This window comes from Prevotella sp. C0209C1 (assembly GCF_056583855.1).
The window spans coordinates 57672-101661 of record NZ_JBWPJP010000006.1 but is presented as its reverse complement, the minus strand read 5'-3'; the positions used below and the strand labels follow the sequence as shown (position 1 = coordinate 101661).

42 protein-coding genes and 1 tRNA gene (1 of these 43 running past the window's edge) are annotated in these 43990 nt (G+C 40.0%); 40 read left to right on the top strand and 3 right to left on the bottom strand.

Features of this window, described 5'->3' with window-relative positions; translation table 11 throughout:
* Positions 1-276: 276 nt before the first annotated feature.
* Positions 277-350, bottom strand: a tRNA-Gln gene (locus tag AC1DCD_RS02950).
* 217 nt (positions 351-567) lie between these two features.
* Here AC1DCD_RS02950 and rsfS point away from each other — a divergent pair.
* From rsfS to AC1DCD_RS02815, 27 genes are all read left to right on the top strand, one after another.
* Positions 568-927, top strand: coding sequence for a ribosome silencing factor (gene rsfS / locus AC1DCD_RS02945; protein WP_464640047.1), 360 nt, complete (start codon positions 568-570; stop codon positions 925-927).
* A gap of 59 nt (positions 928-986) precedes the next feature.
* A complete protein-coding gene (ftsH, locus tag AC1DCD_RS02940) occupies positions 987-3107 on the top strand; it encodes an ATP-dependent zinc metalloprotease FtsH (protein ID WP_464640049.1) in 2121 nt (706 codons plus the stop codon).
* 5 nt (positions 3108-3112) lie between these two features.
* Positions 3113-3979: a phosphatidate cytidylyltransferase gene (locus AC1DCD_RS02935; protein WP_464640051.1), complete on the top strand. Its 867-nt coding sequence runs from the start codon at positions 3113-3115 to the stop codon at positions 3977-3979.
* Between the two features lie 64 nt (positions 3980-4043).
* The gene (locus tag AC1DCD_RS02930; protein ID WP_008446515.1) at positions 4044-4436 is read left to right on the top strand and encodes a SprT-like domain-containing protein; all 393 of its coding nucleotides are present in this window, start codon (positions 4044-4046) and stop codon (positions 4434-4436) included.
* 184 nt (positions 4437-4620) lie between these two features.
* Positions 4621-5295: a hypothetical protein gene (locus AC1DCD_RS02925; RefSeq protein ID WP_464640053.1), complete on the top strand. Its 675-nt coding sequence runs from the start codon at positions 4621-4623 to the stop codon at positions 5293-5295.
* A gap of 298 nt (positions 5296-5593) precedes the next feature.
* Complete coding sequence (gene flxB / locus AC1DCD_RS02920; RefSeq protein WP_024992596.1) at positions 5594-6322, top strand: flexirubin biosynthesis SDR family reductase FlxB; 729 nt, start codon at positions 5594-5596, stop codon at positions 6320-6322.
* A 54-nt stretch (positions 6323-6376) separates the two neighbouring features.
* Positions 6377-7603, top strand: a complete 1227-nt coding sequence (locus tag AC1DCD_RS02915) for a beta-ketoacyl-[acyl-carrier-protein] synthase family protein (RefSeq protein WP_036854230.1) — start codon at positions 6377-6379, stop codon at positions 7601-7603.
* A gap of 32 nt (positions 7604-7635) precedes the next feature.
* A complete protein-coding gene (locus tag AC1DCD_RS02910; RefSeq protein WP_464640056.1) occupies positions 7636-8166 on the top strand; it encodes a hypothetical protein in 531 nt (176 codons plus the stop codon).
* 41 nt (positions 8167-8207) lie between these two features.
* On the top strand, positions 8208-9305 hold the full coding sequence (locus tag AC1DCD_RS02905) for a FlxJ family methyltransferase (RefSeq protein WP_036854226.1): 1098 nt from the start codon (positions 8208-8210) through the stop codon (positions 9303-9305).
* 14 nt (positions 9306-9319) lie between these two features.
* Complete coding sequence (locus tag AC1DCD_RS02900; protein ID WP_019035745.1) at positions 9320-9562, top strand: acyl carrier protein; 243 nt, start codon at positions 9320-9322, stop codon at positions 9560-9562.
* A gap of 37 nt (positions 9563-9599) precedes the next feature.
* Positions 9600-10433 (top strand): LpxL/LpxP family acyltransferase, encoded by an 834-nt coding sequence (locus AC1DCD_RS02895; RefSeq protein ID WP_464640153.1) that lies wholly within the window; start codon positions 9600-9602, stop codon positions 10431-10433.
* Between the two features lie 27 nt (positions 10434-10460).
* Positions 10461-10931, top strand: coding sequence for a hotdog family protein (locus AC1DCD_RS02890; protein WP_464640058.1), 471 nt, complete (start codon positions 10461-10463; stop codon positions 10929-10931).
* Positions 10928-11350: an acyl-CoA thioesterase gene (locus tag AC1DCD_RS02885; protein WP_008446634.1), complete on the top strand. Its 423-nt coding sequence runs from the start codon at positions 10928-10930 to the stop codon at positions 11348-11350. The genes AC1DCD_RS02890 and AC1DCD_RS02885 overlap by 4 nt, the downstream gene beginning before the upstream one ends.
* 20 nt (positions 11351-11370) lie before the next feature.
* On the top strand, positions 11371-13056 hold the full coding sequence (locus AC1DCD_RS02880) for a beta-ketoacyl synthase N-terminal-like domain-containing protein (RefSeq protein ID WP_464640061.1): 1686 nt from the start codon (positions 11371-11373) through the stop codon (positions 13054-13056).
* Between the two features lie 7 nt (positions 13057-13063).
* Positions 13064-13333 carry a phosphopantetheine-binding protein gene (locus AC1DCD_RS02875; protein WP_464640155.1) on the top strand — a complete coding sequence of 90 codons (270 nt, stop codon included), beginning with the start codon at positions 13064-13066 and terminating at the stop codon, positions 13331-13333.
* 30 nt (positions 13334-13363) lie between these two features.
* Positions 13364-15127 (top strand): beta-ketoacyl-[acyl-carrier-protein] synthase family protein, encoded by a 1764-nt coding sequence (locus AC1DCD_RS02870; protein WP_464640063.1) that lies wholly within the window; start codon positions 13364-13366, stop codon positions 15125-15127.
* Positions 15115-15468, top strand: coding sequence for an EamA family transporter (locus AC1DCD_RS02865; protein WP_008446559.1), 354 nt, complete (start codon positions 15115-15117; stop codon positions 15466-15468). Before AC1DCD_RS02870 ends, AC1DCD_RS02865 begins: the two co-directional genes overlap by 13 nt.
* 2 nt (positions 15469-15470) lie before the next feature.
* Positions 15471-16091: a flexirubin biosynthesis/transport protein LolA2 gene (gene lolA2 / locus AC1DCD_RS02860; RefSeq protein ID WP_008446664.1), complete on the top strand. Its 621-nt coding sequence runs from the start codon at positions 15471-15473 to the stop codon at positions 16089-16091.
* Positions 16066-16488, top strand: a complete 423-nt coding sequence (locus AC1DCD_RS02855) for a hypothetical protein (RefSeq protein WP_464640066.1) — start codon at positions 16066-16068, stop codon at positions 16486-16488. The genes lolA2 and AC1DCD_RS02855 overlap by 26 nt, the downstream gene beginning before the upstream one ends.
* A complete protein-coding gene (locus tag AC1DCD_RS02850) occupies positions 16472-16870 on the top strand; it encodes an ApeI family dehydratase (RefSeq protein WP_036854215.1) in 399 nt (132 codons plus the stop codon). The genes AC1DCD_RS02855 and AC1DCD_RS02850 overlap by 17 nt, the downstream gene beginning before the upstream one ends.
* Positions 16864-18360 carry a glycosyltransferase gene (locus AC1DCD_RS02845; protein ID WP_060932943.1) on the top strand — a complete coding sequence of 499 codons (1497 nt, stop codon included), beginning with the start codon at positions 16864-16866 and terminating at the stop codon, positions 18358-18360. The genes AC1DCD_RS02850 and AC1DCD_RS02845 overlap by 7 nt, the downstream gene beginning before the upstream one ends.
* A gap of 6 nt (positions 18361-18366) precedes the next feature.
* The gene (locus tag AC1DCD_RS02840; protein WP_464640068.1) at positions 18367-19875 is read left to right on the top strand and encodes a phytoene desaturase family protein; all 1509 of its coding nucleotides are present in this window, start codon (positions 18367-18369) and stop codon (positions 19873-19875) included.
* A complete protein-coding gene (locus AC1DCD_RS02835) occupies positions 19872-21380 on the top strand; it encodes a phytoene desaturase family protein (protein ID WP_464640070.1) in 1509 nt (502 codons plus the stop codon). The genes AC1DCD_RS02840 and AC1DCD_RS02835 overlap by 4 nt, the downstream gene beginning before the upstream one ends.
* Positions 21373-22251, top strand: a complete 879-nt coding sequence (locus AC1DCD_RS02830; RefSeq protein WP_464640072.1) for an alpha/beta hydrolase — start codon at positions 21373-21375, stop codon at positions 22249-22251. Before AC1DCD_RS02835 ends, AC1DCD_RS02830 begins: the two co-directional genes overlap by 8 nt.
* 33 nt (positions 22252-22284) lie before the next feature.
* Complete coding sequence (locus AC1DCD_RS02825) at positions 22285-25869, top strand: 1-acyl-sn-glycerol-3-phosphate acyltransferase (RefSeq protein WP_464640074.1); 3585 nt, start codon at positions 22285-22287, stop codon at positions 25867-25869.
* A 75-nt stretch (positions 25870-25944) separates the two neighbouring features.
* Positions 25945-26169, top strand: coding sequence for a phosphopantetheine-binding protein (locus AC1DCD_RS02820; protein WP_008446483.1), 225 nt, complete (start codon positions 25945-25947; stop codon positions 26167-26169).
* Positions 26166-27467 carry a class I adenylate-forming enzyme family protein gene (locus AC1DCD_RS02815; protein WP_464640077.1) on the top strand — a complete coding sequence of 434 codons (1302 nt, stop codon included), beginning with the start codon at positions 26166-26168 and terminating at the stop codon, positions 27465-27467. The genes AC1DCD_RS02820 and AC1DCD_RS02815 overlap by 4 nt, the downstream gene beginning before the upstream one ends.
* 134 nt (positions 27468-27601) lie before the next feature.
* Here AC1DCD_RS02815 and AC1DCD_RS02810 read toward each other — a convergent pair whose 3' ends face one another.
* Together AC1DCD_RS02810 and AC1DCD_RS02805 are read right to left on the bottom strand one after the other, a co-directional pair.
* Positions 27602-30247 carry a hypothetical protein gene (locus tag AC1DCD_RS02810; protein ID WP_464640079.1) on the bottom strand — a complete coding sequence of 882 codons (2646 nt, stop codon included), beginning with the start codon at positions 30245-30247 and terminating at the stop codon, positions 27602-27604.
* Between the two features lie 61 nt (positions 30248-30308).
* Positions 30309-30500: a hypothetical protein gene (locus tag AC1DCD_RS02805; protein ID WP_464640081.1), complete on the bottom strand. Its 192-nt coding sequence runs from the start codon at positions 30498-30500 to the stop codon at positions 30309-30311.
* Between the two features lie 262 nt (positions 30501-30762).
* Here AC1DCD_RS02805 and AC1DCD_RS02800 point away from each other — a divergent pair, with 262 nt between their 5' ends.
* The 13 genes from AC1DCD_RS02800 to rplT all read left to right on the top strand — a co-directional run.
* Positions 30763-31512, top strand: a complete 750-nt coding sequence (locus AC1DCD_RS02800) for a phosphatase PAP2 family protein (RefSeq protein WP_316908799.1) — start codon at positions 30763-30765, stop codon at positions 31510-31512.
* Positions 31513-31550: 38 nt separating this feature from the next.
* Positions 31551-31895 carry a type II toxin-antitoxin system RelE/ParE family toxin gene (locus tag AC1DCD_RS02795; protein ID WP_008446528.1) on the top strand — a complete coding sequence of 115 codons (345 nt, stop codon included), beginning with the start codon at positions 31551-31553 and terminating at the stop codon, positions 31893-31895.
* 1 nt (position 31896) lies between these two features.
* Entirely contained in the window at positions 31897-32190 is a 294-nt protein-coding gene (locus tag AC1DCD_RS02790; RefSeq protein ID WP_008446670.1) for a helix-turn-helix domain-containing protein, read from the top strand.
* Positions 32191-32561: 371 nt separating this feature from the next.
* Positions 32562-33374 carry a hypothetical protein gene (locus AC1DCD_RS02785; RefSeq protein ID WP_036854192.1) on the top strand — a complete coding sequence of 271 codons (813 nt, stop codon included), beginning with the start codon at positions 32562-32564 and terminating at the stop codon, positions 33372-33374.
* A 512-nt stretch (positions 33375-33886) separates the two neighbouring features.
* Entirely contained in the window at positions 33887-34816 is a 930-nt protein-coding gene (locus AC1DCD_RS02780) for a YitT family protein (protein WP_008446493.1), read from the top strand.
* A gap of 1 nt (position 34817) precedes the next feature.
* On the top strand, positions 34818-35981 hold the full coding sequence (mnmA, locus tag AC1DCD_RS02775) for a tRNA 2-thiouridine(34) synthase MnmA (RefSeq protein WP_464640084.1): 1164 nt from the start codon (positions 34818-34820) through the stop codon (positions 35979-35981).
* Between the two features lie 82 nt (positions 35982-36063).
* Entirely contained in the window at positions 36064-37758 is a 1695-nt protein-coding gene (locus tag AC1DCD_RS02770) for a putative transporter (protein WP_464640086.1), read from the top strand.
* Between the two features lie 289 nt (positions 37759-38047).
* Positions 38048-38203 (top strand): hypothetical protein, encoded by a 156-nt coding sequence (locus tag AC1DCD_RS02765; protein WP_008446730.1) that lies wholly within the window; start codon positions 38048-38050, stop codon positions 38201-38203.
* 57 nt (positions 38204-38260) lie between these two features.
* A complete protein-coding gene (locus AC1DCD_RS02760; RefSeq protein WP_464640088.1) occupies positions 38261-40510 on the top strand; it encodes a hypothetical protein in 2250 nt (749 codons plus the stop codon).
* A gap of 150 nt (positions 40511-40660) precedes the next feature.
* Complete coding sequence (thrS, locus tag AC1DCD_RS02755) at positions 40661-42613, top strand: threonine--tRNA ligase (protein WP_019035767.1); 1953 nt, start codon at positions 40661-40663, stop codon at positions 42611-42613.
* A gap of 282 nt (positions 42614-42895) precedes the next feature.
* A complete protein-coding gene (infC, locus tag AC1DCD_RS02750) occupies positions 42896-43579 on the top strand; it encodes a translation initiation factor IF-3 (protein ID WP_008446629.1) in 684 nt (227 codons plus the stop codon).
* Between the two features lie 117 nt (positions 43580-43696).
* Positions 43697-43894 carry a 50S ribosomal protein L35 gene (rpmI, locus tag AC1DCD_RS02745; RefSeq protein WP_008446461.1) on the top strand — a complete coding sequence of 66 codons (198 nt, stop codon included), beginning with the start codon at positions 43697-43699 and terminating at the stop codon, positions 43892-43894.
* Positions 43895-43933: 39 nt separating this feature from the next.
* Positions 43934-43990 carry the start of a 50S ribosomal protein L20 gene (gene rplT / locus AC1DCD_RS02740; RefSeq protein WP_464640091.1) on the top strand. 288 nt of this gene lie beyond the right edge of the window, so only the first 57 of its 345 coding nucleotides appear in the window; its start codon is at positions 43934-43936; its stop codon lies off the right edge, out of view.

The window sequence follows — 43990 nt, the reverse complement described above, 5'->3', positions numbered from 1 at the left end:
TCCTTTCTTTTTATATAGACTTATGAAATTATGTGCCTGAGAGGAGAGGGCTTGCAACTGGGTTTTAGGACTGACCCGTATATAGCTCTCAGTTAAGACGATTATAGCTTTTAACCATAATAAGGTGAGGGCTGAGACCATTCTTTAGGTTTCAGCCCTTTTATATGTGGCTTTCTTTCTTATTATATATGCCTATGTGTGAGCTAAGAGTAGAAGAGAGAAGTTTGGGTGAATAAGAAAAAAGTAATTAATAGATAGGACTATTAATTACTTTTATGGTTGGGATACCCGGATTCGAACCAGGAATGACAGGACCAGAATCTGTAGTGTTACCATTACACCATATCCCAAGGTTTGGATAAGCATCTGTGCTAAGATTGCAGTTGCAAAGTTATATCTTTTTTCGTAAAACGCAAAATTTTAAGAAAAAAATATAGGAAAAAAAGTGTTTTGCCCTTTATAAACGTGATAAGACCTTTTATAAAAGTAAAATAAAATAAATTTATTTTGCACTTCATGCTAATTACTGTAACTTTGTAACTTATTATATTATATATACATATATAGATGGAAGAAACAAAACGATTAGTAAGCTTAATAATAAAAGGTATTCAAGACAAGAAAGGTTGTGGCATAGTTGTTGCAGACCTATCAGATATAGACGGCGCAATATGTCGTAATTTTGTAATCTGTCAGGGTAGTTCTCCCACTCAGGTGGAAGCTATAGCAGGCTCGGTGGGCGACTATGTTAGAGAAACTACCGGCGAGAAGCCTGTAAGCTGTGTAGGTCTGGGGAATAATCAGTGGGTGGCTATAGACTTTGTAGATGTCTTAGTGCATATCTTTCTACCAGAAACTCGTGCTTTTTACGACTTGGAACATCTTTGGGCTGACGCTAAGATAACTTGTGTGCAAGATGTCGATTAAGCTAAAGGTAAGCCGTTAGGATAAGTGTTTATAACCTATTTTGAAACCAATAAAAAGAAATGATAAATAAAAAACCCAACAACAAGCCAAATAAGCCCAAGATGCCACGGTTTAACATGACGTGGATCTATGTGCTTGTAATTCTCGTTTTAGCATTAGTAGCATTTTCAGGAGGTGGAAACGGACTGTTTTCTTCCAGTATAAGTGCTGAAAAAGACTATACAGCCTTTAAGCAATATGTGCAAAAGGGGTATGCTACGCGTGTTGTAGTAAACAAGACCAAAAACGAGCTAAAGATGTATGTGGCACCTAATCACATACGCGATATCTTTCAGCAAGGTCCTAAGCAAACAGGTAATGCGCCATACGTTACGGTGCAATTCGGGTCGGTAGACAATTTAGAGACATTCCTTACTCAAGCCATAGCACAGCATAAGATAAGCAGTTTTAGCTATGACAACGAGTCGAGTAATGGCTTTTTTGATATTTTTGGTAGCTTAATACCGTGGATATTAATCTTTGGTGTTTGGTGGTTCTTAATGCGTAAGATGGGCGGCGGTGCTGGCGGCGGCGGCGTTTTCAGTGTAGGCAAGTCGAAGGCTAAGCTATATGAGCGAGGTAACGAGATGGGCATCACCTTTAAAGATGTAGCCGGGCAGGAAGGAGCCAAGCAGGAAGTGGAAGAGATAGTGGAGTTTTTGAAAAATCCGGGTAAATATACAGACTTAGGAGGTAAGATTCCTGCGGGAGCGTTGCTTATAGGTCCGCCGGGAACAGGTAAGACGTTGCTGGCAAAGGCAGTAGCTGGCGAGGCTGGTGTGCCTTTCTTTTCTATGAGCGGGTCGGACTTTGTGGAGATGTTTGTAGGTGTGGGTGCGAGCCGTGTTCGTGATGTTTTCCACCAAGCAAAGGAAAAAGCTCCTTGTATAATCTTTATAGACGAGATAGACGCCGTGGGTAGAGCCCGTTCAAAGAACCCCTCTATGGGAGGTAATGACGAGCGTGAGAACACTCTTAACGCCTTGCTTACAGAGATGGACGGCTTTGGTACTAACTCGGGGGTTATCGTCATGGCAGCTACTAACCGTGTGGATATGCTCGATAAGGCGTTGTTGCGTGCTGGGCGTTTCGACCGCCAGATACATGTAGACTTGCCCGACCTTCCTGAGCGTAAAGCCATTTTTAAGGTGCACATGAGCAAGATAAAGTACGATTCTACTGTAGATGTAGACCTTTTATCTCGTCAAACGCCGGGCTTCTCGGGTGCAGATATAGCAAATGTATGTAACGAGGCTGCGCTTATAGCAGCACGTCATAGCGATAAGCATGTAGGTAAGCAGCATTTCCTTGAAGCCATAGACCGTATCGTGGGAGGCTTAGAGAAGAAGACAAAGGTAATAACGGCTGACGAGAAGCGCACCATAGCTCTTCATGAGGCTGGTCATGCTACTATAAGCTGGTTTTGTGAGCATGCCAATCCGCTTATTAAGGTGAGCATAGTGCCTCGTGGGCAAGCCTTAGGTGCAGCATGGTATTTGCCTGAAGAACGTCCTATAACAACAAAGGAACAGATGTTAGACGAGATGTGTGCTTTGCTTGGTGGTAGGGCAGCAGAGGAGCTTTTTACGGGTCATATCTCTACGGGTGCTATGAACGACTTAGAGCGTGCTACAAAAAGTGCTTTCGGAATGATAGCTTATGCAGGTATGAGCGAGCGTTTACCTAATATATGTTATTATAATAACGATGAGTACGGCTTCCAAAAACCTTATTCTGAAACAACGGCAAAGGTAATAGACGAGGAAGTGCTTAAAATGGTAAACGAGCAGTATAAACGTGCTAAAGATATACTTACAGAGCATAAAGAGGGTCATAACAAGCTGGCACAGGTGCTCATCGACCGTGAGGTGATAATGGTAGAAGACGTAGAAGAGATATTTGGCAAACGTCCTTGGGTGAGCCGTTCGCAAGAGATTATGGAGGCAGAACAGGCATCTCAGCCTAAGTTAGAGGATATGCCAGAAGCCGTAAAGCAGGCGCAGGCAGAGCATGAGGCAGCTTTACGGGCTAAGCAGAACGGTGAAGGCTCTAAGCAAGAGCAAGCACCTTTAGAAGGAGCATCGTCTAAGGAAAGCTCTAAGGAAGGTAGTGGTATAGATAATGATAAGAAAGGAGAATAGGAGCTATGACAGATAAGCAGCGCAATTTTATTACTCGAGCCGTCTTTGGCATATTATTCGTAGTGGTAATACTTTGTAGCTTTACCCGTGCCGACTTTATGATAGGGCTCTTTGCCCTTATAACAGGGCTTACTATGTGGGAATATGCAGGGCTGGTAAACGGGATAAAAGGCGTAAGGATAAATCGTTTTATATCTACTGTGGCAGGTGTTTATTTCTTTTTAGCCGTTGCTGTTTTAGAGCTGGGTATGGTGAGTAGCTTTGTAGTTTTTGTGCCTTATATACTTTGTGTTATATATCTTTTTGTGGCAGAGCTATATCTTAAAAATGAGAGTCCTATCCTCTCGTGGGCTTATACCATGCTGGGACAGATGTATATAGCCTTTCCGCTGTCTTTGATAAACATACTTGCCTTTGGAAACGGTGATGTTAGTGTGGGAGGATCGGCAAATATGCTTTTACCTTTAAGCGTCTTTATATTGCTTTGGGCAAACGACACAGGGGCATATTGCACAGGGTCGTTATTAGGAAGGCATAAGCTTTTCCCACGCATTTCTCCCGCAAAGAGCTGGGAAGGGAGCATAGGAGGAGGTGTGCTAAGCATTATCGTGGCAGCTCTCATAGGTCATTATGGAGCTAATGGCGCAGGAACTAAGGGTATGGACATCATGGTATGGATAGGTTTAGGTGTGGTAGTAGTAGTGTTTGGTACATGGGGCGACTTGGTGGAAAGCCTCTTTAAGCGAACAATAGGTGTAAAAGATAGTGGTAAGATTTTGCCCGGGCATGGCGGTATGTTAGATCGTTTCGACTCCTCTTTGCTTGCCATTCCTGCAGTGGTGGTATACCTTTATACGTTAAGCCAATTTTAAGAATAAGCTAAAAGTCATATAATCGTTCTTAGGGGTTATATGACTTTTATTTTTTCTCCGACTAATGATAGCAAGCGTTTCTTATATAGAAGAAAGTTTTAAAAAGTATAATCATCAGATTTTTGACGATTGTCTGCCCATACCCGTCATAAAGCTCTCTCGAGCAAAGACAAGGTTAGGGCAGATGGCATATAAAAGGAAGGTAAGGCTTGGACATATAGAGTATTACGACTTTCGTATAAGCATTTCTACGGCTTATGACCTTTTACAAGATGCTTTAGACGATGTTATAATACATGAGATGATACATTATTATATAGCTTATAAAGGTATAAGAGATTCTTCTGCTCATGGTAAGATATTTCGGAGCTTGATGAGTGTAGTAAACACACGGCACGGTAGGCATGTGTCTGTTTCTGTTAAGCAAAGAAACTTAAAAGAGATGGTTGAGCCATGATGTTTCTTTTTGTTTATAACGGTAACCCCTCTTGTAAGGTGTAAACTTTTAAGAGACGTGTGTGTAATTATCACCCGTATGTTATGAAAAGTTAAAAAATGGGGGGGGTAAATTCTTTTTTTAAAAAAGTGTATCTTTGCAGCGATATAAATATATATAAGTTTAACTAAATAATATTTTCATTATGTCAAAAAAGGTTTTATTCGCTGCGCTTATGTTAGGTTTTACATTAGCGGGTATGGCACGAAGCTCACAAGAGGAGGTTTGCCTTAAAGATGGTAGCGTTCTAAATGGTACAAGTATGGACATGGTATCAAACGAGCCTGTTAAGATGCAAGCACAAGAGGGTAATATGCTTGTTTATAAGGATATAAGCAAGATTACAAAAGAGGTAAATGGCTTATCTCAAGACGAAGATGATGATGAGCCTGCTGGTGTTGCAAAAAGAGGTTATAAAGGGTTTGCAGGTTTAGGTGTGCAATATTGGAAGGGCGACGAGTCGTCAGCATCAGTATTTACAAGTCATGGTTACCAGTTTAATTCTCATATTTTCTTAGGTGGAGGTGTTGCTTACCTAACAAGATTAGCTTATGATGAGCGTGCTTTAGATTATCTTCTTCCTGTATATGCACATTTTCGTTATAACTTCTTAAGTAAAAGGGTTTCTCCTTTTGTAGAAGTAAAAGCAGGTTACAGCTTGGCAGGAGTATTAACAGATGCATACAGTGAAGCATCTTTAGGTCTTCGTATAGGTGTAGGAAGAAAAGGGCAAGCTGTTAACGTAGCATTAGGAGGAATAGTTTTAGGAAATAAAGGTGAGAAAATAGCAGGAAATTTTAAAGTGTTCTTTGAGTTTTAAAGAGTTATAACATAAAGAGGGTGTATATATTTACTTTTGTCTTTGCATGGCGAGAGGAGCTATATAGGGGGTAATGGTAATATATACACTTCTTTTTTTGTGATGTAAGTTAAGGTGATGCTTGCTGTAATGAATGTCGTTTTTACATCGAAAAAAGCCAAAATGTTTTCTGTTTTTTCTGTTTTTTTATATACATTTGCAAATAAATTAAATATATATAAAAATACTTTTTTCTTTACTTGCTGCTTATGACATTTAAGTGGTGCTTTGTAAAAGATTAGAAAATATGACAAAAAATATGAAATATGCTTTAATAACAGGGGCTTCACGTGGCATTGGTCGTGCTATAGCATTGCGCTTATCTTCTAAATATAAAATAATAATCAATTACTGTTCGAGGGCTGACAAGGCAAACGAAGTAAAGGCTTTAATAGAGGAAAAGGGAGGCAGTGCAGAGCTTTTACCTTTTGATGTTTCCGATAGTAAACAGACAGATTTGGCTCTTAGCTCTTGGGAGGATAATCATCAGGGTGAGTATATTTCGTTGTTGGTAAACAATGCCGGCATTCGTAAGGACAATGTTATGTTTATGATGTCCGATGAGGAGTGGCGAGAAGTGCTTGATATTACCCTAAATGGTTTTTTCTATGTTACGAGGCGTTTGCTAAAGCACATGATGCCGCGTAAGCATGGAGGCAGGATAATAAACGTTTCTTCTCTTTCAGGGCTAAAGGGCATGGCAGGTCAGGTAAATTATAGTGCGGCAAAAGCTGCTTTAATAGGTGCTACAAAGGCATTGGCGTTAGAGGTAGCTCCGCGTAACATTACGGTAAACGCTGTAGCTCCAGGCTTTATAGACACTGACATGACGCAAGACTTACCAAAGGAAGAGCTAAAGAAGCTGGTGCCTGTGGGTAGGTTTGGTACTTCTGAGGAGGTAGCATCACTGGTAGAATATTTATCATCTGACGATGCTGCTTATATTACGGGCGAGGTAATTAGTATTAATGGAGGTTTATATACATAAGAAGAAAAATAAGAAAGCTATTTAAGAAAGTTAGGCGTAAGAAACAGAATATAGATGGAAAGAAGAGTAGTTATTACCGGAATGGGCATTTGGTCTTGCTTAGGTACAGACCTTGAAGCTGTTAAGTTGTCGTTGCGTTCAGGCAAGTCGGGCATAGGTCTTCAGAAAGAGCGTTTAGGGTATGGTTATCGTTCGGCTCTTACAGGAATAGTGGAAGAGCCTGTTATAACAAAGAAAATGCTGGATAGGCATACTCGTGCAGGTATGTCGGAAGAGGCAAAATATGCTTATATGTCTAGTCTGCAGGCTTTTTCTCAAGCAGGTGTATCAGATGAATACTTGTTAAAGAACGAGGTGGGTTGTATTTTTGGTAACGACTCTTCTGCAAAGCCAGTAATAGAGGCTTCAAAGATAATGGACGAGAAACACGACTCGGCTATGTTAGGGTATGGTGTTATCTTTCAGTCGATGAATTCTACTGTGAACATGAATCTTAGTACTATATTCCATTTGCGTGGGGTAAACTTTACCGTTAGCTCTGCTTGTGCCAGTGGTAGCCATTCTATAGGTTTGGGCTTTATGATGATAAAGCAAGGCTTGCAGGACATGGTGCTTTGTGGTGGTGCTCAGGAAACTAACTATTATTCTATGGCTTCTTTTGATGCTCTTGGAGCTTTTTCTATAAGAATGGACGAGCCAACGAAGTCGAGCAGACCTTTCGATCGTGATCGTGATGGGTTAATACCAAGTGGTGGTGCAGCCTCTTTGGTATTAGAGGATTATGATCATGCTAAGGCAAGGGGTGCTAATATCCTTGCGGAGGTAGTGGGTTATGGCTTTTCAAGTAATGGTGGAGGTATTAGTCAGCCTTCCGATGATGGTAGTGTGATAGCTATGAGCAGAGCTTTAGCTATGGCAGGTTTAAGCGTAGATGATATAGATTATATCAACGCTCATGCTACGAGTACTCATCAGGGCGATATGTATGAGGCTATAGCTTTAAATAGAATGTTTGAAGGTAAGCACGCTTTAATATCTTCTACAAAGAGTATGACGGGTCATGAATGCTGGATGGCAGGTGCTTCAGAGATAGTTTATAGCACATTAATGATGCAAGATAACTTTGTAGCACCAAATATCAATTTTGAAAATCCTGACGAGTACTCTTCTAAGCTGAATATAGCAGCAAAGACTATAGACACAGAGGTTAATACGGTGCTTAGCAATAGCTTTGGTTTTGGTGGTACCAACTCGGCATTAATAATAAAAAAAATAAAATAACTATTTAATAATAAAACATTTTTTTTTTAACAATGAAAAACTTTTTTATGACCATGTGCCTTCTATTATGTAGCATAGTAGCAATGGCAAGTAATCCTTTAAAGGCAATAGAAGGAAAGAAAAATCTATCTACAATAATGAGGTCGAAAGGAAAGGCTTTAATAGTCTTCGACTGGAGTGAAGCAAAATATGATAAAGATAAAGACTTAAAGGAGAAACTCGGTACGGATTATGACTTTGTCTTGTCTGATTGTGAGAAGAGCTTTATAAAAGGTTTTAATGAAAAATCTAAAAAAATAAAATTAGCAAAAGATGCTTCAGAGGCTACATATAAGTTTATCCTTAAAGTAACATGTATAGATCGTTACTTTTCAGTAATGAGTTTTGTTCCTAAACATGAGGCTAAGATGTGGGGAAGCCTTGAGATAGTAGATGTTAAGACAAAGGAATCGTTAGTAAAGATAACTATTGACGAGGCTGAAGATGGGAAGGATTTTGTGCCAAGAGAATGTTTTGGAAAGACTTTTTTCAACTTAGCAGAGCGTGTAGCAAAACTAAAGTAAAGAGATATATATAAGAAGCATTCTTAACGTATATAAAAATTATGAATCTTTTCAAATCTGAAAGTGATAGATATACAAAGGAGCATTTGTCGGCTCGTGAGGCTCAGCGTCAGGCAGAGTATATAGCATGGGCACCAATTATATTTCAAGTATCCCGCCTTATGATAAGGTGGGGTATTTTGGATCATCTGCGCGATAGTGTAGGCGGTATGACACTTGCTGATATGCAGCAAAAGACAGGTTTGTCGGAGTATGTTCTCAAGATATTATTAGAGGCATCGCTTAGCATAGGCACTGTATTGATAGATAAAACCACCGATTGTTATACTATTTCTAAGACTGGTTGGTTCTTGCTTACTGACCCTGCCACTCGGGTTAATATTGACTTTAATCATGATGTAAACTATCGTGGAATGTTTTACCTTGATGAGGCTCTTAAAGAGGGTAAGCCTGCAGGTCTTAAAACACTTGGAGATTGGCACACTATATATGAGGGGCTATCTAAGCTAGATGAGCAAGTGCAGCGGAGCTGGTTTGGGTTCGATCATTTTTATAGTGATAATTCTTTCGATACAGCTTTAGAGATAGTCTTTGGCAAGAATACTGTTAAGCATGTAATGGACGTAGGTGGTAACACAGGGCGGTTTGCTCTTCGCTGTGTAGATCATGATAAGGACGTTAATGTTACCATAGTGGATCTTCCTGGGCAGATAGGCATGATGCAGAATAATATAAAAGGTAAGAATGGTGCAGAAAGGATAAGTGGTTATCCTACTAATATCCTTGAAGAGTGCAACGAGCTGCCACAAGGTAGCTGGGACGCAATATGGATGAGCCAGTTTCTCGATTGCTTTTCAGAGGAAGATATATGTAGCATTCTAAAGCGTGCAGCTAAGGTGATGACGTCTGCTACCACATTATATATTATGGAGACTTTCTGGGATAGACAGAAGTATGAACCTGCCTCGCTGTGTCTTACCATGACCAGCGTTTATTTTACGGTTATGGCAAACGGTAATAGCAAGATGTATCACTCCGATGATTTTATTAAGCAGATAGAGAAGGCAGGTATGAAAGTGGTAGCTACACATGATAATATTGGGCAAGGACACACTATATTAGAAGTAAAGAAAATATAAAAAAAAAGAAGTAAATGGAAAGAAAAGAAATTGAAGAAAAGGTAAGAAACTTCCTCGTTGAGGATTTGGAGATAGAAGAAGACAAGATAGCTCCAGAGGCTCGTCTTAAGGACGATCTTGGCATAGATAGTCTTGACTTTGTGGATATTGTTGTTATCGTGGAGAAGAATTTTGGTTTTAAAATAAAGCCAGAAGAGATGCAGGGCGTAACAACCTTGAAGCAGTTTTGCGATTATATACAGAGCAAGGTAGGGTAAAAGGGTGAAAGCTAATACTACCTTTGGCACAGCTTGGATGCATAACCATTTGGTAAGCATTTTAAGGTATGTAGACGTTAGGTTGCTATATGCTTTTACTGCTGTTTTTGTTATTCCCATTTGTCTTATCATTAATAGGAGCAGAGTAACTGCTTATCGTTATTTTCGTGAGCGACGGGGATATAGTAAGCTTCATGCAGCGTGGTCTACGTATATTAATCACTGTTTGTTTGGTCAGACTGTGATAGATAGGTTTGCTATGTTTGCAGGAAAGCGCTTTAAGGTAACAGTGAAAGGTTATAAAGACTTTTCTTGCCTGGCAGATAAGGACGAAGGCTTCATGATGCTTAGTGCTCATGTGGGTTGTTACGAGATAGCGGGTTATACCTTAGTGGCAGATAAGAAGCGTATGAATGCTTTAGTTTATGGTAGCGAGAAAGCTACGGTGATGAATGGTAGGAAAGAAATATTTACCCATACTAATATCCGTATGATACCTGTGGAGCATGATATGAGCCATTTGTTTAAGATAAACGAAGCTCTTTCTAATAATGAGATTGTCAGTATGCCTGCCGATCGTATTATAGGTTCGCATAAGGTATTGGAAGCAATGTTTATAGGTAAAAAGGCAAAGCTGCCCATGGGACCTTTCTCGGTAGCAACAATGCGTGGAATGGAAGTTATAGCAGTTAACGTGTTTAAGACATCGGCTATGGGATATACAGTTTATGTTTCATCTTTGAAATATGACAAAACAGTATCTCGTAATACGCAGATGCAGCAATTGGCTGATAGCTATGCCAAAGAGCTGGAAAAGAGGCTTGAGCAATATCCTCATCAGTGGTATAATTTTTACGACTTTTGGGCATGATAAATACTTTTAGTGTTTATATATATTATGATCTATTTTGATGTAAATAATCCATTAGAGCAAGATCTTCGCAAGATAGACGTTCACGAACTCCTGCCTCAGCAAGAGCCTTTTGTGATGATAGGTAGCCTTATACATTTTGATAAGAGCGTTACTATAACAGAGACAGAGGTTAAGGCTGGGAATATTTTTGTGGATAATGGTTGTTTTTCGGCATCAGGTCTGATGGAGAACATAGCTCAGAGCTGTGCTGCTCGTATAGGTTATGTTAATAAATATATTTTAAAGAAAAGTGTTCAGTTAGGCTTTATCGGAGCAGTGCGCAACTTTGATATTATCTCTTTGCCTAAGATAGGCGATGTAATTACTACAAAGATAGAGATAAAGGAAGAGGTTTTTGGTATGACTTTAGCAAGTGCTATTATAAAGAGTAATGGTAAGATACTCGCAACGACGGATATAAAGATAGCCGTAAAAGGAATGGAGACAGAGAAATGACAGAGCTAAAAGAGTCTAAAAGGTTTGAGATACGTTTTAGTGAAGTAGATTCTATGAATATTGTATGGCATGGTTCTTACCCTCTTTACTTTGAAGATGCTCGTGAGGCTTTTGGCAAAAAATATGGATTGGAATATATGAATTTCTTCGATGAAGGCTATTTTGCACCCTTAGTAGAGCTAAGCATTCATTATAAGAAGCCTATAAAGTATGGTTTAACTCCTCGTATAGATATAATATATCGTCCTACAGAGTCGGCAAAAATAGTTTTCGATTACGAGATACACGATGCCGTAGATAATACTTTGATAGCTACAGGCCATTCTGTGCAGGTTTTTGTAGATATGAATTATCAGCTTATTTGGGATAATCCTCCTTTTTATAAAGCATGGAAAGAGAAGTATTTTGGTAAAAAATAAAGTGTATAGAAAGGAAGATTATGGCTTATATATTATCAGATAATATCATATCTCCATTAGGAGAAACATCTGAAGAAAACTATTTAGCAGTGAAATCAGGTAAGTCTGGTATTCGCACTTATGCTAAAGGTTATCATGATATTGCTGAATCTTTTACAGGATCTTTTCTTTTTGCAGATTTTAAAAAGATAGTTTTTCGCTCAGTAAAGAAAGCCATTAGCAAGCTCAATATAAATATAGAAAAGCAGAAAGTGGCATTTATCTTAAGTTCTACCAAAGGAGATATTGAGAGCTTAGGTGTAGAAGATGATGATAAATGGTATTTGAGCGAGGTTGCTAAAGACGTTGCGCTAACTTTTGGTATGAAGCCCTTTGTGGTTTGTAATGCTTGTGTATCAGGTTTGTCGGCATTGATATTAGCTTCTCGCTTGTTAGATCAAGGCAGTTATGACTATGCTGTGGTATGTGGCTGTGATACGCCTAAAGGCTTTATTATCTCCGGATTCCAATCGTTGAAGGCCTTATCCTTAAAGCCTTGTAAACCTTTTGACATGGACAGATCTGGGCTTAACCTTGGCGAAGCTGCTGCAACGTTGGTTCTTTCAAGGGTTCTACCTCAACATCTTTCATCTAATAAGGTTTGGACTATAAGTAAAGGCTTTGTAAGGAATGATGCCTATCACATTAGTGCTCCTTCAAAGACAGCTGAAGGCTTGTATAAGGCTTTAAGAGAAACGTTATATGATGTAGATAAAGCTAACTTAGCCTTTATAAATGCTCATGGGACAGCAACGTTGTTTAATGATCAGATGGAGTCGTTAGCTATTCAAAGAGCTAACTTGTCAGAAGTTCCTATAAACGCATTGAAAGGATATTTTGGTCATACCTTAGGAGCTGCAGGAGTGTTAGAAACTATTTTATGTATGCAGTCGGTAGATGATAATAACATAATAGGTACGTATGGTTATGAGGAGCTTGGTGTTTCAGGTAGAGTGAATGTAGTTAAGGCTAATAGTGCTACGAGCAAGAAGGCTTTTGTAAAGATGCTTTCAGGCTTTGGTGGCTGTAATGCCACAGTCTTAGTAGAGAAGAAAGAGCCTGTTACGAGCTGTTTAGAGTATATGCAGGAGGTAAGTTTTATAAAGCGTCATAAAGTAAGTTTGTCTGCTCAGGGTGCTTTTGTTGATGGTAAAGCTGTTGTAGTAGATAATGATAATGGTGATGCGAGTCTACTTACTGCTATTTATAAGCAAAAAATAGGTAGCTATATTAGGTATTATAAGATGGACGGTCTGTGCCGTTTAGGTTTTGTTGCATCTGAATTGTTGTTGCAGGCTGAAGGGAAAGAAAGGTTTAAGGACTGTGATGATAGGGCTGTAGTACTTTTTAATCGTTCTTCTTCTATTTCTTCGGATAGGAAATATTTAGAATCAATACAAAGTAAAGAGAACTATTATCCCAGTCCTTTGGTGTTTGTTTACACATTACCTAATATAGTAACCGGAGAAATTGCTATTAGAAATCATTATCATGGTGAAACTTCCTTTTATATCTTGCCTCAAAAGAGCGAGGAGCAGATGTATGAGGTGTTAGATACTTTAGCGCAGGATAAGCATATAAAGAGTGTGTTAACAGGCTGGATAGATTATGAGGACGATACCCATTTTGAGGTGGATCTTGAGCTTATAGAAATAAGAAATAAATAAAAAAAAAATAAAAACAACAATGGAAGAATTGATAAAAGAATTGAAGCAGGAAATTATAGAAGCATTAAATCTTGAGGAGATGACCCCTGATGATATTGATGAGAATGATGCTCTCTTTGGTGATGGCTTAGGGTTAGACTCTATTGATGCATTGGAACTTATAGTGTTATTGGAGAAAAAATACGGAATAAAGCTTTCTGATCCTGCAAAGGGTAAAGAGATCTTTAAGAGTGTGTCAACAATAGCTGATTATGTAGATAAGAATAGAAAAAAATAGATATAGGTATTCTCTAAAAATCATATAAAGATGAATATCGCAATTACAGGAGAGGGAATAGTCTCTGCTATTGGTAAAAACAAGCAGGAGGTATTGTCATCTTTGCTTGATGGCAGAACGGGTATAGGTAAGATGAAACATTTACAATCTGTTCATCACGAATTGCCTGTAGCAGAGGTCGATTTATCTAATGAAGAGATGAAATCTATTCTTGGCATACCTTCCGATAAGATGATGAGCCGTACTGCTTTGTTGGGTATGCTAGCTATAGATGAGGCTTTGAAAGATGCTCACATAGATGTATCAAAGTATAGGGATAAGCCTTTGCGTATAGTTCTTGTGTCGGGAACAACGGTAGGTGGTATGGATATTACCGAGCTTTGCTTTGACCATATAGAGCAAGAGGATAGAGCGTCGCTTATACGTCATCACGATTGTGGTCATAATACGTTGTCTATGTCTAACTATTTTGGTATCTTTAGCGATGTAACTACTTTGTCTACAGCTTGCTCTTCAGCAGCTAATGCTATTATGTTTGGTGCAAGGCTTATAGAAGCAGGGCAGGCAGATATGGTGGTAGCAGGTGGTACAGAGGCTTTGACTCGTTTTCATCTTAATGGTTTTAATTCGTTAATGATACTCGATGATGAGCAGTGTCGTCCTTTTGATGAAACAAGAGCTGGAATAAATCTTGGCGAGGGTGCAGCCTTTTTAGTGTTAGAATCGGAGCAGACAGCTAAGCAAAGGGGTGTTTGTCCACATGCTTACTTGACGGGTTATGGTAATGCTTGTGATGCTTTCCATCAAACGGCGTCTTCAGAAAATGGTCAGGGGGCTTATCTTGCTATGAAGGAGGCTTTGCATAGCGCCCATCTTTCGGCTAATGATATACAGTATATTAATGCTCATGGGACGGGTACTCCTAATAATGATCAGAGCGAAAGTGTGTCTTTAAGACGTGTCTTCGGAGATAATCTTCCTTTGGTATCGAGTACAAAATCTTTTACGGGGCATACTACAAGTGCCTCGGGAGGTATAGAAGCTGTTATATGTTTGCTTGCTATAGAAAACCATTTTGTTCCAGCTAATTTGGGTTGGAGTAATCAGATGAAAGACGGTATAACCCCTACTTTGGGAGTAAGAGATATTGAGTTGCGTCATGTACTTTGTAATTCGTTTGGTTTTGGTGGTAACGATACATCTTTAGTAATATCTTCTTGTCCTACGTTGAAAGAAGAAACTGTTTTTTCTAAAGATAAAATAAAGGTTCTTTCTAAGGTAGAGATAACAAGTATAGAGCAGTTGTCTGGTATTAGTAAGTATGTTAAGCCTTTGGAATCTCGTCGTATGGGTAAGATAATGAAGAGCTCTCTTCTTTCATCGCTCGAGGCTTTGGAGCAAGCAGGTATAAAGACGCCAGAAGCTATCATTACAGCTACTGCTTATGGCTGTTTGGAAAACAGTGAGCGTTTGTTATATCAGATAAGGTCAGAGGGTGAGGTAATGTTAAAGCCCACTTATTTTATGCAGAGCACACATAATACTATTGGTAGTAATATAGCTATAAAGACCCATTGCAATGGTTATAATGTTACTTATACTCAGGAGTCTCATTCTTTAGATTGGGCTATTCGTGATGCTGAAATGTTGCTGCGTAGCGGTAAGGTTAAGAACGTGTTAGTGGGCTGTCATGATGAGAGTACGTTGCTTTTTGATACTTTATCAGATGATGTTCATCAAAAGGATTTGCCCGGGGTACATTCTGTAGTTATGGTGTTGTCATGTGGAGAGTAATAGTGTTATCTGTTTTGCAAAGTGTTCTGCTATCAGGTGGGCAAGTGTTCTTAAAGTTTGGCTTAGGTAAGATGCAGCCTTTTGGCTGGAGGCGTAGCTTTTGGGTTAGCTTGTTGCTTAACTGGCAGTTTGCCTGCTGTGGTGTGTTCTTTGGCATTAGTTCCATTCTTTGGATGTATATTGTTAAGCGTTATCCGCTAAGTGTTGCTTATCCTATGATAAGTTTGAGCTATGTTTTTGGTCTTCTCGCGGCAATGTTGTTTTTTAATGAGTCCGTTTCTATGGTAAAATGGTTAGGAGTGGGCTTTATAATAATAGGATGTTTTTTAATAGCAAAATAATTATGAAAAGGTTTTTTGTTCTTTTTATTGTTTTAGGTATGTTTTTCTCTATAGCTTCTGCACAGCTTAATGAGGCACAGCTAAAGCGTCAAATAAATGCATTGGCTTTGAAAATGAAGTCGATGCAATGTGATTTTGTGCAGACAAAGTATATCAAGATGCTCAATTATAATATGGTATCACGAGGTAAGATGTTTTATCAACAGGGTAATAAGCTTCGTTGGGAATATACATCTCCTTATACTTATGCTTTTGTTCTTAATGGGCAAAAGGTGCTTATAAGCAGGGGTAAGCGCAGTGATGTTATTAATATTAATCAGAGCAAGATGTTTAAGGAGATAGCTCGTGTTATGATGAATAGTGTGGTAGGTAAATGTTTGACGGACACAAAGGACTTTAAGTCGAGCATAACCGATGCTTCTACAGAATATATAGCTACCCTTTATCCACAGCAAAAGCAGATGAGGCAAATGTTTCAAAAGATAGTTTTACGCTTTAACAAGCATAGTTCTATGGTTTCTACAGTGGAGCTTGTAGAAAAGAAAGGCGATAAGACAGTTATAGTGCTAAAGAATGTCAAGACTAATGTTCCTATATATGCAAAGGTTTTTAGTATCAATTAGTATTTGCATACTAAGTTTTTTGGTATTACCTTTGCATGGTCAGTCGTTATTTCCTGACAGTATAGGCTCAAGGGTAAGGTATGATGCCACTATAGAGATGCAGAAAGGCTATGCAAGTGGCATCTGTGTCTTGGTGCATGATGTAAGTGGTGTTAAGGGTTGCTTGTTTAATGAGTTTGGCATTTCTGTTATTAGCTTCACTTATTTACCCGACCTTGATAAAGTAAAGATAGATAGTGTTATTAAGATGTTTGATAAGTGGTATATAAAGAGAGTATTGCGTACCGATTTGCTTTGCTTGATGAAGAATTTGCAGCATGGTGTTTCTTGTTATCGTAATGAGAAATATAAGATAGATTATAAATTTTCATTATTAAAAGATGCAGCTGAAGAATAATCTATATACTATAGTAGATAAGTCTATAACCGAGCCTCCATGCAGCTTTACAATAGCTTTAAACAAGGCTCACATCATCTATCAGGCTCATTTCCCGGGCGAGCCTATTACTCCCGGTGTATGTATTGTACAGATAGGTAAGGAGCTTTTAGAAGAATACTTAGAGGATTATTTCTCTATAAAGTTAGCATTAGAGATAGTAAAGGTAAAGAACGTAAAGTTTATTTCTATTATTTCTCCTATAGATGCGTCAAGGGTAGAATATAAAATAAAGAAGTTAGATGTCTTAGAAGACTTTCTTAGGGTTAAGGCACAAATAGAGGTAAGTGCTTCGGGTGAGTTAAAGTGTAAGATGTCTTTAGAGTTGATAAAGCAATGTTGAAAGAAGAAGTAAAAAGGCAGCTTACCCTAAGAGGCATTTGTGTTGTTATACCTACTTATAATAATGAAAGAAGTGTTCTAAAGGTGGTGTTGGAAACATTGTCTTATTGTGATAATGTTATTGTTGTTAATGATGGAAGCACAGATAGCACAACGTCTCTTTTGAAGGAGATAGATAATATCACGTTGTTATCATATTCTAAAAACAGGGGTAAGGGCTATGCTCTAAAGGTAGGGTTTATGAAGGCTTTAGAAATGGGCTTTGCCTATGCTATCACTCTTGATGCTGATGGGCAACATTATCCTAAAGATATAGAGCTTTTCTTAGAGGCTAACAAGAAGACACCCGGTGCTTTGATAATAGGAAATCGCAATTTAGAGGGGGTAGATCGCTCTAAGGGTAGCAGCTTTGCTAATAAGTTTTCTAATTTTTGGTTTTGTGTTCAGACAGGTAAGTTTTTAAGTGATACGCAGACGGGTTATCGCTTGTATCCATTACGCAAGCTATATGGGCTATCATTGCTCACCTCTCGTTATGAAGCAGAGTTAGAGCTTTTGGTTTTTGCAGCATGGCATGGCGTAGAGCTGGTGTCAATACCTGTTAATGTATATTATCCTCCTCGTCAAGAGCGTGTTAGCCATTTTAGAGCTGGGACTGACTTTGCGAGGATTTCAGTTTTAAACACTATACTTTGTTTTTTAGCCGTAGTGTATGGTTTGCCTTTACGTTTATGGCGTCTTTTAATGGTTTTTATAAGAACAGCATACTCCTTGTTGTTTTTTGTTTTTTTCTCTCTTATTATCTTTACTCCGTTCACATGGTTATATATTAAGTTAGGTAAGATGACCGAAAAGAAGAGTTTTCGTTTACATCAGCTTATCTATTATGCTTCACGCTTTGTTATTATGCGTCATGGTGTTCCCGGAGCAAAGTTTTATAGTAAGTTTTTAGCAAATGTAAGTTTCGATAAGCCACGTATCATAATATGTAATCATCAGTCGCATCTCGACTTAATGTGTCAGCTTATATTTACACCAAAGATAATCTTTCTCACCAATGAGTGGGTATGGAACAATCCTTTCTATGGCTTTATGATACGTAAGGCAGAATATTTACCCGTTAAGGAGGGTATCGACTCTTTAGTATGTAAGCTCAAGCCGCTTGTAGCCCGGGGTTATAGCATAGCAATATATCCTGAAGGTACTCGTTCTATGGATTGTAAGATAGGCAGGTTTCACCAAGGAGCTTTTTACATAGCGCAAGAGTTAGGATTAGATATCTTACCTATGTATCTTTATGGTACAGGTAAGGTGCTTCCTAAAAAGACTTATCACTTACGCAAGGGCTTGTTATATATAGAGGTAGATAAGCCTTTGTCGCAGGCAGAATTGCAGCAGATGGGCAATTGTCAGCAGCAAGCCTCTGCCATGCGTAAGCATTATAAGGAAAGGTATGAGGAGATATCTAACAGGTGTGAGCAAATGATATAAATAATTATGTTAAGGGCAGATAAGAAGAAGGTCGTTATTATAGGAAGTGGATTAGGAGGGTTGTCCACAGGAGTTATCTTAGCTAAAAACGGTTATGATGTTACTGTGTTAGAACAAGGCACGCAGGTAGGAGGGTGTTTGCAATGCTTTTATCGTGGTGGTGATAAGTTTGAAACAGGTATGCACTTCATAGGTAGTGCCTCTGAAGGGCAAACGTTAAGAAAGCTGCTTACTTTTCTGGAGATAGATAAGGATATTACCCTTTCACCATTAGATACTAAAGGTTATGATGTGGTGTCTTTAGGGGGTAAGCGGTATAGGTTTGCAAATGGTAAGGAGGCTTTTATTAAGCAAATGACTAAATATTTTCCACATCAGCACGACAACTTAGTGAGGTATTATGATCTGGTAGAAAAGATAGCCTCTGCATCGTCTTTACACTCTTTGAAATATGCCGAAACGGACGCTTCTGTTAATACGGAGTATCAGCTGCGCTCTATAAATGAGGTTATCGACAATATTATCACAGACCCTTTACTATCTAAAGTTCTTGTAGGCAACTTGCCGCTTTATGCTGCTGAAAAAGACAAAACGCCCTTTTCTACTCATGCTTTTATTATGGACTTTTATAATCAGAGTGCTTACAGAGTGAAAGGAGGAAGCGATACCATTGCAGCGGCGTTAGTTAGAGTCATAGAGAGCTACGCTGGTAAGGTTATAACCCGTAAGAAAGCCACTAAGATTATATGCGACGACACACACGCCACCTTTGTTGAGGTGAATGGTAAAGACCTTTTGCCTTGCGATTATGTTATCTCTGACGCTCACCCCATGCGCACTTTAGAGCTACTTAACACCAAGCTCATACGTCCTGCCTTTCGTAAGCGCATTAACGAGATACCACAAACGGTTGGGGGCTTTTCTGTTTACTTAAGTTTTAAGGAAAACACCGTGCCTTATATTAATTATAATTATTATGGTTATCAGACAGATACTCCTTGGGATTGTGAGAAATATACCTCTGAAACGTGGCCTAAAGGCTTTCTTTATATGCACTTTTGTCCAAACAACCTAACAGGCTTTGCCTCTACGGGAGTAATCTTGTCGTATATGCAGATGAAAGATGTAGAGCAGTGGGCAGGCTCTTCAGTGGGGCATAGGGGGAAAGACTATGAGGAGTTTAAGAAGGAAAAAGCCGAAAAACTTATATCTGTTTTAGAACAGCATTTCCCTAATATAAGTGATAATATCAGCAGATATTATACGTCCACTCCTCTTACCTATCGTTATTATACAGGCACAGAGGGAGGATCTATGTATGGCAACGCTAAGGATATTAATATGGCAGCAGCTTGCAGGGTGCCACAAAGAACAAGGATACCGAATGTTTTTCTTACAGGGCAGAACATTAACTCTCATGGTATGTTAGGGGTTTTGGTAGGAGCTATAGTAACGTGCAGCGAGCTTCTTACAGCAAAAACAATATATAAACAGATACAGGAGGCTAACAAATGAAAACAGTAGTTATTATAGGTGGAGGATTAGGCGGACTTGTTTCTGGTGCTATACTTGCAAAGGAAGGCTTTAAGGTAGTAGTGCTTGAGAAAAATTCTACTATAGGTGGTGGGTTACAAACTTTCAGTAGGTTTGGCGAAAGGTTCGACACAGGTATGCACGTTATAGGAGGAATGCAGAAAGGTGGTAATATTTACCGTCTTTGTAAGTATTTAGGTATTATAGACAAGGTGCTTTTAAGGCGTGTTGATGCCGAATGTGCGGATAGTCTTTATTTTGCAGAAGACAAAAAGCGTTATAATATCAAAGAGGGTAAAGAGGGTTTTATAAACTCTTTAGCATATTATTTTCCTAAAGAAAGGGAAAATATAGCAGCATACGTTAAAGCGATATATGATATTAGTGATAATGTAGACTTGTTTCATCTTCGTCCTTCTAAAGACAGCTTGTTTAAAAGATATCCCGACGACTTTCTCCTTTCGGCAGATGCCTTTGTGGCAAAGTATATCAATAACCCTAAGCTGCGTAGCATAGTAGCTTATATGAATCCGCTTTATGGTGGTAGGGGCGATGAAACTCCTTCGTTTATACATGCTATTATCAGTACGCTATATATAAACGGTGCAAGCAGGTTTGTGGGAGGAAGCAGTAAGTTTGCCGATTTGTTAGTTTCCATTATAGAAAGCTCTGGCGGAGAGGTGATAGTAGGCGATAAAGTGGAATGGATAGAGGTAAACGATCATCATATAGATTTTGTAAAAACCTCTAAGGGTAGAGAGTATCATGGGCAGTATTATATATCAGATGTTCATCCATGCACTCTTCTTGAGCTTATGCCCCAGAAAGCATTCCCTAAGGCTTACAGAGACAGGCTTAGGTCTATACCAAATTCTTATTCTGCTTTTTCGGTATATATTAAGTTTAAGCCTAATACCTTTCCTTATATTAATCATTCGGAATATTATATGACGCGATACGCTGACATGTGGCATTTTGGTGAGCCTCATAGCTTTTGGCCATTAGGGTTTTTGTTTATGACTCCACCCGAAGAGCAGCAGTCTAAGTATGCTAAAAAGGCTTTAGTTACGGCACCTATGCTTTTTCAGGAGGTAGCTAAGTGGGAAAACACTGTTGTGGGTCATCGTGGTAAAGACTATGAGCAGTGGAAGGAGCAAAAGACACAGCAGATATTAAGAAAGGTGGAAGAGTTGCACCCTGGCTTTATGTCTTGCATAGAAAAGGTAAACGCCTCTTCGCCTCTTACCATTCGCGACTTTTATGGTGTTAAAGATGGGGCTTTGAGCGGTTATAGTAAGGACTATAAAAATATAACTCTCTCACAAGTGCCAGTGTTTACTAAGGTGGACAACCTTTTGCTTACAGGGCAAAATAATAATCTTCATGGCTTTTGTGGTGTCTCTCTAACGGCTATTAATACCGCAGAAGCTATCTTGGGAAAAGACTATATATTAAATAAGATTAATAATGAAGAGGCTAATGAATAGGCGATTATATGTGCTAAGCATAATGTTGTTGGTCTTATTGCCCTTTACAAAAGCTAAAAAAGAGGAGCTAAGGGTAAACGTATGGCAAGGCACCAATGTAAGAAAAGCAGTAGAGATGACGCCTTATCTTGCTGCTGGGCATGATAACATATCTGTTGTGGTGTGTCCGGGAGGTAGCTACTTCTGGCACGATCTCAAGGCAGAGGGTGAAGCAGTGGGTAAGTGGTTACAGCGAAACGGCATTTCTGCCTTTGTCCTAAGGTATCGTACAGCAGGCTTTTGGGCATATCTTACCCGTTTTCGTTATCTTTTTCGTGGCTATAGACACCCTGATGCTTTCAACGATTTACACCAGGCTCTTACCTATATACGCAAAAAGGCTAACGCATATAACATTAATCCACATCGTATAGGTGTTATGGGCTTTTCAGCTGGTGGTCATCTGGTGATGTTAGCAGGCGAACTCCTTTCACCTAAAGAACGCCCAGCCTTTATAGCTTCTATATACCCAGTGGTTACTATGGAGAAAAAGTGTGTGCATAAACGTTCACGCAGGGCGTTGTTAGGCGATGATATGAAGAATAATATTTCTTTAAGACACTCTCTGTCAACGGAAAACCATGTACCAAAAGATTGCCCGCCTGTGTTTTTAGTTAATTGTAAAGACGACCCTATAGTGGACTTTCGTAACGCTGTGCTGCTCGATTCTGCCCTAAGCGTTAATAACATACCTCACAAGTACATACAATATCATACTGGGGGGCATGGCTTTGGAGCTGCCGAACATAAGGGAACTGTAGAAAGCAGAAGGTGGAAAGGTGAGTTTCTCTCATGGTTAAATGAGGTAATAAAGAAAAGTATAAAGAGGTAACAGATATTTTAAAAGGGTAAAAGAAAAGGAACAATGACTAACTTTATATTAAACATATACGCCTATATGAAGATGCACCGCATGATGTGCCTCTTCTCTTTCTTAGGCTTAACCTTGCTATTGGTGCTATCTATGCTGCGTCTTAACTATAAGGAAGACATAGCCGACTTCCTACCCATAGACAGCACACACCATAACGCCTTAAAGGTATATCAGGACATATCTGGAGCTAACAGGATCTTTGCCGTCTTTCAGTATAAAGACACCACTCATACTAACCCTGATGCTATGGTAAGCACTATAGATGCCTTTACCAAAGAAATAGCAAAAGCCGATACGGCTAAGGTTATAAGAAACGTGATGTCGCAGGTAGATATGCAGAAGATGACGGATATAACATCTTTCGTTTACGATAACATACCTTATTTCCTCACTAAGGCAGATTATATAAGAATGGATAGCCTGCTATCACAGCAAGGGTATGCTAAGAGAGAGTTGCAGCGAGATAAGCAGATGCTTATGTTTCCCGTAGGAGGAATATTAACAGATAACATACAGCGCGACCCTCTTAACCTTTTCTTACCTATACTGAAAAGGCTGCAACCATCTGACGCAGACTTACGCTATGAGCTATACGATGGTCATATCTTTTCGCCCGATATGCAGAAAGCTTTTATTATGATCTCTTCGCCGTATGGCGCAAGCGAGACCGAAAACAACGCCTCACTAATAGATATGCTTAATCTTTGCGCTACTAAGGTGGCAGGCAAAAATATTGATATACACATCATAGGCGGCCCTGTGATAGCCGTTACTAATGCTAAGCAGATTAAGACGGACAGTATCTTGTCTGTAGCAATATCTGTAATACTGATATTAGCTTTGCTGCTTTTCTCTTTCCGCAATGTGCGTAACCTCTTCTTAATAGCTCTTTCCATAGCGTGGGGGTGGCTCTTCGCTATGGGGCTTATGGCTCTTTTACACGATAGGGTGTCTGTTATCGTCATAGGCATATCGTCTGTTATCTTAGGTATTGCTGTCAACTATCCGCTACACTTCATAGCTCACCTCTCACATACGCCTAACCATCGTAAGGCTTTGCGCGAAATAGTAGTGCCGCTCTTGGTAGGTAATGTTACCACGGTGGGGGCTTTCTTGGCGTTAGTACCATTGCAGTCGGTAGCTTTAAGAGACTTGGGCTTGTTTAGCTCTTTGCTCCTTGTAGGCACTATCTTCTTTGTCTTGATATATCTTCCGCACATCTCAAAGGCTACTACCAGCAAGAAGCATACTTTTTTAGACAAACTTGGCAACATATCCTTAGAGAATAAGCCTGCCTTTATTATCGTAGTGCTTATACTTACTGTGGTGTTTGGATATTTTAGCTTTAAGACAAAGTTTGATGCCAACATCGCACATATCAACTATATGACAAGCGCTCAAAAGGCAGACATGGCTTACTTTCAGCGCATGATGACCCATGGCAGCGGTCTAAAGAAGGTATATGCCATCTCTACCGATACTACCATAGACGCTGCTTTAGACAAAAACCTTCGTTTGCAGCCATATCTTAGGCGTTTAAAAGATAAAGGCTATATACATGAATATTCCTCTTGTAGCCGCTTCTTACCCTCTAAGAAAGAGCAGGCTCATAGGTTAAGCCTCTGGCGAGAGTTTCTCTCTCGACATAAGGCGGCTCTGAAGACATCTTTACAGCGCAGTACGCTCTCGGAAGGCTTTGCTCCTAACAGCTTTGATAGCTTTTATGCCTTGTTAGAAAGGGAATACCCTGTGCGTGAAGTGGCTTACTTTGATAAGCTTATAAAGCAGATTTTTTCTTCTAACATCAGCATAGACCATGCCAAGAAGCAGTATAACGTTATAAGCCTTTTATCTGTAAAGGAGCATAATGTGAAGCCCGTAGAGGCTTATCTGAAGAAGAATGGTAGCAACAGCTTTGATGTTGTGGGTATGAACAGTGCCATAGCCAGTTACCTTTCTAACGATTTCAATTATATAGGCTTTGCATGCGGCTTTATAGTGTTTTTGTTTTTATGGTTGTCTATGGGCAGCATAGAGCTTGCTTTGCTCTCGTTTGTGCCAATGGCTGTTAGCTGGGTATGGATATTAGGCTTTATGGGGCTTATGGGAATGCAGTTTAACATTGTTAATATTATCCTTGCTACTTTTATCTTTGGTCAGGGCGACGACTATACCATCTTTATGACAGAGGGTGCTGTATACGAGTATGCTTACCGCCGCAAGATGTTATCTTCGTATAAGCAGTCCATTATCATCTCGGCATTGATAATGTTTATAGGTATGGGTACGCTTATAGTGGCTCGCCACCCTGCTCTACATTCTTTAGCAGAGGTTACTATAACGGGTATGTTTTCTGTGGTCTTGATGGCTTATATCTTTCCGCCGCTCATCTTTAAGTTTTTAGTTAGTAACGCAGGCGGTTATAGAAGGCGTCCAGTGTCTATGAAGCCTTTGCTAAGAATGGGGCTTGCTGTGGTGGTGTTCTTCTTTGAGATAATAACAGTATATGTAAGAGGCTTCTTTGTTTTTTGCCTTTTAAGGCATACAGAGGGTAGGGAGCAGAGCTTTAGACAGTATGTGCATAGGCTTTACCGTTATAGCTTGGCGCATATACCAAGTGTAAGATATAGGGTAGATAACCCTTTTAAAGAGAGCTTTAAGGCTCCTGTAATGGTTATTAGCAATCATCAGTCTATGTTAGATGCTGCCGTGTTTATGGCTTTAAGCCCTAAGCTGGTGCTTATATCTAATAACGCTCCAAGCAGCTCATGGGTGGTAAAGCGCATATATCGCTGGCTGGGATATGTTACTCTTAGTAGCGATATGCAGGCTAACATAGCCCTTTTAAAAGAGCGTGTGCGGCAGGGTTATAGCCTTGTGGTGTTTCCCGAGGGCAGGCGTAACCCGCTCTCGTCTATACTACGCTTTCATAAAGGAGCGTTCTACATAGCCCAAGAGCTAAGTTTAGACATTGTCCCCGTAATGCTTCATGGGCTTAACGAGGTGCTGCCACGAGGTAGCTTTATGGTATATTCAGGCCACATAGATGTAAGCGTAGGCAAGAGAATATCACAAAACGATGCTACATGGGGCACAGACTATGTTAGCCGGACTAAAGCCATACATGCATACTATGTTAAGCAGTATGCTAAGATAGCCTCTTTGAGGGAGACTGCCCGTTACTTTCATGGCTTGCTTCTCGACCGTTATCGTTATAAGGGCGTCGAGGTATATAAGTCGGTAAAAAAGAGCCTTAAACGCTTTGACGACTTTGATAAATGGGTATCGCCCACGCCCACACGCCATAATGATGTCGTTGTGGTAAATAAAGGCTACGGAGAGTTTGCCCTGTTATATGCTTTAGTACATAAAGATGTGCAGGTATATGTCCTCGAAGAGGATAATGAGCGGGCTGCTCTGATAAGTTATTGCGCTGAAGGCATAACGCATAACGTGAAAATAATATCTCACAGCTACCTTAAAGCCTTAGACGTTACGCGCTGTAAGGTCTTTGCCTTTGCCCCTGATGGCGAAAGGCTGTCTACGTTTAGCGATGTTAATATCATTAGCCTGTAGCATATAACACGCAAACTGAGAGAAGACACATTAATATATAATAGAAACAACAATATTTTTTTAATAAATATAAAAATGAAAGAAGCTATAAGAACAAAACTTGAAGAGCTGTTGCCGCTCGTCGATTTCGATTCCGATTTCCTTTTTCAGGAGCTCGATTCGCTTGGTATAACAACTATATTGATGACCCTTTCAGATATGTATGGTGTAGAGTTCGACTACAGTGATGTTACTCCCAAAAACTTCCGAACCATAGATAGCCTTATTAATATGGTTAAAGAAAAGATAAAACTAAAATGAAAATAGAGGATAAGCTGCGAAGCAATGCCGAGAGAAATCGTGAAAGCATAGCCCTTAAGGCAGAGGGTTACACCGTTAGCTACTCACAGCTATATAACTATGTGTGTAGCAAGGCAAGGACTATGACATACTTTCCCGGCGAACTCGTACCCATAGAAGCAACACCTACGATAGAGTTTGTAGTAACTTACTTTGCCCTTCATCTCATAGATGCCGTTGCCGTACCTTTCGAGGCAGGGCTGCCTGAAAAGCGAAAAGAGGAAATAATAGCTATGTTTGCAGGTAAGAAAGCTCCCAAGGGGGTTGCCGATGTGCTATATACTACTGGCACTACGGGCAAGTCGAAGGCAGTAATGGTTAGCCATGATACTATCTTTGCTAATGCCGAAAACCTTGTTTTAGCACAAAAGTTTACAAGAGATGTTACCTTTATAGTAAGCGGACCTCTCAGCCATATAGGTAGCCTCTCTAAGCTATACCCCACTATCTTTGTAGGAGGTACTATACATCTTGTAGGGGGAATGAAAAATCTCACTGCCTTTTATGAAGCCATTGACGATGCTCCCTCTAAGGTAGCCACATTCTTAGTGCCTACTAACATACGTATGCTGCTGACATTATCTAAAGAGAAGTTAGCCTCTTATGCCGATAAGATAGACTTTATAGAGACAGGTGCTGCCCCAATGGCACAAACGGACATGGAGGCTCTTTGCAACATCTTACCCCACACACGGCTTTATAACACTTATGCTTCTACCGAAACAGGTATAATAGCCACTTACGATTATAATGAGGGTGAGTGCTTGGCTGGGTGTTTGGGTGTGCCAATGAAACACTCTTCGTTTGCTATAACCCCCGAAGGGAGGGTCTCTTGTAAGGGTAAAACCCTTATGATGGGATATTTTGGCGATCCTGACCTTACTAAAACTATCTTAAATGGCAACACTATCGTTACTAACGACATGGGATATATAGACAGCAAGGGGCGGTTGCGCTTGCAGGGTAGGGGCGATGATGTTATTAATATAGGTGGTTTTAAGATAGACCCCACAGAGGTGGAAGCTACTGCTATGCAGTATGGCGGCGTTAGCGACTGTGTATGTATCTCGGTAAAGCATGCTTTCACCACTAACGCCTTAAAACTTATAATAGTGCGGGGTGAGGGCTATGATCAAAAAGAGCTTATCAAGTTTTTAAAGTCGAGGCTCGAAGCCTATAAAGTGCCGCTATTATATGAAGAGGCATCAAAGATACATCGCACCTTTAATGGCAAGATAGATAGGAAGCATTATAGATAGAAAGCATTAGCTTCCTTTTTATTTCCACTTTATAATATGTAACTAAAGCGTGGGGCTATGCTCATAGTAACAAACCTATTGGCATAGCCCCACGCTTTTTTTAGTGTTTATAAATATCTTTTTTCTTTATCTCTTTACTTCTTAGTCTTAGGATTGTACGGACGCCTAATAAAGTCTAACTCTATATCTTTACCGTTTTTCTTAAACTCCTGTCGGTTTCTTGGAGCTTGCGGAGAGAACTCGTTAGTCTCGCGGTCGGCTATTAAGCGGACAGGGTAGCAAGCTGAACTATTGACGTTCGCCTCTATTGCAAGACCTTTATACGACATCCTTCGTGAAATGTAAGTTTTGTCTTCTTCATAACGGTCATAAGCTACTCCTTCTCTCTTAGAATAATATTTATTCACTCTTGTATAATAGTTGCAAGTAGGAACACCGTAATCATAGTCTTTTAACCCAAACATAGGTATAACACGGTAGCAGTCTACATTATATAAAGGGTTGCTATCAGAGCATTCGCCCCACCATTCGTCGCTCATAATGTCTTTTATGTTTACATCGGCGTTGCCTATCCACCTGCTTTGTATGATGACGCGTGCCCCTTGCCCATCGGAGTTGTATGGGTTTGTAGGCTGCTTATCTAAGTTCATAAACCTATATCTATATGCGCAGCGGTAGCGGCGCCCAAAATAGTAGCTCCTATTTCTATCTTCCTCACCTATATTATTATATTTGTCATCTATAAAGAGCGGCTCAAACCTTATAGCGTATATCTCGCCCTTAGTATCGTCTTTCTTAAAATAAGAAGCCCAAACAGGCAAATCCTTCCAAAAATAACCTTCTGTATTACTTCTGTTGTCTGGACCTTGCCAGAGATTAGGTTCCATATTATCTTTTCTGGGTGAAAATATTTCAAAATAAGGGTTAGGGGCATCTTTTAAAGAGTTGTTTCCATTAAAAACCCATGGGTATAAGTTTATTTTACGGTTAGAAATGTCTTCTAATATATTAAAGAAGGCAACGCCCCACTCCTCGTTGTTAGGCACATGAAAGCCCTGTGGCACATAGTCTTTGTTAATGATAAAGTGTCTTTTGAAGTCTTTACCCCTCCATGTCATAGCGTATTCTTTTCCTTGATAGGTCGAACCTACCTTTCCCCAGTCCCATTCTTTCCAAGAATTATCTCCTGTAACAAGATCATTATCAAACTTTGGCTGGTTAGCGTATAAGATGGTATTAGTCCTTGCTAATCGCTCCAAAGGGTTAGGCCAAGGGTATTTAGGCAGCTTTTTGCCGTTCTGTATTTCTACCTCTCTGAAGTTAGGGCGCACCACACCAAGCTCTATAGTCTTATATCCTACGCCGTCGCCCTTTTCTAAGGATACTCCAGTGATACACTCCGATGTCTCTGCATTCTTACTTCTCGTGTCTACTAACCATTCATCAGCATAACGCACCTTTCCTTTTACTGTCATCTTTCTGCCAAGCATAAAGCCGCCATGCTCTGCTGTTATCATAGACTGGTGGCGTAAAATGCCTTTATACTGGTCGTTGATAGGCATTCCCCATACAAAGAACTCATCGTACTTAGGGTTGCTAAATCTCCGGTTTCGCATCTTGCTTGATTTATAGGTGTATTGCCATTCGAAGAAGCCGTCTCTCTTGTTGTTAGGGTCGTTAAACCATGGGCGGTGATCCTGCTCATAGTTCCAGTACCACTGCTTGTTTATGCTGTGCGCAGAGCCGTTTGAGTTTAAGCGCAGCCTGCAGTCTAAGCCAAAGGTGTTGTCCCCCTGTGTGCGGTCGGCAATGTCTTCTAAAGGACACATTGTGAAGAAGCCGTTACCCGAAATCTGAGAGCTGGCAAAGGTATAGTTGTGCCCCTCTGGCTTTACAAGCTTTTCGTTGCGGCGTATCTTAAACTTTAGCAGTACGCCTAAAGGCTTAAAGTGCCAATTGCGTATCTCTACTTTGTTTTTACCCGTTATGTTAGATAGCTTAATCCAACCAGTAGAGAAAGGCACATCAGCCATTAGCTTGCCGTCAGAAGAGTAAGTGTTGTGCAGCGAGTTAGGTGCAGCAGGGTTAAAAAACACGCCAAAGTAGTACATATTCTTCACGTGCCTTATATACTTTTGCTTAGCAGCCTCGTTCTCAAAGTGGATATCTTTTATTATATTGTTTATGTTTTTAGGGTTAAGGCTTTCGTCTTGTCTACCCCCTATAACGCCACAGATAAACCACTCCTCTTTTCCCCCTTTTATATCCACCTTATCGTTAAGCCATGTAAGGTTGGTAAGGTTAGAGTTTTGTGTTCTTAGCGTTATACCCGTGCCGTTGGCATTAGCCACCTTGTCGAAGGTTATCTCGCCGGCAGCCAAACATAGTTTTGGGTCCGTCTTCATGTAGAATTCTGCCCCATCGTTACCTCTATGCTCTTTATCATATTTCACCAAGAAGATGCGCGCCTTTATCTTGTTATCATTGTTAGATAGCTGTGGATAGAAATGCCCGTCTTTATCTCCTCCCATCATAGGGAAGGCTCTTGTAGTGGGGGAAGCCCCTTCGCCTTGGGCATCTTCCGTTATAGGCATACCCTCTAAGGAGGCACTTGCAGATATATAAGCCTGTGAGGTCTGTATATCTATACCTGATTGTTGCTCACTGCTTACAGTAGAAGCTGAAGAGCTTTTCTCTGTTAGATAGTCGGCACAGCTCGAATATAGCAGAGCAGAGCCTAAAACAAAGCTAAATGCTACTTTTTTTGCAGTCTTATTCATTGTTTTCTTTTTATTTACTTTACTTATATTATATATCTATGTGTGGCACAGATAGCAGCTTTTAATCGTCGATTTCCTGACCTATAAGATTGTCGTCATCGGTAGTGACTTCTCCGCTAATGTTGCCACCGTCTATAGTACCTGTGATGTCTCCCTGAATGCTTCCTGCCATTAGTGGCATATAGCCTGGCATGGTCATAAGGTAAGCCATGGGCTTACAGTATGGCAGCTTCTTTTCTTCTTTTTTTCTCATTATCCTCTTTTTTTATGTGTCTAAAAAAAATATCTTTCCTTTCACCTGTGTGTTTTCTTCTCGTAGCTTTCTCTTATAAAAAACTATGTCTGCACAGATATCTTTTATAAGTGTGTACCGCTTAAAACGATTGCAAAATTATGCAATAAAGGGTAGAAGAGAGAACATTTTAACTTTTGTAAAAAAAAAAAAAACTTTCTTTACGAAAATTTTTGCACCCCTTTTTGCCACTTTTTCTTGGCGTCAGCCTTTGCTTTTTGGCATGAAAAGCGTATCTTTGCAGGCTATGAAGTGTAGGCATAGTTTTCTTATAGTAGTGCTTTTCTCTCTTCTGCCTTTATGTGTAGAGGGTGCGGATAGCACGTTTGTGAAAAGTGGTGAGCAGGCTTTTAAGGTGGAGGCTCAAAAGGGTGTGAATAGCCTTTTTAATAGTTCTTCTTACGCTGGCTTGGGTTTAGTGGGTACAGGGCTTTGTGTAAAGAGCTATAAGCGCAACTTTCGGGAGATGCGTAACAGGAGTTTCCCTTCTTTTAAAACCACTGTAGACGACTACATACAGTACGCCCCCTTGCTTGCCACATGGGGCTTAAACCTTTCGGGCGTGCAGGGTAAGAGTTCTTTTAAGCGTCTTGCTGTGAGCAATGTGTCGTCTGCTCTTATTATGGCAGCTTTGGTAAATGGTATAAAATATACCGTTAGAGAGATGCGCCCCGACGATACCTCGCCAAACTCTTTCCCCTCCGGGCATACTGCCACAGCCTTTATGGCTGCTACCATACTGCATAAGGAGTATGGCGCAACTAAAAGCTATTGGTATAGCGTGGCAGGATATTCTTTAGCAGCTGCAACGGGTGTGTGCCGGGTGCTTAACAACAGGCATTGGGTGAGCGATGTCTTAGTGGGAGCAGGCATAGGCATAGTATCTGTAGAGTTAGGCTATTTCTTAAGCGACCTCATCTTAAAGGATAAAAACAGCAAAAAGAATAGCAAAAAGGCTAAAATAGGTTACTAATATTTGTGTAGATGTAATTTATAAATTACCTTTGTAGTATGAAGTATAGGGAAGTTGTAACATATAAAGACGGTTTTGATACCTTTTTTGAGGCGCAGACAGAGAAAGTGCGGACGAAAATTATTAAGGTATTAGATATTATAGAGCAAATACAGCGAATACCCAAAATTTATTTGAAACATATAGAAGGTACAAATGGTTTGTTTGAAATAAGGGCTCAATTGTCTAATAATATTTTTAGGATTTTTTGTTTTTTTGACGGTAACAAGTTGGTAGTTTTGTTAAGTGGATTTCAAAAGAAAACGCAAAAAACACCAAGAACAGAGATTCAGAAAGCAGAAAGATTAAAAGATGAGTATTATAAAGAAAAAGGTGAAAAATAAGATGAAAAATATACAAACTTTAGATGAGATTAAAACCAAGTATTATGGTTCTATAGGTACTGCTAAGCGTAATGAGTTAGAAAATGAATTGGCATCATTGCGTATTGGGCTTAAGATAAAAGAGGCACGAGAAACACAGCGACTTACTCAGGCACAGTTAGCCGAACGAGTAAATAAAAGACGTGCTTTTATATCGAAAGTAGAAAATGATGGGGAAAACATAACATTGAAAACTTTATTCGATATTGTGGAACGAGGCTTGGGCGGAAAACTTAATATTGAGGTAACTTTCTAATCTTTTCTATTACTTTTACCTTAAAAGCATAGGTGCTTCTGTGGGGAGAAAGAACGTCGGGAAAAAGCATTTTTAATTTATTTTTAATGGAAAAATAAATTAAAAATGCAATAAAAATAATCTATTTTTCTTTTTCAAGCCTTATGTATAGTTGTGTTATGTGTGGTTTGTGTTTTACAAGTTCCAAAACGAAGTGCAATAAAAGAGTAGCCCTCGCCGAGAGGTTGTCTGCATCTCTCGGCGAGGAAAAAAAACATCGAAATGTTTGAGTATTTTGTTTTTTATGTGTATTTTTGTCCAAAATAGTCAGAAAGTCTATTTTTCTGCTTTTAAACAATCTTTATTATTAACTCTTTAAAAAGGAGGTTTTTATGAAATCTTTTAAGTCTATTCGTTTTTTTTCTAAAAAGGCGGTATGTTTGTTAATCATCTCTTGTTTTATCTTTTCTTGTTGTTCAGACGATGAGAATTTAACATATAGAAAAGAATTAAATGCTTCTGAAGTTCAGTTTGAGCAAGATTTATCTAATTATTATGCTTTGCAAAACTCTGAAATAAGTAAGCTGCTACATAAAAAAACATCAACGCGATCAAACTCTGTGGCAGGGATAAACTCTGTAGAAGATAATCTTATCTATTTAAGGTTAGATAGCGCTGATGAAAATTTTGTGCAAAACTACTCTAAACTCTTTGCAAAAGAGCTAAAGAATAAAAAAATAGAAGGAGTTACTCTGCAAAAAATGTTGGGCAATATAGAATATTCTAAAAAGGTTTTAAGTGAGGTATATTCAAAAGAGTTTAATATAATTTTTCAGCAATTTTTACTCAGGAAAAGTTGTTCAGCATCCGATATTATTTCAAATAAAAATTTGACCGCACTAGAAAAAAGTCTTTTATTAAATATGCTACCTGTTGTTAATTATGAAATCACAATGAGGAGTAAAAGTGTGGCTACAAGAAGTATAGATTTACGTGGGGATAAGCACAAAAAAAGTAGAAAGCAAGTATGTGAGGATATTTACAATTCACGAACATGCCTTAGAGACTATTTAATAAGTACTGGAGTTTCTTGTTTGGGTGGTCCTACTCCAGTTACAGCAATAGGTGTAGCTGTATCTATTTACCAATATGCAAATTGTGAATATAGTGCAACAGATAATTATAAAAAATGTATGGGAAAATGATTATATCTAAAATAATAAAATCAATAGTATTGACGCGAAGATCTTGGTTAAACACCAAAGGTACAGCTACTTTGTTTGAGTGTGTTTGTTTTGCTAGTTTCTTTCTAATTTTGACAGTGCTATTTGGAGTGTTGATATATGATGCAAGACAATTCTCTCTCTCAAATATTTTATTCTTAGGATTTCTTTTTCTTTTTATTTATATTCCAAATTTTATAGCTTTGGTTAGTTTAATAAGGCGGCGAAGTAATTCTTGAGAAGTATTTGTAAATTAATTTAAAATAATAATAACTAAAAGAAATAAAATCTCTTTTGTAAGCATTCTAGAAAAGAGATTTTATTTCTAAGTATACAGTGATTAATATCAGTAGAATAAAGATAAGGAATATAAAGTAAATGATAAACTTAAAGTCCAAAAGAATGTATCTTTCTATAAATAAATGCCTAACTTTGTACTATAGAAATAGTAACATAGTTTTATTATTGAATAATAGTATTTAAAATATAAAGAAATGGCTAACAAGAAAACGGGAATCATCAGAGATCTGTCAGATTATGTAATTATTGCGCTTTCTATGTGTATAGGTAGCTTTGGTTGGTGTGCTTTTTTGCTTCCTCACAAGATACCTATAGGTGGTATAGCAGGTATATCAGCCATAGTTTTTTGGGGTTTTGATATCCCGGTGCAGTATATATACTTTTCGTTAAATGCGTGTCTTTTGCTTGCTGCCTTATATGTGCTGGGCTGGCAGTTTAGTGTGCGCACTATTTATGCTGTGGTGGTGTTTACTATAATGACGTCTTTTTTCCAAAGTGTGTTAGCTCATGCTAATCTTTTCTTAGACGAGCCTTTTTTGGCTTGTGTCATAGGAGGTGTGTTCTTAGGCTTTGGTACGGGTGTGGCTTTGCTGTATAATGCCAGTTCGGGAGGGTCTGATGTGGTGGCAGCCATGGTAAGAAAGTTTCACGACATATCGCTGGGCAGGGTCATTTTAGGTTGCGATTTGCTTATAATAACGTGTAGCTACCTTATCTTGCACAATTGGGAGCATGTTATCTATGGTTATATAGTGTTGTTTGTGATGAGCTTCACGGTAGACTATGTTATAAATGGTCGTCGTGGTTCGGTGCAGTTTTTCATAGTTTCTTCTCATTGGCAGGAGATAGGCAAGGCCATAGGTCAAAGGGTGGTGCGTGGCTGTACGGTAATAGAGGCTCGTGGTTTTTATACGCGCGATAAGGTGGGCATGCTGTTTGTGGTGGCAAGCAGGTCGCAGGCTCGCTCGGTATATCGTGTTATAGACGAGATAGACGATAAGGCTTTTGTCTCTCAGGCTGCCGTAAACGCCGTTTATGGTATGGGTTTTGAGAGAATGAAGACTAAGAAGCATAAGAAGCAGCATGAGCCTTCAGGCATTGAGATAATAAAGGATATAGACTAAAATGGACATAGAAGAGATAAAACATAAGAAGATAGCCGTGTTGCTATCGGGGGGTGTAGATAGTTCGGTAGTGGTATGGGAGCTTGCTCGTATAGGCTTACACCCAGACTGTTACTATATCAAGATAGGCCCTAAGGAGGCTGACCAGTGGGATTGCACTTCAGAGGAGGACCTCGAGATGGCTACTGCCGTAGCCAAGCGGTTTGGCTGTAAGCTCGAGGTGGTAGACTGTCATAAGGAGTATTGGAGCGAGGTTACCAAGTATACTATGGATAAGGTAAGGGTGGGGCTTACGCCAAACCCTGATGTTATGTGTAACAGGCTCATAAAGTTTGGTGCTTTTTATAAGAAGAAAGGTCATGAGTACGACCTTATAGCCACTGGCCATTATGCTCAAACGAAGTGGATAGATGGTAAGAAATGGCTATGTACCTCTCCCGATGCTGTTAAGGATCAGACCGATTTCCTTTCTCAGATATACCCTTGGCAGCTACAAAAGGCTATCTTCCCGATAGGCCATTATGCTAAGGACGAGGTGCGCCGTATCGCCGAACGTGAGCATCTTATAAACGCTGCGCGTAAGGATTCGCAAGGTATCTGCTTTTTGGGTAATATAGATTATAATGAGTATGTTCGCCGTTATCTTGGCGAAAGCAAGGGCGACATCATAGAGAAGGAAACGGGTAAGAAGATAGGCGAGCATAAGGGCTTGTGGTTTCATACCATAGGGCAGCGTAAAGGCTTGGGGCTTGGTGGAGGTCCGTGGTTTGTAGTGAGTAAGGACGTAGAAAGGAATGTTCTTTATGTTAGTCATGGTTACGACCCTGAGCTGGCTTATAAGCGCACGTTTAAGGTCTTAGGGCTACACTGGCTTACGCCTGAGGGGTTAGAGCTTTTTGAGGGTAAGGACGGTGTAGGTTTGCAGGAAGACCTTTCTATAGAAAGCCATACAAGGCTTATACCTATAACCTTTAAGATACGCCATACCCCAGAGTATCATAAAGGCTTTTTAGAAGTGGGCTCTACTAAGGAGGCTTTGGCAGAGGGTGGCAGCGGTGTTATACACTCCCAGCAGAAGATACATGGTGTGGCTCCGGGGCAGTTTTGTGTTATTTACGACGAACAGCACGACCGCTGTTATGGTAGCGGCGAGATAACTGTTTAAAAAAGGTAAAAAAAAAAGAAAATATTTATTCTTGTTATTATTTTTAAATATCGTATCTTTGCACCACTTATAAAATATAATTATGGACTGGCTAATCAATTTATTTACAACGACGGATAGCATAGCGCACGTGGTGTTGCTCTATTCTATTGTTATCGCCGCGGGTATTTACTTAGGTAAGATCAAGGTAGGCGGCATTTCCTTAGGTGTTACCTTTGTGCTTTTTGTAGGCATTTTTGCTGGGCATATTGGTTTTACGGGTCCTATAGGGATACTTAGTTTTTTACAAGACTTTGGTCTTATCCTCTTTGTCTTTATGATAGGTATGCAGGTGGGTCCGGGCTTTTTCGAGAGTTTTGGTAAGGGTGGCATAAAGCTAAACGCTTTGGCAGCTGCCATTATCTTGCTTAATATCGTGGTGATGTTCGGCTGTTATTACATCTTCTTCGATACTAAAAATCCTGATAACCTCCCCATGATGGTGGGCACTCTTTACGGTGCTGTTACTAACACGCCGGGTCTTGGAGCAGCAAAGGAGGCTTTGAGCAGTGTTTTCTCTTCTGGTCAGAGCTTTGATATAGCTTCCGGTTATGCCTGTGCTTATCCGCTTGGCGTTATGGGCATTATAGGTGCTACGCTGGCTATACGCTTTATTTGTCGTGTAAACATAGATGAAGAAAACTTAAAGATAAAGGAGCTTGAGCAGGAGAGTCCTGACGATAAGCCTCACATGATGTGCTTAAAGGTGTCTAATGCTTATATAGCAGGCAGGACGCTGCAAGAGATAATAGAGTTTTTAAATAGAGATATTGTCTGTACCCGCCTCATGCATAAGGGCGTAGTAAGTGTGCCTACACGTAATACTAACCTTGAGATGGACGATGAGATACTCGTAGTGTGTGCAGAGGCTGACGCTCCTGCCATTCAGGCTTTTATAGGTCCGGCTATAGAGGCTAACTGGCGTGAGGAGGAGCAGAAGCAACGCCTGATAAGTAAGCAGGTGGTTATCACGCGAGAGTCTATAAACGGCAAGATGCTGGGTAACATACCTTTTAACGCTGTCTATGGTGTTAACATTACGCGCATTACCCGTCAGGGCATGGAGCTTTTTGCCTCGAGCAGCCATATCTTTAACATTGGCGACAGACTTACCGTAGTGGGTAGCGAGGAGAATGTGGCTCGCGTGTCAGAGATGATGGGCAATTCTGAGAAGCTCCTTAACCACCCCAACTTTGCCACTATCTTCATAGGCATACTTGTGGGCATTCTCTTTGGTAGTCTGCCTATAGCTATACCTAACATGCCTGTGCCTTTAAAGCTGGGTTTGGCAGGTGGTCCGCTTATAATAGCCATTCTTATAGGCAGGTTTGGTCATCGTATGCACCTTATCACCTACACTACAACATCGGCAAACATGATGCTACGCGAGTTTGGCTTGGCTCTTTTCCTTGCCTCGGTGGGCATAAAGGCAGGTCATGGCTTTTGGGATACTGTAGTGCAGGGCGATGGGTTAAAGTATGTATATACGGGCTTTTTAATAACCATCATTCCTATATTGCTGATAGGGTTTATAGCAAGAAAGAGGTATAAGTTCAATTATTTCACCATTATGGGCATGATAGCCGGTTCTTATACCGACCCTCCCGCTTTGGCTTATGCTAACTCTGTTTGCGTGGGTGAGGCTCCCGCTATAGGCTATTCTACGGTTTATCCGCTAACGATGTTCCTTCGCATTCTTACCGCACAGCTCATAGTGCTGTTCTTTTGTGGTGGATAGCTTTTTGTAAGGAATAGTAAAAGAAATGTTAAGCAAGGCAGATGTTGCCTTGCTTTTTTATTGAATGTAGTGTAACGGATTAAGGCTCGTTACACTTTGAAAGAAAACCTGTGTAAAAAAAAACCGATTTATAATTTCTTTTCACAAAAATCTTACTATCTTTGCACCCCTAAAAGTTTTGATAAAATTTATTTTACAAAAACATTTTAGATGTGATAACGTTTTTGTAAAGACATTTCTTATCACCGCTTTGTTTTAATATTATATATATATGTTTAATACTATAATTATGGATATGGAGGAAAAAAAGGAAGTATACGAAAAGCCTGTATGCGAAGTTATTTTGATGGAGGAAGAGCCTGTCATGATGAAATTTTCTACAGAAGCTACTATGGACAATTTGGAAGATGGGGGTGAGGTACCCGTAGATGAGTATGATGAGTAAAAAAGGAACAGGTTATACAGATGAAAAAATACAGTAACTAAAAAAATAATAGTATATATGAATAAGACTAACATTTTTAAAGGTTTTGTTATCTTTAGCTTTTTAGTAATATTTCTTTCGGGGTGTACAGAGATACCTCTTGTACCTGACAATGATATAAAAGGCAATAAGGCAGAAGAGCATGCCAAGGTAACAACCCTAAGCATGGAGGTAGACCCTTCTTTTCTTACAGAGCAGGACGCTGCTAATTTGGCAACTATGGTTAGCGAGATGCGTTCTCAGCATAGCGTAAAGACAAGAGCGGTCAATTTAGATATAAATGGTCAGATAGCAAATACCAATATTTTTAAGGCAACGTGTTATCTTACTAACGATCAAGGCGAAAATGCTGTGTTAGGACGCTTTGAGCTGGAGTGGAAAATAAAGGTAGACGACAAAACAAAAAAGATAACATTACTGGGTGCGCGCTCAAGAAATGTTAATGTAACATGGCTAAAGGGAGGCGCACACAACACTCTTACAGGCGACAAATGGAAGGTGTGCGGCTTTAGCGGCGGCACGGCTAAGAATATAGAGCTTAACAAGTATAATGCTCAAGGGCAGATTATCGGAAAGGAAAGAAAAGAGGGTATAAGCTTTATGAAAGCCGACCTGAAAGGTGAGAGCGTAGAAGATAATATAAAAGATTTTCCTATAGCTTCCGATTATCAAAAGGTAGAGATAGGACAGAGGAAGACTCCTTTATTAAAGTTTCGTTTCAAGCCGCTTGGGGTACTTCTGAAAGTGGAAATAAAAGTGGATAAGAACGTGTCTACAGATGAGAAGTTTTATTTTAACACCACAGCCTTAGAGCCTGAAGGCGTGTTTTTCATACAAAAAGCTGGTGGAGGTAAGTTTGATAACGACATTCTTAGCAAGAGGTGGCAGTATAATCCTCCGAGGAACGAAAAGTTCTTAAAGAAAGATTTTGATGGCAATATAAACCTTGACAAGTATGGCATTATCTTAGATGTTAGTAATGGCTTAAAGGTAGATAAGTATGATGAGAATCCGCATCGCAAGTTAGGTACTTTCTATCGTTGGTATCTCTGGGGTATGCCAGCACATAAGACGGGAGGAGTGGAGACCGATATAGGTGCTCTTAACGGTGGATATATCATTAAGCAGATAGGCGGTAAGGGTCCTTTCACGAGCAGGTATTCGTATGTTAATGACGAGGGAAAGCTAAGACGAATAACGGGTGTTATGGCCAAGCCTGAACCATATCCACACTTTCAGTTCTTAAACATGCTTAACCGCATGGCACCTCATGCCTTAAAGGCTAAGCAAACATGGTGGGAAGACGACAGGGTAGACAAGACTACAGCGAGCCGTTGGACTCCATTTTTCACAAAAGGTTGGGAACGTTTCTTCTCTTACGAAGAAGCACAGAAAGCCGACTTCTATCCTGAGGGCTATCGTCTGCCTACATTCGATGAGATGACTATTCTTTTCCCTAATCCCAAAAACAGACCTGAAGACTTAGTGTGGTGGACTGATAATAATGGCTCTTTTAGCGACCCTGACTATGGGTACGAAGAGTGGGTAACGCTCTATGCACCATTATATACAGATGATGCTAACCGCCTGTTTTTATGCGATAACAGGGATATGTCTGATAACAATGCATATCAGCATTTAAGAGGAAAGACATCGGAAAGAAACATAAAAGGCTTTACAAGCTATTATTATAACCCAAGAGGTACAAATTTTATATATGCCATACGCTTTGAAAAGAACTCTGTATATGGTAACAGGCTAAGGTGCGCCTATAGGTATGAGATGAAAAACCTTAAACCCGGCAAGCAAAACCTTCAGGAAACAGACTGCCAGATGATAGTTACAAGCCGCTGGATAGGCGATGCTCCGCTTACGGTAGAAGATATTTCTAAGGAGGCGTGGTGGAAGAATGGCGAGCAGTATAACATTGTGCGCAAAGTGCCTGCACAGGGACAGATTAAGGGAACTGGTAAGTCGGGTACTGGAGACTCGGGCTCTTATTACACGTTAGGTCTTTATGAAGGTGGGTTACAAAACAGGGCAAAAGTGTTTAGTATATGGAATGGTGGCACTTTTCAGCGTAAGGTATTTGGTATACCACGAGCGTTAATCTTCCCTATCACGAAAGCTATGATGTGTAACGAGAAGGGTAAGGACTACGGTAACGAGTATAATGAAGAGGGTACCAAGAAAGCTACGGGCGAAAAGTATCCTATACCCGATTATCAAAAGAAAGGTAAGCCCGCCGGTTATGGCGATAGCTACTAAAGCTAAAGATACGAGGCATAAAGGCACCTATAAGGAGAAAAATCCTTGTAGGTGCTTTTCTTATACGATAAATGTTAGGTAATAATTGCTTTTTTACCTATTATATTAGTAACTTTGCGCTAACTTTGATTTATAAAACTAATTTGTAGTATGGTTAAAATCACATTCCCCGACGGCTCTGTACGTGAATACGAGCAGGGCGTTACTGGTTATCAAATAGCCGAGAGCATATCACCGGCTCTCGCTCGCAACGTTGTATCTTGCGGTGTAAATGGTGTAACAACAGAGCTTAACAGGCCTATTAACGAAGATGCTACCATAGCTCTTTATCGCTTTGAAGATGAAGAGGGTAAGCATAGCTTCTGGCATTCTTCTGCTCACCTCTTGGCAGAGGCATTAAAAGAGCTTTATCCGGGCATACAGTTCGGCTTTGGTCCTGCTTTAGAAAATGGTTTCTTCTATGACGTTCAGACTGCCGACGGCACACCAATATCAGAGAACGACTTTCCAAAGATAGAGGCAAAGATGATGGAGCTGGCAAAGAAAAACAGTCCTATCATTCGCCGTGAGGTATCTAAGGCTGAGGCTATAAAAGAGTTTAAAGCCGATGGGCAGGAATATAAGGTAGAACATATAGAAAAAGACTTGGAAGATGGTACTATCTCTACCTATTCTCAAGGCAATTTTACTGACCTTTGTCGTGGTCCTCACTTAGTTTCTACAGGGCTTATCAAGGCAGTAAAGCTAACAAGCGTTGCCGGAGCTTTTTGGCGTGGCGATGCTAAGAACGCTCAGCTGACACGTATCTATGGCATTACCTTCCCTAAGAAGAAGATGTTAGACGAATATCTTCTCATGCTGGAAGAGGCTAAGAAGCGCGATCATCGTAAGATAGGTAAGGAGATGGAGCTTTTTATGTTTTCAGATCGTGTGGGAAAGGGCTTGCCAATATGGTTACCTAAGGGCACACAGCTCCGCTTGCGCTTGCAAGACATGCTTCGTAAGCTGTTAAAGCCTTATAATTATCAAGAGGTTATCACTCCGGGCATAGGTAGCAAAAACCTATATATCACCTCAGGGCATTATGCTCACTATGGTAAAGATGCTTTTCAGCCTATCCAGACCCCTGAAGAGGACGAGGAATATATGTTAAAACCTATGAACTGCCCTCACCACTGTGAGGTGTATGCTTATAAACCACGTTCTTATAAAGACTTACCACTTCGTATAGCAGAGTTTGGTACAGTGTTCAGGTATGAGAAGAGCGGCGAGCTACATGGCCTTACACGTGTGCGCAACTTTACTCAAGACGATGCTCACATCTTTGTACGCCCCGATCAGGTTAAGGCAGAGTTTGAAAACAACATAGATATTATCTTAAAGGTGTTTAAAACCTTTGGCTTTGAAAACTATGAGGCACAGATATCTTTACGCGATCCAGAGGATAAAGATAAGTATATAGGCGATGATGAGGTATGGAATGAGAGCGAGCAAGCCATTAAGCAAGCCTGCAAAGAGAAGGGCTTAAAGGCTACGGTAGAGCTTGGCGAGGCAGCTTTCTATGGTCCTAAGCTCGACTTTATGGTGAAAGATGCCATTGGGCGTCGTTGGCAGCTTGGTACTATTCAGGTAGATTACAATCTTCCACAACGTTTTCATTTGGAATATACTGCAGAGGATAATACAAAGAAAACCCCTGTCATGATACACCGAGCCCCCTTCGGCTCGTTAGAACGTTTTACCGCAGTGCTTATAGAGCATACCGCTGGGCATTTCCCTTTGTGGCTTACCCCAGATCAGGTAGCTATACTTCCTGTTTCAGAGAAGTATAACGACTATGCACGTAAGGTAAAGCAGCAGCTCGATGCTTCTGACGTTCGTGCGCTTATAGATGATAGAAACGAGAAAGTGGGTCGTAAGATACGCGACAACGAGCTAAAACGCATTCCTTATATGGTGGTAGTGGGCGAGAAAGAGGCTGCCGAAGGGCTTGTAGCTATGCGTAAGCAAGGCGGCGGCGAGCAGTCTACAATGCCTGTTAAGGCGTTTATAGAGCGTGTAAAGGCAGAGGTTGCTGAGCAGCTAAAGGATATTAACGGCTAAGGTGTGATAGCGTTTATACAGGCAAGAATGTCGGCTTATTATATATAAGGAGAGAGGGTAAAGGCAGGTAAGTGGCTTTTACCCTCTTTTAAAGTAAGACAAGGTAGGAAAGGCGGTGAGATGATAGATCAGCAAAAGAGCTTATAAAGTAAGGAAAAGATGAGTTTTTGAGCTGCTTTAGATGTGGAAAGGGCAATTTTAGATAAAAAAATTTGGGTAATTCGTTGAAAGTAGGTAACTTTGCAGCCGTTCAAAACGAAATAAACAATTTAAAATAGTTGAATGAAGAATGACAAAATAAAAATGCAGTACCGCGTGAACGAGCAGATTCGCGTTAGAGAGGTGCGTGTTGTTAGTGATGCAGGTGCAGAAGTAATGCCTACTCGTAAGGCTTTAGAATTAGCTCAAGAAGAAGGTGTAGACCTTGTGGAGATATCTCCAAATGCCCAGCCACCAGTTTGTCGTATCATCGACTATGCTAAGTTCCTTTATCAGCAGAAGAAGCATCAGAAAGAGATGAAGCAGAAGCAGGTAAAGCAGGATATAAAAGAGATTCGTTTTGGTCCTCAGACCGATGAGCACGATTACTTGTTTAAGCTCAAGCATGCACAAGGATTCTTAAAAGAAGGCAATAAGGTGCGTGCGTATGTGTTTTTCCGTGGGCGTTCCATTCTTTTTAAAGAGCAAGGCGAGGTGTTGTTACTACGTTTTGCCAACGACTTGGAAGAGTTAGCAAAGGTGGAGCAGCTGCCTAAGCTCGAGGGTAAGAAGATGTTTTTATATCTAACTCCAAAGAAGGCAGGCGTAGTGAAAAAGAGCCAGCAAAAGCGCGATCGTGAGACAGCAGGTGCAGAGGCAAAGCTTGCTATGGCAGAAAAGCAGGGTGAGAATGTGTCTCACGGAGGCTTGTTTGCTAATGCTAAGAACGGTGTCGATGCCCTTAAAAAACTTAATGTAGAAGAGTAAAAGGCCAGTATGCTTTAAAGCGCGTGGTGCGTAGAAGAGGTAGGCCGCCTATGCGTAACGTCTTGGTATATACGTTACCATAGAAGAATAAATATTAATTTTTAAAATTTAAAAAAAATGCCAAAGCAAAAGACAAATTCCGGTGCTAAGAAGCGATTCACGCTCACCGGTTCAGGAAAGATTAAGCGTCGTCATGCTTTCCATAGTCATATTTTGACTAAGAAAACAAAGAAGCAGAAGAGAAACCTTCTTGGTACTACAATAGTAGACAAGACAAACTTGAAGCAGGTGCGCGACTTGCTCAATCTTCGTTAATCATTTAGTCAAACAAACATTTAAAAGGAAAGAAAAACTATGCCAAGATCAGTTAATCATGTTGCCTCTAAGGCAAAGAGAACTAAGATTCTTAAG

Coding starts and splice junctions, on each gene's coding strand:
- rsfS (WP_464640047.1), top strand. CDS start 568: ATGGAAGAAACAAAACGATTAGTAAGCTTAATAATAAAAGGTATTCAA.
- ftsH (WP_464640049.1), top strand. CDS start 987: ATGATAAATAAAAAACCCAACAACAAGCCAAATAAGCCCAAGATGCCA.
- AC1DCD_RS02935 (WP_464640051.1), top strand. CDS start 3,113: ATGACAGATAAGCAGCGCAATTTTATTACTCGAGCCGTCTTTGGCATA.
- AC1DCD_RS02930 (WP_008446515.1), top strand. CDS start 4,044: ATGATAGCAAGCGTTTCTTATATAGAAGAAAGTTTTAAAAAGTATAAT.
- AC1DCD_RS02925 (WP_464640053.1), top strand. CDS start 4,621: ATGTCAAAAAAGGTTTTATTCGCTGCGCTTATGTTAGGTTTTACATTA.
- flxB (WP_024992596.1), top strand. CDS start 5,594: ATGAAATATGCTTTAATAACAGGGGCTTCACGTGGCATTGGTCGTGCT.
- AC1DCD_RS02915 (WP_036854230.1), top strand. CDS start 6,377: ATGGAAAGAAGAGTAGTTATTACCGGAATGGGCATTTGGTCTTGCTTA.
- AC1DCD_RS02910 (WP_464640056.1), top strand. CDS start 7,636: ATGAAAAACTTTTTTATGACCATGTGCCTTCTATTATGTAGCATAGTA.
- AC1DCD_RS02905 (WP_036854226.1), top strand. CDS start 8,208: ATGAATCTTTTCAAATCTGAAAGTGATAGATATACAAAGGAGCATTTG.
- AC1DCD_RS02900 (WP_019035745.1), top strand. CDS start 9,320: ATGGAAAGAAAAGAAATTGAAGAAAAGGTAAGAAACTTCCTCGTTGAG.
- AC1DCD_RS02895 (WP_464640153.1), top strand. CDS start 9,600: ATGCATAACCATTTGGTAAGCATTTTAAGGTATGTAGACGTTAGGTTG.
- AC1DCD_RS02890 (WP_464640058.1), top strand. CDS start 10,461: ATGATCTATTTTGATGTAAATAATCCATTAGAGCAAGATCTTCGCAAG.
- AC1DCD_RS02885 (WP_008446634.1), top strand. CDS start 10,928: ATGACAGAGCTAAAAGAGTCTAAAAGGTTTGAGATACGTTTTAGTGAA.
- AC1DCD_RS02880 (WP_464640061.1), top strand. CDS start 11,371: ATGGCTTATATATTATCAGATAATATCATATCTCCATTAGGAGAAACA.
- AC1DCD_RS02870 (WP_464640063.1), top strand. CDS start 13,364: ATGAATATCGCAATTACAGGAGAGGGAATAGTCTCTGCTATTGGTAAA.
- AC1DCD_RS02865 (WP_008446559.1), top strand. CDS start 15,115: ATGTGGAGAGTAATAGTGTTATCTGTTTTGCAAAGTGTTCTGCTATCA.
- lolA2 (WP_008446664.1), top strand. CDS start 15,471: ATGAAAAGGTTTTTTGTTCTTTTTATTGTTTTAGGTATGTTTTTCTCT.
- AC1DCD_RS02855 (WP_464640066.1), top strand. CDS start 16,066: ATGCAAAGGTTTTTAGTATCAATTAGTATTTGCATACTAAGTTTTTTG.
- AC1DCD_RS02850 (WP_036854215.1), top strand. CDS start 16,472: ATGCAGCTGAAGAATAATCTATATACTATAGTAGATAAGTCTATAACC.
- AC1DCD_RS02845 (WP_060932943.1), top strand. CDS start 16,864: ATGTTGAAAGAAGAAGTAAAAAGGCAGCTTACCCTAAGAGGCATTTGT.
- AC1DCD_RS02840 (WP_464640068.1), top strand. CDS start 18,367: ATGTTAAGGGCAGATAAGAAGAAGGTCGTTATTATAGGAAGTGGATTA.
- AC1DCD_RS02835 (WP_464640070.1), top strand. CDS start 19,872: ATGAAAACAGTAGTTATTATAGGTGGAGGATTAGGCGGACTTGTTTCT.
- AC1DCD_RS02830 (WP_464640072.1), top strand. CDS start 21,373: ATGAATAGGCGATTATATGTGCTAAGCATAATGTTGTTGGTCTTATTG.
- AC1DCD_RS02825 (WP_464640074.1), top strand. CDS start 22,285: ATGACTAACTTTATATTAAACATATACGCCTATATGAAGATGCACCGC.
- AC1DCD_RS02820 (WP_008446483.1), top strand. CDS start 25,945: ATGAAAGAAGCTATAAGAACAAAACTTGAAGAGCTGTTGCCGCTCGTC.
- AC1DCD_RS02815 (WP_464640077.1), top strand. CDS start 26,166: ATGAAAATAGAGGATAAGCTGCGAAGCAATGCCGAGAGAAATCGTGAA.
- AC1DCD_RS02810 (WP_464640079.1), bottom strand. CDS start 30,247: ATGAATAAGACTGCAAAAAAAGTAGCATTTAGCTTTGTTTTAGGCTCT.
- AC1DCD_RS02805 (WP_464640081.1), bottom strand. CDS start 30,500: ATGAGAAAAAAAGAAGAAAAGAAGCTGCCATACTGTAAGCCCATGGCT.
- AC1DCD_RS02800 (WP_316908799.1), top strand. CDS start 30,763: ATGAAAAGCGTATCTTTGCAGGCTATGAAGTGTAGGCATAGTTTTCTT.
- AC1DCD_RS02795 (WP_008446528.1), top strand. CDS start 31,551: ATGAAGTATAGGGAAGTTGTAACATATAAAGACGGTTTTGATACCTTT.
- AC1DCD_RS02790 (WP_008446670.1), top strand. CDS start 31,897: ATGAAAAATATACAAACTTTAGATGAGATTAAAACCAAGTATTATGGT.
- AC1DCD_RS02785 (WP_036854192.1), top strand. CDS start 32,562: ATGAAATCTTTTAAGTCTATTCGTTTTTTTTCTAAAAAGGCGGTATGT.
- AC1DCD_RS02780 (WP_008446493.1), top strand. CDS start 33,887: ATGGCTAACAAGAAAACGGGAATCATCAGAGATCTGTCAGATTATGTA.
- mnmA (WP_464640084.1), top strand. CDS start 34,818: ATGGACATAGAAGAGATAAAACATAAGAAGATAGCCGTGTTGCTATCG.
- AC1DCD_RS02770 (WP_464640086.1), top strand. CDS start 36,064: ATGGACTGGCTAATCAATTTATTTACAACGACGGATAGCATAGCGCAC.
- AC1DCD_RS02765 (WP_008446730.1), top strand. CDS start 38,048: ATGGATATGGAGGAAAAAAAGGAAGTATACGAAAAGCCTGTATGCGAA.
- AC1DCD_RS02760 (WP_464640088.1), top strand. CDS start 38,261: ATGAATAAGACTAACATTTTTAAAGGTTTTGTTATCTTTAGCTTTTTA.
- thrS (WP_019035767.1), top strand. CDS start 40,661: ATGGTTAAAATCACATTCCCCGACGGCTCTGTACGTGAATACGAGCAG.
- infC (WP_008446629.1), top strand. CDS start 42,896: ATGAAGAATGACAAAATAAAAATGCAGTACCGCGTGAACGAGCAGATT.
- rpmI (WP_008446461.1), top strand. CDS start 43,697: ATGCCAAAGCAAAAGACAAATTCCGGTGCTAAGAAGCGATTCACGCTC.